Annotated in this window: 52 protein-coding genes and 2 tRNA genes (1 of these 54 only partly in view); 33 read left to right on the forward strand and 21 right to left on the reverse strand. The window is 58.0% G+C overall.

What is annotated here, in order from left to right; genetic code table 11:
• Window positions 1–95: 95 nt before the first annotated feature.
• The 3 genes from ACR0KL_RS00565 to ACR0KL_RS00575 all read left to right on the forward strand — a co-directional run bounded on the left by ACR0KL_RS00565 (window position 96) and on the right by ACR0KL_RS00575 (window position 3,138).
• On the forward strand, window positions 96–962 hold the full coding sequence (locus ACR0KL_RS00565; RefSeq protein WP_170676017.1) for a YihY/virulence factor BrkB family protein: 867 nt from the start codon (window positions 96–98) through the stop codon (window positions 960–962).
• Window positions 959–2,848, forward strand: a complete 1,890-nt coding sequence (locus ACR0KL_RS00570) for a cytochrome c3 family protein (RefSeq protein ID WP_170676018.1) — start codon at window positions 959–961, stop codon at window positions 2,846–2,848. The genes ACR0KL_RS00565 and ACR0KL_RS00570 overlap by 4 nt, the downstream gene beginning before the upstream one ends.
• Window positions 2,849–2,949: 101 nt before the next feature.
• Window positions 2,950–3,138 carry a hypothetical protein gene (locus ACR0KL_RS00575; protein ID WP_170676019.1) on the forward strand — a complete coding sequence of 63 codons (189 nt, stop codon included), beginning with the start codon at window positions 2,950–2,952 and terminating at the stop codon, window positions 3,136–3,138.
• Here the strand turns inward: ACR0KL_RS00575 and ACR0KL_RS00580 are convergent.
• Both ACR0KL_RS00580 and ACR0KL_RS00585 read right to left on the reverse strand, forming a co-directional pair.
• Complete coding sequence (locus tag ACR0KL_RS00580) at window positions 3,135–3,857, reverse strand: RlmE family RNA methyltransferase (protein ID WP_170676020.1); 723 nt, start codon at window positions 3,855–3,857, stop codon at window positions 3,135–3,137. The genes ACR0KL_RS00575 and ACR0KL_RS00580 overlap by 4 nt on opposite strands.
• Window positions 3,857–4,969, reverse strand: coding sequence for a Ppx/GppA phosphatase family protein (locus ACR0KL_RS00585; protein ID WP_170373666.1), 1,113 nt, complete (start codon window positions 4,967–4,969; stop codon window positions 3,857–3,859). Before ACR0KL_RS00585 ends, ACR0KL_RS00580 begins: the two co-directional genes overlap by 1 nt.
• A gap of 180 nt (window positions 4,970–5,149) precedes the next feature.
• Here ACR0KL_RS00585 and ACR0KL_RS00590 point away from each other — a divergent pair, with 180 nt between their 5' ends.
• The 6 genes from ACR0KL_RS00590 to ACR0KL_RS00615 all read left to right on the forward strand — a co-directional run bounded on the left by ACR0KL_RS00590 (window position 5,150) and on the right by ACR0KL_RS00615 (window position 10,695).
• On the forward strand, window positions 5,150–7,036 hold the full coding sequence (locus tag ACR0KL_RS00590; protein ID WP_480776537.1) for a PhoX family protein: 1,887 nt from the start codon (window positions 5,150–5,152) through the stop codon (window positions 7,034–7,036).
• A 246-nt stretch (window positions 7,037–7,282) separates the two neighbouring features.
• Window positions 7,283–7,579, forward strand: a complete 297-nt coding sequence (locus ACR0KL_RS00595) for a virulence factor (RefSeq protein WP_170373668.1) — start codon at window positions 7,283–7,285, stop codon at window positions 7,577–7,579.
• A 26-nt stretch (window positions 7,580–7,605) separates the two neighbouring features.
• A complete protein-coding gene (locus ACR0KL_RS00600; RefSeq protein WP_170676022.1) occupies window positions 7,606–8,532 on the forward strand; it encodes a methylenetetrahydrofolate reductase in 927 nt (308 codons plus the stop codon).
• A 9-nt stretch (window positions 8,533–8,541) separates the two neighbouring features.
• Window positions 8,542–9,603, forward strand: a complete 1,062-nt coding sequence (locus tag ACR0KL_RS00605) for a methyltetrahydrofolate cobalamin methyltransferase (RefSeq protein ID WP_170373670.1) — start codon at window positions 8,542–8,544, stop codon at window positions 9,601–9,603.
• Between the two features lie 126 nt (window positions 9,604–9,729).
• Window positions 9,730–10,557, forward strand: coding sequence for a polyphosphate kinase (locus ACR0KL_RS00610; protein WP_170641544.1), 828 nt, complete (start codon window positions 9,730–9,732; stop codon window positions 10,555–10,557).
• Window positions 10,558–10,621: 64 nt separating this feature from the next.
• Window positions 10,622–10,695, forward strand: a tRNA-Gly gene (locus tag ACR0KL_RS00615).
• A gap of 10 nt (window positions 10,696–10,705) precedes the next feature.
• Here ACR0KL_RS00615 and ACR0KL_RS00620 read toward each other — a convergent pair.
• Window positions 10,706–11,626, reverse strand: a complete 921-nt coding sequence (locus ACR0KL_RS00620) for a class I SAM-dependent methyltransferase (protein WP_480554372.1) — start codon at window positions 11,624–11,626, stop codon at window positions 10,706–10,708.
• Window positions 11,586–13,631, reverse strand: a complete 2,046-nt coding sequence (locus tag ACR0KL_RS00625) for an ASKHA domain-containing protein (RefSeq protein WP_170676024.1) — start codon at window positions 13,629–13,631, stop codon at window positions 11,586–11,588. Before ACR0KL_RS00625 ends, ACR0KL_RS00620 begins: the two co-directional genes overlap by 41 nt.
• A 219-nt stretch (window positions 13,632–13,850) precedes the next feature.
• On the opposite strand from ACR0KL_RS00625, the gene guaB reads away from it, so the two are divergent.
• The 3 genes from guaB (at window position 13,851) to ACR0KL_RS00640 (ending at window position 18,930) form a co-directional block, all read left to right on the forward strand.
• Entirely contained in the window at window positions 13,851–15,299 is a 1,449-nt protein-coding gene (gene guaB, locus ACR0KL_RS00630) for an IMP dehydrogenase (RefSeq protein ID WP_170659772.1), read from the forward strand.
• Window positions 15,300–15,374: 75 nt separating this feature from the next.
• A complete protein-coding gene (locus ACR0KL_RS00635) occupies window positions 15,375–16,532 on the forward strand; it encodes an RsmB/NOP family class I SAM-dependent RNA methyltransferase (RefSeq protein ID WP_170676025.1) in 1,158 nt (385 codons plus the stop codon).
• 106 nt (window positions 16,533–16,638) lie between these two features.
• Window positions 16,639–18,930, forward strand: coding sequence for a PAS domain-containing hybrid sensor histidine kinase/response regulator (locus ACR0KL_RS00640; RefSeq protein ID WP_170676026.1), 2,292 nt, complete (start codon window positions 16,639–16,641; stop codon window positions 18,928–18,930).
• Window positions 18,931–18,933: 3 nt separating this feature from the next.
• Here ACR0KL_RS00640 and ACR0KL_RS00645 read toward each other — a convergent pair whose 3' ends face one another.
• Complete coding sequence (locus tag ACR0KL_RS00645; RefSeq protein ID WP_170676027.1) at window positions 18,934–19,527, reverse strand: sulfotransferase family protein; 594 nt, start codon at window positions 19,525–19,527, stop codon at window positions 18,934–18,936.
• A 192-nt stretch (window positions 19,528–19,719) separates the two neighbouring features.
• Here ACR0KL_RS00645 and recA point away from each other — a divergent pair, with 192 nt between their 5' ends.
• The 4 genes from recA to ACR0KL_RS00665 all read left to right on the forward strand — a co-directional run bounded on the left by recA (window position 19,720) and on the right by ACR0KL_RS00665 (window position 24,890).
• On the forward strand, window positions 19,720–20,787 hold the full coding sequence (gene recA / locus ACR0KL_RS00650; protein ID WP_480776538.1) for a recombinase RecA: 1,068 nt from the start codon (window positions 19,720–19,722) through the stop codon (window positions 20,785–20,787).
• 179 nt (window positions 20,788–20,966) lie between these two features.
• The gene (gene alaS / locus ACR0KL_RS00655; protein ID WP_170676028.1) at window positions 20,967–23,639 is read left to right on the forward strand and encodes an alanine--tRNA ligase; all 2,673 of its coding nucleotides are present in this window, start codon (window positions 20,967–20,969) and stop codon (window positions 23,637–23,639) included.
• Entirely contained in the window at window positions 23,640–23,927 is a 288-nt protein-coding gene (locus ACR0KL_RS00660; RefSeq protein WP_170638730.1) for a DUF1330 domain-containing protein, read from the forward strand.
• Between the two features lie 339 nt (window positions 23,928–24,266).
• Window positions 24,267–24,890 carry a transglutaminase-like cysteine peptidase gene (locus tag ACR0KL_RS00665; RefSeq protein WP_170676029.1) on the forward strand — a complete coding sequence of 208 codons (624 nt, stop codon included), beginning with the start codon at window positions 24,267–24,269 and terminating at the stop codon, window positions 24,888–24,890.
• 121 nt (window positions 24,891–25,011) lie between these two features.
• Here the strand turns inward: ACR0KL_RS00665 and ACR0KL_RS00670 are convergent, their stop codons facing one another.
• From ACR0KL_RS00670 to ACR0KL_RS00695, 6 genes are all read right to left on the reverse strand, one after another.
• On the reverse strand, window positions 25,012–25,551 hold the full coding sequence (locus ACR0KL_RS00670) for a hypothetical protein (protein WP_480538529.1): 540 nt from the start codon (window positions 25,549–25,551) through the stop codon (window positions 25,012–25,014).
• A gap of 289 nt (window positions 25,552–25,840) precedes the next feature.
• Window positions 25,841–27,658 (reverse strand): translational GTPase TypA, encoded by a 1,818-nt coding sequence (gene typA, locus ACR0KL_RS00675; RefSeq protein ID WP_480776539.1) that lies wholly within the window; start codon window positions 27,656–27,658, stop codon window positions 25,841–25,843.
• Window positions 27,659–27,734: 76 nt separating this feature from the next.
• Window positions 27,735–28,070, reverse strand: coding sequence for an SMR family transporter (locus ACR0KL_RS00680; RefSeq protein WP_480776540.1), 336 nt, complete (start codon window positions 28,068–28,070; stop codon window positions 27,735–27,737).
• Window positions 28,071–28,443: 373 nt separating this feature from the next.
• On the reverse strand, window positions 28,444–29,601 hold the full coding sequence (locus ACR0KL_RS00685; protein WP_170676031.1) for an HD domain-containing protein: 1,158 nt from the start codon (window positions 29,599–29,601) through the stop codon (window positions 28,444–28,446).
• Window positions 29,598–29,843 carry a hypothetical protein gene (locus ACR0KL_RS00690; RefSeq protein ID WP_170373684.1) on the reverse strand — a complete coding sequence of 82 codons (246 nt, stop codon included), beginning with the start codon at window positions 29,841–29,843 and terminating at the stop codon, window positions 29,598–29,600. The genes ACR0KL_RS00685 and ACR0KL_RS00690 overlap by 4 nt, the downstream gene beginning before the upstream one ends.
• Entirely contained in the window at window positions 29,843–30,496 is a 654-nt protein-coding gene (locus ACR0KL_RS00695; protein WP_170373685.1) for an alpha/beta hydrolase, read from the reverse strand. The genes ACR0KL_RS00690 and ACR0KL_RS00695 overlap by 1 nt, the downstream gene beginning before the upstream one ends.
• A 175-nt stretch (window positions 30,497–30,671) precedes the next feature.
• On the opposite strand from ACR0KL_RS00695, the gene iscR reads away from it, so the two are divergent.
• The 9 genes from iscR to ACR0KL_RS00740 all read left to right on the forward strand — a co-directional run bounded on the left by iscR (window position 30,672) and on the right by ACR0KL_RS00740 (window position 38,291).
• Window positions 30,672–31,130 (forward strand): Fe-S cluster assembly transcriptional regulator IscR, encoded by a 459-nt coding sequence (gene iscR / locus ACR0KL_RS00700; RefSeq protein ID WP_170373686.1) that lies wholly within the window; start codon window positions 30,672–30,674, stop codon window positions 31,128–31,130.
• Between the two features lie 51 nt (window positions 31,131–31,181).
• Window positions 31,182–32,225, forward strand: coding sequence for a cysteine desulfurase family protein (locus tag ACR0KL_RS00705; RefSeq protein WP_170676032.1), 1,044 nt, complete (start codon window positions 31,182–31,184; stop codon window positions 32,223–32,225).
• 18 nt (window positions 32,226–32,243) lie between these two features.
• Window positions 32,244–33,764: a Fe-S cluster assembly protein SufB gene (sufB, locus tag ACR0KL_RS00710; protein ID WP_170373688.1), complete on the forward strand. Its 1,521-nt coding sequence runs from the start codon at window positions 32,244–32,246 to the stop codon at window positions 33,762–33,764.
• A gap of 72 nt (window positions 33,765–33,836) precedes the next feature.
• The gene (gene sufC, locus ACR0KL_RS00715; protein WP_170373689.1) at window positions 33,837–34,592 is read left to right on the forward strand and encodes a Fe-S cluster assembly ATPase SufC; all 756 of its coding nucleotides are present in this window, start codon (window positions 33,837–33,839) and stop codon (window positions 34,590–34,592) included.
• Window positions 34,592–35,872, forward strand: a complete 1,281-nt coding sequence (gene sufD / locus ACR0KL_RS00720) for a Fe-S cluster assembly protein SufD (protein ID WP_480776541.1) — start codon at window positions 34,592–34,594, stop codon at window positions 35,870–35,872. The genes sufC and sufD overlap by 1 nt, the downstream gene beginning before the upstream one ends.
• A gap of 1 nt (window position 35,873) precedes the next feature.
• Complete coding sequence (locus ACR0KL_RS00725) at window positions 35,874–36,359, forward strand: YIP1 family protein (RefSeq protein ID WP_170676034.1); 486 nt, start codon at window positions 35,874–35,876, stop codon at window positions 36,357–36,359.
• A complete protein-coding gene (locus ACR0KL_RS00730) occupies window positions 36,356–36,916 on the forward strand; it encodes a YIP1 family protein (protein WP_170676035.1) in 561 nt (186 codons plus the stop codon). The genes ACR0KL_RS00725 and ACR0KL_RS00730 overlap by 4 nt, the downstream gene beginning before the upstream one ends.
• Window positions 36,917–36,927: 11 nt before the next feature.
• Window positions 36,928–38,148, forward strand: a complete 1,221-nt coding sequence (locus tag ACR0KL_RS00735) for a cysteine desulfurase (protein WP_170676036.1) — start codon at window positions 36,928–36,930, stop codon at window positions 38,146–38,148.
• Between the two features lie 66 nt (window positions 38,149–38,214).
• Window positions 38,215–38,291, forward strand: a tRNA-Arg gene (locus ACR0KL_RS00740).
• 237 nt (window positions 38,292–38,528) lie between these two features.
• On the opposite strand, the gene mepK is transcribed toward ACR0KL_RS00740, so the two are convergent.
• Entirely contained in the window at window positions 38,529–39,098 is a 570-nt protein-coding gene (gene mepK, locus ACR0KL_RS00745) for a peptidoglycan L,D-endopeptidase MepK (RefSeq protein WP_170676037.1), read from the reverse strand.
• Window positions 39,099–39,454: 356 nt separating this feature from the next.
• On the opposite strand from mepK, the gene ACR0KL_RS00750 reads away from it, so the two are divergent.
• Genes ACR0KL_RS00750 through ACR0KL_RS00765 form a run of 4 tightly spaced genes read left to right on the forward strand, consistent with a single transcriptional unit; the run spans window position 39,455 to window position 43,696 of the window.
• Window positions 39,455–41,059: a L,D-transpeptidase scaffold domain-containing protein gene (locus ACR0KL_RS00750; RefSeq protein WP_170676038.1), complete on the forward strand. Its 1,605-nt coding sequence runs from the start codon at window positions 39,455–39,457 to the stop codon at window positions 41,057–41,059.
• 37 nt (window positions 41,060–41,096) lie between these two features.
• A complete protein-coding gene (gene lpxD, locus ACR0KL_RS00755) occupies window positions 41,097–42,188 on the forward strand; it encodes a UDP-3-O-(3-hydroxymyristoyl)glucosamine N-acyltransferase (RefSeq protein WP_480776542.1) in 1,092 nt (363 codons plus the stop codon).
• Window positions 42,189–42,220: 32 nt separating this feature from the next.
• Window positions 42,221–42,478 (forward strand): acyl carrier protein, encoded by a 258-nt coding sequence (locus ACR0KL_RS00760; RefSeq protein WP_170373697.1) that lies wholly within the window; start codon window positions 42,221–42,223, stop codon window positions 42,476–42,478.
• Between the two features lie 9 nt (window positions 42,479–42,487).
• Window positions 42,488–43,696 (forward strand): beta-ketoacyl-[acyl-carrier-protein] synthase family protein, encoded by a 1,209-nt coding sequence (locus ACR0KL_RS00765; protein ID WP_170479505.1) that lies wholly within the window; start codon window positions 42,488–42,490, stop codon window positions 43,694–43,696.
• Window positions 43,697–43,753: 57 nt separating this feature from the next.
• Here ACR0KL_RS00765 and ACR0KL_RS00770 read toward each other — a convergent pair whose 3' ends face one another.
• Window positions 43,754–44,359, reverse strand: a complete 606-nt coding sequence (locus ACR0KL_RS00770; RefSeq protein WP_170676040.1) for an invasion associated locus B family protein — start codon at window positions 44,357–44,359, stop codon at window positions 43,754–43,756.
• A 447-nt stretch (window positions 44,360–44,806) separates the two neighbouring features.
• Here ACR0KL_RS00770 and ACR0KL_RS00775 point away from each other — a divergent pair, with 447 nt between their 5' ends.
• Window positions 44,807–46,354, forward strand: a complete 1,548-nt coding sequence (locus ACR0KL_RS00775) for a helicase HerA-like domain-containing protein (protein ID WP_170676041.1) — start codon at window positions 44,807–44,809, stop codon at window positions 46,352–46,354.
• A gap of 32 nt (window positions 46,355–46,386) precedes the next feature.
• Here the strand turns inward: ACR0KL_RS00775 and ACR0KL_RS00780 are convergent, their stop codons facing one another.
• From ACR0KL_RS00780 to ACR0KL_RS00810, 7 genes are all read right to left on the reverse strand, one after another.
• Window positions 46,387–46,644, reverse strand: a complete 258-nt coding sequence (locus tag ACR0KL_RS00780; protein WP_425082780.1) for a hypothetical protein — start codon at window positions 46,642–46,644, stop codon at window positions 46,387–46,389.
• Window positions 46,645–46,828: 184 nt separating this feature from the next.
• Window positions 46,829–48,142 (reverse strand): branched-chain amino acid ABC transporter permease, encoded by a 1,314-nt coding sequence (locus ACR0KL_RS00785; RefSeq protein ID WP_480776543.1) that lies wholly within the window; start codon window positions 48,140–48,142, stop codon window positions 46,829–46,831.
• Window positions 48,139–49,149: a branched-chain amino acid ABC transporter permease gene (locus tag ACR0KL_RS00790; protein ID WP_170638716.1), complete on the reverse strand. Its 1,011-nt coding sequence runs from the start codon at window positions 49,147–49,149 to the stop codon at window positions 48,139–48,141. Before ACR0KL_RS00790 ends, ACR0KL_RS00785 begins: the two co-directional genes overlap by 4 nt.
• Window positions 49,149–49,571, reverse strand: a complete 423-nt coding sequence (locus tag ACR0KL_RS00795) for a hypothetical protein (protein ID WP_170638715.1) — start codon at window positions 49,569–49,571, stop codon at window positions 49,149–49,151. The genes ACR0KL_RS00790 and ACR0KL_RS00795 overlap by 1 nt, the downstream gene beginning before the upstream one ends.
• Window positions 49,572–49,584: 13 nt before the next feature.
• Window positions 49,585–50,415 (reverse strand): ABC transporter ATP-binding protein, encoded by an 831-nt coding sequence (locus tag ACR0KL_RS00800; protein ID WP_170676043.1) that lies wholly within the window; start codon window positions 50,413–50,415, stop codon window positions 49,585–49,587.
• The gene (locus ACR0KL_RS00805) at window positions 50,412–51,200 is read right to left on the reverse strand and encodes an ABC transporter ATP-binding protein (RefSeq protein WP_480776544.1); all 789 of its coding nucleotides are present in this window, start codon (window positions 51,198–51,200) and stop codon (window positions 50,412–50,414) included. Before ACR0KL_RS00805 ends, ACR0KL_RS00800 begins: the two co-directional genes overlap by 4 nt.
• A gap of 127 nt (window positions 51,201–51,327) precedes the next feature.
• Entirely contained in the window at window positions 51,328–52,509 is a 1,182-nt protein-coding gene (locus ACR0KL_RS00810; RefSeq protein ID WP_170458188.1) for an ABC transporter substrate-binding protein, read from the reverse strand.
• Between the two features lie 151 nt (window positions 52,510–52,660).
• On the opposite strand from ACR0KL_RS00810, the gene ACR0KL_RS00815 reads away from it, so the two are divergent.
• Together ACR0KL_RS00815 and ACR0KL_RS00820 are read left to right on the forward strand one after the other, a co-directional pair.
• On the forward strand, window positions 52,661–53,761 hold the full coding sequence (locus ACR0KL_RS00815) for a PQQ-dependent sugar dehydrogenase (RefSeq protein WP_170676044.1): 1,101 nt from the start codon (window positions 52,661–52,663) through the stop codon (window positions 53,759–53,761).
• An 80-nt stretch (window positions 53,762–53,841) separates the two neighbouring features.
• The gene (locus tag ACR0KL_RS00820; RefSeq protein WP_480776545.1) at window positions 53,842–54,369 is read left to right on the forward strand and encodes a GNAT family N-acetyltransferase; all 528 of its coding nucleotides are present in this window, start codon (window positions 53,842–53,844) and stop codon (window positions 54,367–54,369) included.
• Window positions 54,370–54,375: 6 nt separating this feature from the next.
• Here the strand turns inward: ACR0KL_RS00820 and ACR0KL_RS00825 are convergent, their stop codons facing one another.
• On the reverse strand, window positions 54,376–55,380 hold the full coding sequence (locus tag ACR0KL_RS00825; protein WP_170548735.1) for a GlxA family transcriptional regulator: 1,005 nt from the start codon (window positions 55,378–55,380) through the stop codon (window positions 54,376–54,378).
• Window positions 55,381–55,548: 168 nt separating this feature from the next.
• Between ACR0KL_RS00825 and ACR0KL_RS00830 the strand changes: the two genes are divergently transcribed.
• Window positions 55,549–56,717, forward strand: partial view of a class II 3-deoxy-7-phosphoheptulonate synthase gene (locus ACR0KL_RS00830; RefSeq protein WP_170373710.1) — the 5' portion only. Its footprint extends 202 nt past the window's final position; the window shows 1,169 of its 1,371 coding nt (coding positions 1–1,169); its start codon is at window positions 55,549–55,551; its stop codon lies off the right edge, out of view.

A 56,717-nucleotide genomic window follows, 5' to 3' on the forward strand; every position in this document is an offset into this window, starting at 1 on the left:
GGGCGAAGAGTTTATGCAATGCGCTCAATTATTTATATGATTGATTTTCCGCTTGGGTGGCTTCTACCCGTAGGGTGCGCAGGGTAGAGTTCCGTATGTCCAGTGCTGCGAATCCCATATCAAGCCGTTTGATAAAGGCGTTTTTCCTGGCCTTTCGGCGCTTTGGCGAGAAGAACGGCTTTGTCATGAGCAGCCATGTCGCCATGTCGATGATGATGGCGCTTTTTCCCTTTGTTCTGTTTACCGTGGCGCTGGCGGGCGCCTTGTCTCAGGGCTATGTGAACGACGAATTGATCGAGCTGATTTTCGGCGCGTGGCCACAGGATGTGGCTGAACCGATCGTCTCCGAGTTGCGCGCGGTGTTGCAAAGCTCTAGCTCGGGCGTGATTACCATCGGCGGTCTGTTGGCGGTCTATTTCGCTTCCAACGGAGTGGCTGCGGTTCGGTCGGCGATGAATCAGGCCTATCATGATCAGGACAGTTGGCCATTCTGGAAAACGCGGCTGCTGTGCATTGGCTTGGTCATTCTGGGCGGCGCTGCGATCCTGATCATCGCCGCGGTCGAGGTTGTCTTGCCCGTTTATACTCAGCTTGTGTCCGAGCATACGGATGTAGATGTCTCGAACTGGTTGTCGGTGGACCGTTTGCGCTGGACCTTCACCATTGCGGTTCCGGCGGGCACGATCCTGCTCGCGCATCTGATCCTGCCGACCGGTCGCCATCGGGTGACACAAATTCTGCCTGGTGTTGTGCTGACCCTTGTTCTGTTGGGGGCCGGAGGGTGGGGATTTTCCATCTATATCAGCCAATTCGCCAGCTATAGCGCCACCTATGCCGGGTTGGCGGGGGCCATGGCGGCGTTGATTTTCCTGTATCTGTGCGCGGCAATCCTGATCCTCGGTGCAGAGTATAACGGCGCTCTGATGGATATACAGCGCGACGAAGAAAGTGCTCCGGCATGAGGTGGGTGGTGCTTTTTGTTGCATTGGCCGGGGCCGCCAAGGCGCAGTCTTATGTCGGTTCGGATCAATGCACTGCCTGTCACGTGGATGAGGCTGAGGCCTGGGCGAACTCCCACCACGCGCTCGCCTGGACCGAGGTCGGGGCAGGGAAGATCGTTGCCGATTTTGATGGCACTAGCTTTGAGCATAACGGAATGTCGGTCCTGTTTGACCAAAGCGGCGGGGTCCCAACCGCCCAGGTCACTGAAAAAGACGGTGTGATAACCGAATATGACGTCCACTCGGTCGTCGGTATTGAACCTTTGCAGCAATACCTGTTTGAAACCGATCCCGGACGGCTGCAGAGTTTTGATGTGGTCTGGGACACGAAAAACAAGCGCTGGTATCACCTCTATCCGGATCAGGATTTGCCCCCTGATGACGGGCTGCACTGGACCGGGCCTTACAAGAATTGGAATGCCCGGTGCGCCGAATGCCACGCAACGGGATTTGAAAAGAACTACGACGCGCAAACCCGCAGCTACCAGTCTCGCCAAGCTGAGATCGGCGTCGGGTGTGAGGCCTGCCACGGCCCCGGCTCGGCACATATCGATTGGGTCAATGGGCGTGTATTGCCTGAAGGGGTAGGTGAGGCCGGGTTTGCCGTGTCGTGGGGCAAAGGCCAGACCGAGGCAGAAATTCAGCAATGCGCTGGGTGCCATTCCCGGCGCGAGGCGCATGAGCAGGGCAACCCTCTGCCCGGAACGCCCTATTACGACGCCTACAATCTCGCGCTTCTGCGACCGGGGGCCTATCACCCAGATGGTCAGATTCTGGATGAGGTCTATGTTTACGGATCCTTCCTGCAATCCAAGATGTACGCACAGGGCGTGGGCTGCATGAACTGCCACGAACCCCATAGCGCAACGCTGAGGGCTGAGGGCAACGGGGTCTGTACGCAATGCCATTCTCCGGCAGGCAATCCGGATTTCCCAACTCTGGCCCGCAAGGACTATGACACCCCTGATCATCACCACCACCCCGAAAACAGCGCAGGCGCACAGTGCAAGACCTGCCACATGATCGAGCGTGTCTATATGGGCGTTGACGGTCGGCGAGATCACAGTTTCCGTGTGCCGCGCCCTGATTTGGGACTTGGGCAGGACTCCTGTACTGACTGCCACACCGACAAAAACCAGCCATGGGCCGCAACGCAAATCGAGGGCTGGTTTCCGGACTCAACCCATCGCGGCCCGCATTTCGGTTCGGTGTTCGCTCCGGCAATGGCGGGGCAGGCGGACAGTCCTGAAGGGCTACTGGCGATTGCCAACGATCCGTCTCAGGCCGGGATCGTGCGCGCAACAGCGGCGTATCTGCTGCAGCCCTTCGGCTCGCGTCAGGTGGCCGACGCCACGGCTAAGTTGCTGACGGATACCGATCCGCTGGTTAGGGCCAACGCTGTGACGTTGCAACGTCAGGCCTCTCCCCGCGATCAGGTGCAGCGGTTGGAACCATTGCTTTCCGACCCGCTGCGCAACGTTCGGATTTCGGCTGCGAAAGAGGTCCTGACAATCCCGCCCGAGGCGATGACCGAGGAACAGCGGATCTTGGCAGGGCAGGCCACTGCCGAGTGGCAAGGGGCAATCGCAAACCGTCTGGATTTCCCTGAAACCCATATGGTGCTGGGCGGAATGGCACTGACCTTCCGCAACGCTCCAGCAGCCGAGCGTGCCTTTCGCGAGGTTGTGACCCTCGACCCTCAGCGTTCGGAAGCCTGGCCGATGCTGGTGCAGCTGGCGCAGATCAATCGCGGGCCGCAGGCCGCGCGTGAGGTCGTGCAGGAGGGCTTGCAGCGCATTCCCAATGATCCGAACCTGCAAGAGCTGTCCCGGCAACTCGGGCCATAAGAACGGCCTTTGCGCGCCCGTTTCGCGCCATCATCCCGGCAGATTTGACCGCTAGACCTGTTTCCGAGGGTGTCAGGCCATTAGGTCGTAAAAGGTGTCACATGTCGGAACATGTTTTGAAACAGCCTGCCTCGAGGGGCAGGCAGGTCTCATTGGATCAACGGATCGCGGAACTTCGGGACCGCAAGCCGATTGACCTCAATCATGGCGAAGGGCTGATGCTGCAAGGCATCGCCGCCGCGTCGCTGCGCGAACAGCGGCTGGCCGGTCAGATCGTACTTGAAGATTAGGCGCCGCCTCGGAACCCGGTTGCAACCACGAACTTCTCGGAACTGTCCGAACGCGATGCAGGTGGTTTGACGTTGGCGACTTTCTCGAACTTCTGCTTGAGCAGCTTTTGCAGATCGCCCTCGGCGCCGCCGGCCAGAACCTTGGCCACAAAGGTGCCGCCTTCTTCCAATACATCAAAGGCAAAGTAAGCGGCGGTTTCGCACAATGCCATGATCCGCAAGTGGTCGGTCTGCTTGTGACCCGAAGACGCGGCAGCCATGTCCGACATCACAACGTCAGCCTTGCCGCCCAGCCACTCTTTGACCTTGAGGTCCGCGTCATCTTCCATGAAATCCAGCACATGAGCCGTCGCGCCTGCAACAGGTTCGACCTCCTGCAGGTCAACACCCAGAACGGTGCCAATACGCTTGCCGCTTTTCTCGCCCAAGGCATTCACCCGCTTGACCGCGACCTGCAGCCAGCCACCGGGCGCACAGCCCAGATCAACGACGCGCGCGCCGGGGACCAGAAAGCGGAATTTGTCGTCCAGTTCTAGGATCTTGAACGCAGCGCGCCCACGATAGCCTTCGGCATTCGCGCGCTTGACATAGGGGTCGTTCAACTGCCGCTCGAGCCACCGGGTCGAGCTGAGCTTGCGCCCACGCGCCGTCTTCACCTTAACCTTCAGGTCGCGCTGTCCGCGGCCTGAGGTGTTTTTTCCACTCGGTGTTTTCGCCATCAGAACGGTCCGTCTTCCAATACGCCGTCCGCACTCATCTGCGCATAAAGCAGTCCTTCACGCAGTCCCCGGTCCGCCACAGACAGGCGGTCGGTGGGCCAGCAACGCAAAAGGGCCTGCAAAATGGCCGAGCCGGACATAATCAGGGCCTGCCGGTCATCCCCAATCCGAGGGTCCCGGCGTCGCCCGTGAGGGCCGAGTTCTAAATACCCGCGTATGACTTTGTCAATCTGATCGCTGGTCATGCGCAAACCGTCCACCTTGGTCCGGTCATAGCGCTTCAGGCCCAAATGCGACGCCGCAACGGTTGTCACCGTGCCGCTGGTGCCGACGATCTGAAATCCCGCTCGGGTCTGTTCGTCCTTGTAGGGGGCGAAATCAGCAAGGTTTTCCTCGAAAAACCAGCTCATCAACGCAAACCGAGCCGAGTCATCCTCAACGTCATGAAACTGGTCGCGCAAGGTTGCGACGCCCAGCGGGACGCTGATCCAGTCCACGACCTTGGCGGCCGGAAAGGGGCTGTCGGCGGTGTGAAACCCGTTATGCAGACGCATGATTGCAGCTGGCCGATCGCGGCGCGGCACAGACGAGATGTCGATCCACACCAGCTCGGTCGAGCCGCCGCCGATATCCACGACCAGCAACTGCTCGGTCTTGGTCGACACCAGCGGCGCGCAGGAGATGACGGCCAGACGGGCCTCTTCCTCGGGCTGGATGATCTCAAGGTTCAGGCCGGTTTCACGCCGCACCTGCCGGATGAAATCGCGTGAGTTCTTAGCGCGCCGACAGGCCTCGGTTGCGACTAGACGCATCCGTTTGACCTTGTTTCGTTTCAGCTTTTGCTGGCAGATTCGCAACGCCTGAACGGTGCGCGACATAGACGCCCGGGACAGCCGTCCCGTGCGTTCCAAACCCGCGCCCAACTGCACGGATTTGGAGAAGCTGTCGACCACATGGAACCCACTCCCCTTGGGTTGGGCTATCAACATGCGGCAGCTATTTGTCCCCAGATCCAACGCCGCATAGAGTGCATCTGGATCGGGTCTTGCCGGCGCGGGGCTTTCGACCGCCTTCGGGAACGCGCCCGCACCTTTGGGACGCTTGGGCGCCATTCGTAACGCCCTCCGATTTTCGAGTTAAGTTGACCCTAGGCGGGGTCTCGCCGACGCGCAAGTGATTTCAATTTTGAATTTAACGTGAGTGTCACACAGCGGTCATACTGAAATGCAATTCCCGTGCCGATCCCCATTTCGGGATTCTCTACAAGCTTACAGCCAGATACGGAGACTGCCATGAAAGATGAGCGCACCCTGTCCTTCGATGAATTTGATGAAGTCGTAAATCCGCGCCCCGAGGAATGTGAATTCGACCGCGTGGTCGAGCGCGCCTTGTCGCGACGTGGCTTTCTGGGGGGCGTTTTGGCCATGGGCAGCTTTACTGCAGTAGGCGGCTCGCTTCTGCCCACAGGTGCGCGCGCGTCGGCGGATCGGTTCTCGTTCGAGGCGATTCCGGTCTCAACTGCCGATGAGGTGGTCGTGCCCGCAGGCTACAAGGCCGAAGTCATGGTACGCTGGGGGGATCCGCTGTGGTCCGACGCGCCTGAATTCGATCCTGCGACCCGTGGCACCGCCGCCAGCCAGGAACGCGCCTTTGGCGACAACACCGATGGTCAGGACGTTTTCTTCCATGACGGTCACGTTCTGCTGGTCGTGAACAACGAATACACCAACCGTGACATTCTGTGGGGTAACAACCCGGACGCCAAGGCGGCCTCGGACGATGATGTCGCCAAGGGCATGATGGCGCATGGTGTAACAGTGGTCGAGATTGCCAATACCGATGGCAAATGGGGCATCGTCAAAGACAGCCCGTATAACCGCCGCATCACACCGCAGACCGACATGACCATCACCGGACCGGCTGCGGGCCATGACCTGATGAAAACCGCCGCTGATCCGACCGGCACGACCTCCAAGGGGACGTGGAACAACTGCGGCAACGGAATGACGCCGTGGGGCACCTATCTGGCCTGTGAAGAGAACTTCAACGGCTACTTCTCGGCTGAAGACGAAGCGCACGAAGTCAGCGCTGAACTGAAGCGCTATGGCGTCTCGTCCAAGGATTGGGGCTATGGCTGGGCCAAGATCGACGAACGGTTCGACGTGGCAAAAGACCCCAATGAACCGAACCGCGCCGGTTACGTGGTTGAGATCGACCCGACCGATCCGACCTCGACCCCGCGCAAGCTGACCGCTCTGGGCCGCTTCAAGCACGAAAATGCTGAATCTGTGGTCAACAACGACGGTCGCGTTGTCGTCTACATGGGCGATGATGAGCGCGGCGAGTTCCTGTACCGCTTCGTTTCGGACGGTGTCTATGCGGCGGGTGTTGATACCAATGCGCTACTGGAAAACGGTACGCTGTCGGTTGCCAAGTTCAACGATGACGGCACCGGTGAATGGCTGGACCTGACGCCCGAGACAACCGGTTTGGCCTCACAGGCTGAAGTCAGCATCCACACCCGTCAGGGCGCGTCAGCCGTGGGCGCGACGACCATGGACCGCCCCGAATGGGTGGCTGCTAACCCGAACGTGGCCGAGGTTTATTGCTGTCTGACCAACAACAAGAACCGGGGCGTCAAGCCGAATGCCGGTGGGGATGACACCTCGGTCAACGGTCCGAACCCGCGCGAGGCCAACAACTATGGCCAAATCGTACGCTGGCGCCCCGAAGGTGGCGATCATACTGCGTCCGGTTTTGCCTGGGATCTGTATGTGCTGGCGGGCAACCCGAATGTCCATCAAGACACCTATGGCGGGTCGGACAACGTCAATGCCGAGAACATGTTCAACTCACCCGATGGTCTGAAATTCGACAGCAACGGCCTGCTGTGGATACAGACCGACGGCAATTATGGCAACGAAGGTGATTTCGAAGGTCAGGGCAACAACCAGATGCTGGCAGGTGACCCGGTCACCGGCGAAATCCGTCGCTTCCTGGTCGGCCCGAATGAGTGCGAGATCACCGGCCTCAGCTGGTCGCCGGATCGCCGCACCATGTTCGTGGGCGTCCAGCACCCTGGTGAGGACGGCAACAGCCACTGGCCCGAAGGCGGAGATGCCGTGCCACGTTCGGCCATCATCGCGGTCACGCGCGACGATGGTGGTTTGGTCGGCTAACGCCAAAAACGCCCTTAAAAACAAGCCCCGGACGGTATTCCCGCCCGGGGTTTTTGCTTGTGTTGAGCCATCCTCATACAAGCGTTGAAAGTTTTGATATCTGGTTTTCTGTGAAACCCGGCTAAAACCACTGTACACCGTCATAGGCAAAAAGGTCGCTTGGAAGGCGCTGGGTGTCGAAAACCGACCTCCTTAGCCCAATATAGACGTTTAGAACCGCCCCATTGGTTAGGAGGAATCACAGCTATGCCTGACGTCACCATCGTGTACTGGCGCGACATTCCCGCTCAGGTCATCGTCGGCAAAGGCCGTCGTGGCGCAAAGCGGCAGTTGGAAGAACGGTTTGAACAGGCCATCGACCGCGCCGCCATGAAGGTGAATGCCAAGGACAGTGATGCCTACCTGGCCGAATGGCGTAAAGCCGAGCCTTTCGCGGTTGAGGGCGACCCGTCCGAGATTGCCGAAGCGCAGGCTGTGCGTCTGGAAACGGAATATGATCAGGACCGCATCAAGGCACTGATCGCGAATGACGGTTGGGCATGAGCCCGAAATCTATATGGGAGGCCGCAATGGCTTTGCTGAACTTCAAGAAACGTGATGCCGCCGAAAACGGCCCTGTAAACCCGACCGTCGAAGCCTTTCTGCAGGGCTACTCGATCGAGGTGATGCCGCGCACCGCCGAAAAGGTCGAAGATTTCCGCGCGCTGCTGCCCGAAGGCACCCGTGTCTATATCGCCCATATCGAGGGCACTCCGATCGAAGACATGGTGAAAACCGCCAAGCGCATCGCCGCCGAAGGTTTCCCGGTCATGCCGCACTTCCCAGCGCGCATCATCAAGGATGCCGCAACGTTGGAGAACTGGATCTCGATGTACCAGGGCGAGGCGGGCGTTGATCAGGCGCTACTGCTGGCCGGTGGTGTGGCGAAGCCGCATGGTGATTTCGACAGCTCGATGCAATTGTTGGAGTCCGGCCTGTTCGACAAAGCCGGTTTCAAGCGCCTGCACGTTGCCGGTCACCCCGAAGGCAACAAGGACATCGACCCGGACGGCTCGACCAAGAACGTTGACGACGCGCTGCGCTGGAAGCAGAAATTCAGCGAAACCACCGACGCCGAGATGGCGCTGGCCACGCAGTTCGCATTCGACGCAAAGCCGATCATCGAATGGGCGAACGGCCTGAAAGAGGCGGGGATCGACATCCCGGTTCATATCGGTATCGCAGGCCCTGCCAAGTTGCAGACCCTGATCAAGTTCGCCATCGCTTGTGGCGTTGGCCCGTCGCTGAAAGTTCTGCAAAAGCGCGCCATGGATGTCTCCAAACTGCTGCTGCCCTATGAGCCGAATGATGTGATCACCGAGTTGGCCGAATACAAAGCGGCGAACCCGGATTTCAACATCACCAACGTACACTTCTTCCCCCTTGGCGGCATCAAGACCAACGCCAACTGGGCCATCAACAACGGCGGCGCTTCGGCGAAGCCGGTTAACGCTTAAGGAACGGACATGACCCGTACAGTCGTAGAATCAAAAACAAAAACCGCCGTTCTGGGCTTTGACGAACCGTTCTGCGTGATTGGAGAGCGGATCAACCCCACAGGCCGCAAGAAACTGGCTGCTGAGCTTGAGGCGGGCGACTTTTCGACCGTTGAAAAAGACGCGCTCGCTCAGGTTGCTGCAGGCGCGACCGTTCTGGATATCAACGCAGGCGTCGTCTACAACTCGAACCCCAACCCGAACGAGACCGAGCCGCCGCTGATGCGCCAGATCGTTGAGCTGGTTCAGGGTCTGGTTGACGTCCCTCTCTGCATTGACTCGTCGGTTCCCGGCGCGCTGGAGGCCGGTCTTGAGGCGGCTGAAGGCCGTCCGCTGCTGAACTCGGTCACCGGCGAAGAAGAGCGTCTGGAGCTGGTTCTGCCGCTGGTCAAGAAATACAACGTTCCGGTTGTTGCGATCTCGAACGACGATACCGGCATCTCGGAAGACCCCGATGTGCGGTTCGACGTGGCCAAGAAGATCGTTGAGCGCGCTGCAGATTTCGGCATCCCGGCGCATGACATCGTGGTTGACCCGCTGGTTATGCCGATCGGTGCGATGGCAACTGCTGGCCAGCAGGTCTTCGCTCTGGTCCGTCGTCTGCGTGAGGAACTGGGTGTGAACACCACCTGTGGGGCGTCCAACATCTCGTTTGGTCTGCCGAACCGTCACGGCATCAACAACGCCTTCCTGCCGATGGCGATGGGTGCTGGCATGACGTCCGCGATCATGAACCCGGTTGCTCTGCCGACGACGCAGAAGAAAATCGCCGAGAAGAAAGAAGCCGTTGCCGCAGCTGGTATCATCCTGCCCGAAGGCATGGACGATGAGGCCTTTGTTCAGATGTTCGGTCTGGGCTCGACCCAGCCGCGTGCCGGCAAGGAAATGGAGGCCATCCGTGCCGCCAACCTGCTGACCAACAACGACCCGCACGGCGGCGCATGGATCAAGTTCAACAAATCGCCTGAAGAAGCGGCTGCGGCGGGTGGAGCAGGCGGTCGTCGCGGCGGTGGCCGTCGTCGTCGCGCTTGATTTTTTGAGCTATCAGATCAAAGGCCGGGCCCTGCGCCCGGCCTTTTTCGTTTGACCCTGATCAATGCAACAAACGTGATATCGTAGAGACTGGGGTGGTCTTTTCCGCAACGATCAGGTGCTTTCATGTCCAAACATCACCCACCAAAACTGGCCGACGCAGACCTGAGTGAGAAGTTGGGCAAGAAGGACTATTTCGACAAGCTGATCGATCTACAGGCGAAACTGGCGCGTATTCAGCAAGCTTTTCTATTCCATGGAACCAAGGGCGTAATCGTCTTTGAAGGTTGGGATGCCGCTGGCAAAGGTGGCACGATCCGCCGTATCAGCCAGGCGCTTGATCCGCGCAGTTTCAAAGTCTGGCCGATAGGCGCGCCGCGCAACTACTATCTCAACCGCCACTATCTGCTGCGGTTCTGGGAGCGCCTGCCGCCCGAAGGTGCAATCTCGGCCTTTGACCGCAGTTGGTACGGGCGTGTTCTGGTGGAACGGATCGAGAAGTTCACTCCGGAGAAACGGTGGCGGGCGGGATATCGAGAGATCAACGATTTCGAGCGCATGCTTGTTGATGACGGCACCCGGATCGTAAAGCTGTTCTTTCATATCTCACAAGACGAACAAATGGCGCGTTTCACAGAACGCCTGCGCAACCCATTGAAGCGCTGGAAGCTGACTTACGAGGATTTCCGCAATCGCGAACGTTGGGACGAGGCCGGGATCGCCGTCGATGAGATGCTGGCGCGTACATCAACGGAGATTGCACCGTGGCACGTTATTCCGGCTAACAACAAAAAATCTGCGAGAATCAAAGCAATGCAAACCATCGTTGATGCGTTCTCAAAGGACATAGATCTAAACCCACAGCATTTGGACAAACGGACTTTGGACGCAGCATGCGAGGCTTTGGATGTTGACCAATCACTGATCGACTCTTTGCGGGCGCGGACAGAGTAATCCAATTTCCCAATCGAAAGGCGCTTGCAGTTCCTCAGGTGCCGATGGTATCTCAAACCTCGCGGCGGGTATGATGTAATGGTAGCCTGTCAGCTTCCCAAGCTGAACGCGCGGGTTCGATTCCCGCTACCCGCTCCAACTTCAATGTCTATTGTGAACGGCGCGCTTGCAGCAGGTTGATGGCGGCCGGGACACGCGTTCCTTCCGAAGTGAGGTACTCCTCGAACTGTAGCACAACAGTATCGACGATCGCGCGCACATCCTCTTCAGTGCCGTTGAAATGCGCGATCACACGCGCAGCAGGTCCCACACGGGTGCAGAGCAGGGCTGCGTCTTCGACAGATAGTGGCCCGTTTAGCACCAGCGAAACCGTCGTGACCTGAACATCCACCAACCCCGCTTCGGTCATCAGACCAGCGACTCTATCCTTGTCATGGAAGGCGAGCGGCCCGGGGGCATTGCGGTCAACTTTAGGCGGCTGACCCAGACGCGCTGTGGCAGCGATATGCGGGGTTTTGAACCAAGGGTTGTCAGACAAACCGCCCCAAGCGGCAAAGGTCATCTGCGCACCGGGCTTCAGGGCGCGAGCCATGTTGGCGAAGGCGACGGTCGGGTCGGCAAAGAACATGACGCCGAACCTTGAGATCATCGCGTCAATATCGCCCCGCGAAAGCTCTGTGGTCTGAGCGTCGGCGTATTGAAACGAAAGGTTGCCAAGACCAGCATTGCTGGCCCGCTGGCGCGCGCGCTCTAGAAACTGTTCCGATATGTCGATGCCGCGTACCGCACCCTCAGCCCCAACAAGCTGCGCAGCGGCCAGCGCAGATGCGCCAGTGCCACAGCCGATATCAAGAATCCTCATGCCCCGTGACAGACCAGATCGTTTCAGGACCAGTTCCAGAACGGGCTGAAACAAGGTGTCCAGCTGATCTTCAAAGGTCAGCCAGCGGGCACCCATTTCAGACTTGCCCCAGAACTCTTCCTGATCACCGTTGATGTTCAGCATCGCAGCCCCCTTTTGAGGGGAACTATGACCTCCGGCGGCGACGGCGGCCAGTCTTTTCCTCATCGCCGCCACCGGTGTTGAAGGACGGTGCGGGCAGGGTGACGACCTGAGCGAGTTCCGGGAAGGGGTCGGTTTTGTGCGGGATCGCGTTGGCGGCAACGAAGTGATCCTGAAATTTCGGTTCGATAGCGGTCTCGATCTTGGTGATCTCGCGGACGACACGCTCGATCTCGGCACGCGAGCCGATGTTGCACAGTGCAATCCGGGCGCCGGTACCAGCCGCGTTGCCCGCGCTAGAGACCTTATCGAGCGGCGCATCCGGGATCATGCCCAGAACCATCGCGTGTTTGGTCGAGATATGAGCCCCGAAGGCCCCGGCCAGAACCACGCGATCCACGCGGTCGACCTCCATCTCGTCCATCAATAGGCGCGCACCCGCATAAAGTGCCGATTTCGCCAGCTGGATGGCCCGGATATCGCCTTGGGTGACCGTGATCCGAGGGCCACCTTCCGCGCTGGAATCATGGATCAGATAGGCGTGTGTGCGCCCTTCAGGAACGCAGCGGGGCGTGCCGGTTTGCTCGGCCGATCCGATCAGGCCGCTTTCGTCCAGCAGGCCAGCGATGCGCATCTCGGCCACCGCCTCGATGATGCCAGAGCCGCAGATGCCGGTGATGCCAGTGGTGGCGATGTCCTGATCAAAGCCGTCCTCATCGGACCATTTCTCGGATCCGATCACGCGGAAGCGGGGTTCCTTGGTGACGGGGTCAATCTCGATCCGCTCAATCGCGCCGGGGGCAGCGCGTTGGCCGGAACTGATCTGCGCGCCTTCGAAGGCAGGGCCTGTGGGCGACGAGCAGGCCAGAACGCGGCTGGTGTTGCCCAGCAGGATTTCGGCATTGGTGCCCACGTCCACGATCAGCACCAGATCTTCGGATTTGCCGGGCTCTTCCGACAGGGCAACGGCGGCACAGTCGGCACCCACGTGACCGGCGATACAGGGCAGGATGTAGATCTGCGCGCGCGGGTTCATCGTGGTCAGGTCCATCTCACGCGCGGGCAGGGACATGCTCTCCGATGTCGCCAGCGCAAACGGAGCTTGCCCCAGTTCGACCGGGTCCAGACCCAGCAGCAGATGGTGCATGACCGGGTTACAAACGAACACCGTCTCAACGATCAGGCTGGCGTCAATGCCCGCTTCTTCAGCGATCGAGGTGGTCAGGTCATTGATCGCCTCACGCACGGCCTTGGTCATCTCCTGATCTCCGCCGGGGTTCATCATGGCGTAGGAAACGCGGCTCATGAGGTCTTCGCCGAAGCGGATCTGGGGGTTCATCAGGCCCGAGGATGCCTTGACCTCACCCGTCTCCAGATCGGTCAGATGCGCCGCAACCGTGGTCGAGCCGAGGTCGATGGCCAGACCATAGAGGCCCCCTTCGTGCAGGCCGGGCCAGATTTCGACGATGCGGGCCACCGGGTCCTTGTGGCCCTTGTGAACGGCGACGGTGACCTCCCATTTGCCTTTGCGCAGCACCGGTTGCAGCTTGGACATCAGGGACAGATCGGCGGTAACGGATTCGATCTTCCACTGCTCGCGCAGGGCGCGTTCCAAACGCTCCAGATCGCCGGTGGGCGAGTGCATGTCGGGTTCCTCGACCACGACGAAATACAGCCGCGTGGCCGGGTCCATGGTGATGGCGCGCGCCGCTGCGGCCTTTCGGACAACCTGACGGTGGACCTGGCTTTCGGGCGGCACGTCGATCACCACATCACCCTGAACCGAGGCCTGACAGCCCAAACGACGACCGGGTTTCAGGCCACGTTTGTCGTCATAGCGCTGCTCGACCGCGTTCCATTCGCTCAGCGCGTCTTCCGAGACGGTAACGCCGTGCTTGGGGAACTCGCCGTAGCTGGGTGTAATCTGACATTTCGAGCAGATGCCGCGCCCTCCGCAAACCGAATCCAGATCGACACCCAGCTGTCGGGCGGCGGTCAGAATCGGGGTGCCAACGGGAAAGTGCCCGCGTTTGCCCGAGGGGGTAAAGACGACAAGGGGGTCGGTGGTCATGGTCGGCCTGCCTAAATTGTGTTCGCGCGTATGCCGGGGAAGATATGAGTTTATTCACAAAGGGAAAGCCCTGACAGCGGCACGTTTTGTACAACGAGCGTCGTTTTGTGACGTGCTATTCCCAACCAAGGGCAAACAACTTGGGTTCTAGGGCTTTTCCTTCGGGTCAATCCATGCAATAGGGTCACCGCCAAACGGGCTTTTGCATGGGGTTTGATGATGCAGATTCGTGAGGCACTTACCTTTGACGACGTACTTCTTGTTCCGGGCGCATCTTCAGTGCTGCCGGCAACGGCGGATACGACGACGCGCGTGACGCGTCAGATTTCCATGAACATCCCGCTGCTCAGCTCGGCCATGGATACGGTGACCGAGGCGCGTATGGCCATCGCCATGGCGCAGGCCGGTGGGATCGGCGTGATCCATAAGAACCTCTCGGTCGAGGAACAGGCCCGCGAGGTCCGCCGTGTGAAACGGTTCGAATCCGGCATCGTCTACAACCCGGTGACGTTGCGTGCCGATCAGACGCTAGCAGACGCGCAGGCGCTGGTGCAGCGCTACAACTTCACCGGCTTTCCGGTTGTGGATGAGAAGGGCCGCGTTGTCGGCATCGTGACCAACCGGGACATGCGCTTTGCCACGTCGGATGACACGCCGATCAAGGCAATGATGACCTCGGACAATCTTGCGATGCTGCAAGAGCCCGCCGATCTGGAAGAGGCCAAATCCCTTATGCGCGCCCGCCGGATTGAAAAACTGCTGGTTGTTGATGGTGAGGGCAAGCTGACCGGTCTGCTGACCCTGAAAGACACTGAACAAGCCGTTCTGAACCCAACGGCCTGCAAGGACCACCTGGGCCGTCTGCGCGTCGCCGCCGCGACCTCGGTCGGGGATGCAGGGTTTGAGCGCTCGGAACTGTTGGTCGATTCGGGTGTCGATATTATCGTCGTCGATACCGCTCACGGCCATTCCGAAGGTGTTCTTGAGGCGGTCAAACGCGCCAAAACGCTGTCGAACGAAGTTCAGATCATTGCGGGCAATGTCGCCACCGCGGATGCTACTAAAGCGCTGATTGATGCGGGTGCGGATGCGATCAAGGTGGGCATTGGGCCAGGTTCGATCTGTACCACTCGGATGGTGGCCGGTGTCGGTGTGCCTCAGCTGACGGCAATCATGGACTGCGCCTCAGCCGCCGGAGATGTGCCGGTGATTGCCGATGGTGGTATCAAGTTCTCGGGCGATTTCGCCAAGGCCATCGCGGCGGGTGCGTCCTGCGCCATGGTCGGTTCGATGATCGCGGGTACGGATGAGAGCCCGGGCGAGGTGATCCTTTATCAGGGCCGTTCGTTCAAATCCTATCGTGGCATGGGCAGCTTGGGAGCCATGGCCCGCGGCTCGGCGGATCGCTATTTCCAGAAGGATGCCGCCAATGACAAGCTGGTGCCGGAAGGTATCGAAGGGCAGGTGCCCTACAAAGGCTCTGCCGGAGCGGTTGTTCACCAACTGGTCGGCGGTCTGCGCGCGGCCATGGGCTATACCGGCTGTGCCACGGTCGAAGAGATGCGCAAGAACTGCAATTTCGTCAAAATCACCGGGGCGGGTCTGAAAGAAAGCCACGTTCATGACGTGCAGATCACGCGTGAAAGCCCGAACTACCGGGTTATGTGATCTGGTGATCTGTTGCAGGCGGCGCCCCGACGCGGGCGCCGTTTTGCGTTCTTGGAAAACCCGACGGAGGGAAAGATGACCCCGGCAGCCCGTGTTCAGACCTCAATCGAGATCCTTGACCAAATTCTGGACGGCGCGCCCGTTGAAAAAGCCCTGACTGGGTGGGCGCGGCGCAGCCGGTTCGCAGGTTCCAAGGATCGCGCAGCGGTGCGGGATCACGTTTTTACGGCCTTGCGCTGCAAACGGTCCTTTGCGGCGCTTGGGGGGGCTGAGACGGGTCGCGGCCTGATGATCGGATCGCTGCGTGCTGCGGGGAAGGCGCCTGACACTCTCTTCACTGGCGAACGCCACGCGCCTGAGCCGATTGAAGCGTCTGAGCAGGGTCGCGGTTTCGTGTCACTGGCCGAACAGTTTGATATTCCGGACTGGCTCTGGCCCCGGTTTTCGGCGTCTTTGGGCGATGCAGCCACGGAGGCCGCGGCGGCGCTGCAAAACCGCGCTCCAGTGCATCTTCGGGTCAATTTGCGCAAGACAGACGTAGACGGCGCGACCCGTGCTTTGGAGGCTGACGGGGTTCAAACTGAACTTCATCCCGCCTGCGAGACGGCTCTTGCTGTGATTGAGGGCGCACGCAAGGTTGCGCAAAGCCGGGCTTATCTGGAGGGTCTGGTCGAGCTACAGGATGCGGCCAGTCAGGCGGTTGTGGCAGCTTTGCCCCTCAAGCCTGGTTTGCGTGTACTTGACTATTGCGCCGGTGGTGGTGGGAAATCGCTGGCCCTTGCGGCTCATCAAGGAGTCGAGGTGTTTGCGCATGACATCAACCCGAAGCGCATGCAGGACCTGCCGAACCGCGCTGACCGCGCGGGCGTAAGAGTAACCTGCTTTGAGACCGCGGAACTAGCCGGTTTCGCGCCCTTTGACATCGTACTGGTCGATGCACCTTGCTCGGGCAGTGGTTCTTGGAGGCGCGCTCCGGCCGGAAAATGGGCCCTGACCGAAGAGCGTTTGATCGAATTGACCAAGCTGCAACGTGCGATTCTGGGTGAGGTCGCGCCACTGGTTCATCCCGAGGGCCTTCTCGCGTATGCAACCTGTTCGATGCTTCAGGACGAAAACGCGCGGGTCGTCGAAAGCTTTGTGTCGGAGAACCCCGAATGGACGGCGACGCTGCAACGGAATTGGCGTGTCACGGATGGCGTTGACGGGTTTTTCACTACGCATCTCACAAAGTAGCCACTCAAAACAACCTAAGGTAGTTTTCGTAGCCCCTTAACTCTGTTAAGCGGGCATTAACTATTTTGGATCGTTATTGCTCTCAAAAAAGCTACCCGGGTCGTTCATGTCCGATTCCACATTTTCGTTCTCCGATCCCCGCTCGAGGAGAACGCCTTCTGTTGCACGTGTTTTGGCGCTGGTTGGACTGGCTGCTCTATTGTACGTGGCGCCATATACTGACCGGGTGCCCGCGGACTGGGCGCAGGGCATGATCGTCGTAGGAGTCTCGGTCTTGTTTGCGACATTCTGGATTCTGGTCAGGGGTGTCTTTGCCGACAAAGCCGCACAGCAAACCCTTGATGTGCTGGCTGCTTTTGTAGATCACGACGATTGCGCAAGCATTGTTGCCGATGAAGAGGGCACTGTTCTGGTCGCCAATTCAATTGCGCGCGAACAGTTGAATGCCAGCCCGGAGGCATCGCTGCCCGAGGTTCTGCGCTCGGTCTTCGCCAACCCTTCGAGTCTTCTGCTGCGGTTGCAGACACTGGCCCAAGCAAAAGGCTCAGCGGGTGAAGACATCATCACTGTTGGCGAAAGCGTCCCGGTTTCAGTAGTTCGATTGGAAGATCACTTGTTCTGCTGGCGGTTCAAGCTTGGCCACCAAGGGCAGTGGGACAAAATCGCCCTTCCCGTACTGACCATCGGTCGGTGTGGGCGCCTTTTTCACCTCAATACCGCCGCAAGGGCCTTTTTCGGCACGGTACCGGGTTCGATTGACAATATCTTTCCGAACGGATTGCCACAGGATAGTCAAATCTGCTCGGTCCCTGCTTATGAGGGGAAAACGCGCGTCGCGGTCACTGGCGTATCGGCGTCGGGGGCTGAACGGCACCTCGTTTTGATGCCGGTTTCTCAACCTGTTCATCCGGAGCATGGATCCTCACTTGCCGAACTGCCCGTGCCGATCATTTGCATGACGCCCGAGGGGACCATACTGCAGGCAAACCAGATGGCGTTGGCTCTCTTGGGTAATCTCTGCCTAAACGAGACCAATATCGACCAGATCCTGCAGGGGCTGAACCATCCAATTCTCGAGTGGCTGGCACAAACGGCCTCCGGCGAGGATGTCGCCCGATCCGAATTCCAGCGACTGACCCGCGATGACAAAGAGCTATTTGTTCAAGTCACTTTGGACCGTGTTCAGATCGACGGGAAAACCCATCTTATAGCGGTCCTGAACGATGCGACCGAGTTGAAAACACTCGAGGCGCAGTTTGTGCAGGGCCAGAAAATGCAAGCTGTCGGCCAGTTGGCTGGAGGCGTTGCACATGATTTCAACAACCTTTTAACCGCGATATCCGGTCATTGCGATCTGCTGCTGCTGCGCCATGATCAAAACGATCCAAACTATGGTGACCTGATTCAGATCAATCAGAATGCCAACCGAGCGGCGGCTCTGGTCAGCCAACTTCTGGCCTTTTCTCGCAAACAGACCTTACGGCCCGAAGTGCTGGACGTGCGCGACACCATCTCGGACCTCATCCATCTGCTGAACCGGTTGGTCGGTGAGAAAGTTCAATTGACGCTCAGCCATGATCCTGTCCTTAAGCCTGTGCGCGCGGACAAGCGGCAGTTGGAGCAGGTGTTGATGAACCTCGTCGTCAATGCGCGCGATGCAATGCCGGAAGGTGGAGAGATTCGCATCGAAACCGAAGTGCTTAGCCTTACCGAGCCCTTGCGCCGCGACCGGGCCACCGTACCACCCGGCGATTACATGACCGTAAAGGTGATCGACAGCGGCGTCGGTATTCCCGCCGACAAACTGCAAAAGGTGTTCGAGCCGTTCTACACGACTAAGCGAACGGGCGAGGGCACAGGTCTTGGCCTTTCCACCGTTTACGGGATCGTCAAACAGACGGGTGGATTCATCTTTGTCGACAGCGCTGTCGGTCGCGGCACAGAGTTTTCCCTGCTCCTTCCGGTTGGCGTCGAAGCGAAACCCGCCGAAGAGCAGGCCGAAAATGTGCCGGATTCCAAAACGGCGCGCCAGGGTGAGGGCGTTGTTCTTTTGGTCGAAGACGAAGCACCGGTTCGGGCCTTTGCGACTCGCGCGTTGCGCCTGAAAGGCTATACGGTGCTCGAGGCTGAATCTGCCGAGGACGCCCTGGCCTTGCTGGAAGATGTCGACCTGAACGTAGACGTGTTCGTAACGGATGTGGTCATGCCCGGAATGGACGGCCCGACCTGGGTTGCCAAAGCCATGGAGACACGGCCAGATGTCCGGGTCGTGTTTGTCTCGGGCTATACCGAGGGCGCGTTTGGCGACTCGGGCCCCCAGGTTCCGAACTCGACCTTTCTGCCCAAACCATTCTCTTTGACGCAACTGACTGAGGCCGTTTTTCAGCAGATGAACTGACGCCTATTGCGCCGCGTCATAGACCGCAAAATCGGCCCTAGAATGCTTGCGGTATGCCGTTTCGGTTTCAGAAGTCAGAATTGTCTCTGCGGGGGGCGAGACGTTCTCGCGCCGTAATGAGAAGTCGTAGTTCAATCGGCTTTGCAGGAATTCCACGATTCTGTCCTGATGGTCGTATTTGAAAACATAGCTGGCCCCAACGCCGTTGTTTCGGGGGCGGAAGAACTGACTCTGACTGCCGACATTAGCAAATTCGGGCTGAGGGGTCTGCATATAGGCCTGCACGAACGCGTCAAAGCTGATATCTCGTGTCGAATGAGGATGCCCGAAGCGATCTTCACGCCGACGAAACCTGTACCAACTACCCAGCCAGTCGATGGGTTCACGGACTACGGCCATGATCTCCATCTCCGTGTGGTACATTTTGCGGAACATGTTCTGGATAAAGCGGTCATATCGGCGCACCGGTGCGTGTTTTAGCTCGGGCGGGTGGGTGATCACAAGATCGGCTCGGGCGCGCAACGCGGAGTGATATGCGGTGCTGCCGGTTTTGGGAACAGATAAAAACGCAAGGCGTTCTTTATAGAAAACAAGCATTTAGTGGTCCCATGTCGATCTTTGATAAGATGGCAGATTGGCGTAAACGGATCTTTAACACAATTGTCCAAGAATAAGTTCTGTAAGTTTTAGTTGAAATGTTCTCTTTTTGGTCCCATAAGGAACAAGAGGCGAACAAAGCAGCGATTGCCGCCCGGCAAAGGGTGTGACAAAAGGGAAGGCGACAGGACAATGGCGGATCTTCTGACGATGAGCGACAAGAAAAACGCGGACAAGCAAAAGGCGCTCGATAGCGCGCTGGCCCAGATCGAACGGCAATTCGGTAAAGGCTCGATCATGAAGCTGGGCGAGGATGCCAAGCAGGATATCGAGGCGAGCTCGACCGGGTCTCTGGGTCTGGATATCGCTCTGGGAATCGGCGGTCTGCCGATGGGCCGGATTGTTGAGATTTACGGACCTGAAAGCTCGGGTAAGACCACACTGACTCTGCATTGTATTGCCGAACAGCAAAAACGCCGCGGTGTCTGTGCATTTGTCGACGCAGAACATGCGCTGGACCCGCAATATGCCCGTAAGCTGGGCGTTGATCTGGATGAGCTGCTGATCTCGCAGCCCGATACCGGCGAACAGGCGCTTGAGATCACCGACACGCTGGTCCGGTCTGGCGCGGTGAACATGGTCGTGGTCGACTCGGTGGCGGCGCTGACGCCGAAATCCGAATTGGAAGGCGACATGGGCGACAGCAACGTCGGCGTTCAGGCCCGTCTGATGAGTCAGGCGATGCGCAAACTGACCGGCTCGATCAGCCGTTCGAATTGCATGGTAATCTTCATCAACCAGATTCGGATGAAGATCGGCGTGATGTTTGGCAGCCCGGAAACTACAACGGGTGGTAACGCGCTGAAATTCTACAGCTCGGTTCGTCTGGACATTCGCCGTATCGGCGCGATCAAGGATCGAGATGAGGTGGTCGGTAACCAGACCCGTGTCAAAGTCGTTAAGAACAAGGTGGCCCCTCCGTTCAAACAGGTGGAATTTGACATCATGTACGGCGAAGGCATCTCGAAAATGGGTGAGCTGCTGGATCTTGGCGTCAAGGCCGGTGTGGTCGAGAAGTCGGGTTCGTGGTTCAGCTACGGGGACGAACGGATCGGGCAGGGTCGCGAAAACGCCAAGCAGTATCTGCGCGATCACTCTCGGATCGCTTTGGATATCGAGGACAAGATCCGCGCGGCCCATGGTCTGGACTTCGACATGCCGCCCGGAGCGGCCGAGGATGACGATATCCTCGAGGCCTAAGGAACGCGCGAGAGGGAACACCAGAAATCTCCCGGCGCTCCGACAGTGCTGAGAATAACTTAAACAGGGCGGTCCGTCGGGGCCGCCTTGTTTCGTTTGGAAGGTCAATGCTGTGGACACTCTGCAGGCACGGCGATAAACCTGCGCAGACCATTATGATTGCGCGCTGAGAGAGCCCCATGCCAACGTTGAACGACATCCGATCGACCTTTCTGAACTACTTTGCCAAGCAGGGGCACGAAGTGGTGGCGTCCAGCCCTCTGGTGCCGCGCAATGATCCGACTTTGATGTTCGTGAACTCGGGCATGGTGCAGTTCAAGAACCTGTTCACCGGTGTCGAAACCCGCGACTATCAGCGTGCAACCACCGCGCAGAAGTGTGTGCGAGCTGGCGGCAAGCATAATGACCTCGACAATGTGGGCTATACGGCGCGCCACCACACCTTCTTTGAGATGCTGGGGAACTTTTCCTTCGGTGACTATTTCAAGCACGACGCGATTCCCTTCGCGTGGGAGTTGATCACCAAGGAATTCGGCATCGACAAAAACCGCCTGCTGACTACGGTCTATCACACTGACGACGAAGCCTTTGAAATCTGGAAGAAAGTCGGCGTTCCTGAAGATCGCATCATCCGTATCGCGACCAGCGACAATTTCTGGCAGATGGGGCCGACCGGACCCTGCGGGCCATGCACCGAGATTTTTTATGACCACGGCGATCACATCTGGGGCGGCCCTCCGGGATCGGCCGAGGAAGATGGCGACCGGTTCATCGAAATTTGGAACATCGTTTTCATGCAGAACGAGCAGTTCGAGGACGGCTCGATGGTGGAACTCGACATGCAGTCGATCGACACCGGCATGGGGCTGGAGCGGATCGGCGCGCTGCTGCAAGGTAGCCATGACAACTACGACACCGACCTGTTCAAGACGCTGATCGAGGCCTCCGCGGAGGCGACAGGCGTTGATCCTTACGGGGATCAGAACGTCCACCACCGCGTGATTGCGGACCACTTGCGTTCAACCTCGTTCCTGATCGCTGATGGCGTGATGCCCAGCAATGACGGTCGCGGCTATGTACTGCGCCGGATCATGCGGCGCGCCATGCGTCACGCACACCTTTTGGGCGCAAAGGATCCGGTGATGCACCGACTAGTGCCCTCGCTCGTACAACTGATGGGCGCGCAGTACTCGGAACTGGGGCAGGCGCAGGCGTTGATCGAAGAGACCCTGCTGCTGGAAGAAACGCGGTTCAAGCAAACGCTGGATCGCGGCCTGAAATTGCTCGATGACGAGGTCGCGGGCCTACCGGAAGGTGCGTCCCTGTCCGGTGATGCGGCGTTCAAGCTTTATGACACCTATGGGTTCCCACTCGATCTGACCCAGGATGCCCTGCGGGAAAAAGGCCGGACCGTCGATACTGACGGGTTCGATGCGGCCATGGCAGAGCAGAAGGCCAAGGCCCGCGCAGCATGGGCCGGGTCGGGCGAAGCTGCCGATCAAGCGGTTTGGTTTGACGTGGCCGACAGCGCTGGCGCGACCGATTTCCTGGGCTATGACACCGAAAAGGCTGAGGCTCAGGTCGCGGCGCTGATCGTCGATGGCGCTCTGGTCGACAAGATCGAACAGGGTGGCAGTGGCTGGGTCGTCGTGAACCAAACCCCGTTCTATGGCGAGGCCGGCGGTCAGGTCGGCGACAGTGGTGAGCTACGCCGCCTCGATGCGCGCGAAGAAATTGCGCGCGTTGAAGACACCAAGAAATTCGCTGACGGCAAGGTCTATGCACACAAGGTGACTGTGGACCATGGCACGCTGTCCAAGGGCGACGCGGTCGAGCTGGAGGTGGATCATGCGCGACGTTCGGCCATTCGCGCTAACCACTCGGCCACGCACCTTTTACACGAAGCCCTTCGTGAGACTCTGGGCGACCACGTTGCGCAGCGGGGTTCGTTGAATGCTTCGGATCGTTTGCGGTTCGATTTCAGCCATTCCAAGGCTCTGACGCTGGAGGAAATCCAAAAAATCGAGCGTGAGGTGAACGATTTCATCCGCCAGAACTCGAGCGTAGAAACCCGGATCATGACGCCGGACGACGCACGTGAACTGGGTGCTCAGGCTTTGTTTGGTGAGAAATACGGCGACGAAGTTCGCGTTGTTTCGATGGGTAAGGCGCCGACCGGCAAGGGCCAGGATGGCGAGACCTGGTCGATTGAACTTTGCGGTGGCACGCATGTCCGTCAGACCGGCGATATCGGCACGTTTGTTGTGCTGGGAGACAGTGCAAGCAGTGCGGGTGTTCGGCGGATTGAGGCTCTGACGGGCGATGAAGCCTTCCGCTATCTGTCCGCGCAAGATCACCGCTTGGCACAGATCGCGTTAGAGCTGAAAGCGCAGCCGGATGACGTGGTTGCCCGCGTAAAATCGCTGCTGGATGAGCGGAAAGCCTTGCAAAACGAAGTCTCTCAACTGCGCCGGGATCTCGCTATGGCAGGCGGAGCCGGGCAGGGCGGCGGCGCGGAAGAGACTGAGGTCAATGGCGTCAAGTTTCTGGCCCAGGCGCTCAGCGGTGTGTCCGGCAAGGATCTTCCGGCCTTGATTGACGAGCACAAAAGCCGACTGGGATCTGGCGCGGTTCTGTTGATCGCGGATACAGGCGGCAAAGCGGCTGTCGCGGCTGGGGTCACCGCGGACCTGACCGATAGGGTTTCTGCCGTTGATCTTGTCAAAGCCGCAGTGGTTGAGCTGGGCGGCAAGGGCGGCGGAGGTCGCCCAGATATGGCTCAAGGTGGCGGCAAGGACGCGACCAACGCAGATGCGGCAATCAAAGCCGCCGAACAGGTATTGGAGGGATAAATGGCTGCTCTTTGGATCGCACATGTCACGGTGACTGACACTGAGGCCTATGGAAAATACGCCGAGCTGGCGGGGCCCGCTATCGCTCAACATGGCGGAGAATTCATCGCGCGTGCCGCGCGTTATGTTCAGCTCGAGGGGAAGGAACGTCCGCGCAATGTGGTTGCACGTTTCCCTTCGGTTGAGGCCGCGGTCGAGTGCTATAACTCCGCCGCCTACCAAGAAGCGCTCGATCACGCCCGCGGGGCAAGTGAGCGCGAATTGGTCGTTGTTGAAATCACCGATTGAGAATCAGCTGTTTCAGCCGGGTCGAATTGACGGTTTCGGCGAAAACCAGCACATGAAATTCTGCGCGGCTTCCAGTTCTTTCTTGGAGGCCGTATTGCTTTCAAAAGCAGCATAAAAACAATTAGTTGCGGCGTTTCCGCATTCTGACCCAGTCATAAATGTGGCGGATTGCCCTCAATTCTTGCCCGAAATTGCCGCGGAATGTTACGAATTTCCGCCTTTTTTACCCCTGATCCTCAACATTGATTGCGTCACCAGAGCCACTTGCGGTTAAAGTCGGAAAACTTCGACACCCTGATTGGCCGGACTCACGCGGGCAACATGGATTGAGGAACGGGTATGAAATATTCGGCAGTAGGTTTTTCGGCGGGTCTTCGGTCGGTCGCCAGATTTTCAGGGCGCTCCGTTGGGATTTGCGCTTTGGTCCTGACGTCGTCTTTCACCGCCTCTGTGGCGCAGGCGTCAGAGGGCGCGTTCATCACTGCGATTTCAGCCTCTCCACCACCGTCCGGAGCGCAGCAGCTTTGCCGTCAGTACAGTTGGGCCTGTTCAGGCCAAAGAGCGGCCTCGTTGACGAGCAAGCAGGAAATGCAGATCGTCAAGAGAGTGAACTTGCAAGTCAACGCGTCCACCCGTGCAATTACAGACCAATCGCAATACAGACAGCGTGAGTTTTGGGCCTTGCCGACGACACGCGGCGGTGATTGCGAAGACTTTGCGTTGTTGAAAAAGCGGAACCTGATCAAAGCAGGAATTGATCCGAGCAAGCTTTTGATTGCGACTGTTCTGGATACGCGTCGGAACGCGCATGCTGTGTTGGTCTATCGATCAGCTCAGGGAGATCTGGTTCTGGACAACCTGACAAACAGCATCAAACCGTGGAAAGCGACCCGGTATCTGTTTCTGAGGATGCAAGACCCAAAGCGGCCGCGCCGTTGGGTTGGGGTTTACGGGAATAGTTGACCAAATCTACAGTCTGATGAGGTAAGGGCGCCTGCTTGGGCGCCCTTTTGGATTCTCGCAGTGCACAACAAACCTGCAGTTGGAATTGTGTTCTAAGCAGGATCAAAAACCTCAGAATTTGTTATGTGACGTCGCCACCTTTGCCGTCGTCGCCACCTTTGCCGTCGTCGCCACCTTTGCCGTCGTCGCCACCTTTGCCGTCGTCGCCACCTTTGCCGTCGTCGCCGCCTTTGCCGTCGTCGCCACCTTTGCCGTCGTCGCCACCTTTGCCGTCGTCGCCGCCTTTGTCATCGGGACCGCCATCGTCACCCGGAGGATTTCCAGACGGACCACCCGTAGTACCGGGATTTCCATCAGGTTTGCCATCCCCGGATCTTTGATCAGCGAACCCTGTGGATGCGGTCGGCAAGTCCGAAAGCAGCGCGGCCAGTTGCGGGCATTCCGCGCCGGTACGGGCCAGGAAGTTGCCGAAATCGGCGCGACGCTGAATGTAGCGGATCATACCCGATGTGACGGCGTCACATTCGCAGAGGATCTCGGGCGAGCTTGCTGCCTGACGTGCCGTTGAGACGGTACATGCGGCTTGTGCGGCTGTAACGCCTACCATTTGAACGGCAACAGCTGCGGCGATTACTTTTAGTTTGCTGGAATGGATGCCCATGATGGAACTCCTCGGTACTCGTTAATCTCTGCGTCGAACTTATGCATCAAAACCAAATGGGCTTGTATGAACGACGTCACACTTTGAACAAGATTACACCTTTTTAAGGTCGAACTTGCAAGTTGGCGCCCACTTGGCGAGATTGCCAAAGGACCGAAAAAAACGCAAAAATCATTAAAAACCAATAAGAAAGGCCAGCCGAGGGCTGACCTTTCCTAGAATACCATTTTTCAGGATTGAGGAAATAATGTCACAAAAATGGCATTGTTTCCCAATCGAGAACGGCGTTTTATCCGGCTTTCGCCATCCGTTTCCGCTCATGCGGGTCAAGGAATCGCTTGCGAAGACGGATTGCGTTGGGCGTCACCTCGACCAGTTCGTCGTCATCAATATAGGCGATGGCTTCTTCCAGCGAGAACTGAATGTGGGGCGTCAGGCGCACCGCGTCGTCCGAGCCGCTGGCCCGCACGTTGGTCAGCTTCTTGCCCTTTAGCGGGTTCACTTCCAGATCGTTGTCGCGGGAATGTTCACCAATTACCATGCCCTGATAGACATCGGTCTGAGGGCCAACGAACATGCGGCCACGCTCTTCGAGGTTCCACAGAGCGTAAGCGACTGCCTGGCCATTCTCCATCGAGATCAGAACGCCTGCGCGGCGGCCCGGGATTTGACCTTTATGTGCGGCCCAGCCATGGAACACGCGATTCAGAACGCCGGTCCCGCGGGTGTCGGTCAGGAACTCTCCGTGATAGCCAATCAGGCCACGGGACGGCACATGTGCGATGATCCGGGTCTTGCCGGCGCCGGCGGGGCGCATCTCGACCAGTTCGCCCTTACGCGCACCGGTGATCTTTTCGATAACAGCCCCCGAGTATTCGTCATCCACATCGATCGTGACTTCTTCGACGGGCTCCAGCCGTTGACCTTCTTCCTCGCGGAACAGAACCTGCGGACGAGAGATGCTGAGCTCGAACCCTTCGCGGCGCATATTCTCGATCAGAACGCCCATCTGCAATTCGCCTCGACCGGCCACTTCGAACGCCTCGCCGCCGGGCGTGTCAGTGATGCGGATCGCGACGTTCGACTCTGCCTCTTTCATCAGGCGGTCGCGGATGACGCGGGACTGCACCTTTTTGCCGTCACGACCAGCCAGAGGCGAGTCGTTGATGCCAAAGGTCACGGTAATGGTCGGCGGGTCGATGGGCTGAGCGGGCAGGGCCTCTTCAACCTGCGGCGCCACTAGCGAGTCTGCGACGGTGGCTTTGCTCATACCTGCGATGGTCACGATGTCACCGGCCTCGGCCACATCGATCGGCTGTTGGGCCAGACCGCGGAAGGCCAGAATTTTCGACGCCCGGAAATTCTCGATCAGCGAGCCATCGCGGCTGAGTGCCTTGAGACTGTCGCCCGCTTTCAGAGTACCGCTTTCCACACGACCCGTAAGAATACGGCCGATGAACGGGTCGCTGCCCAAGGTGGTTGCCAGCATGCGGAACGGCTCGTCCTTCTTTTCGGCCTGTTTCGGCGCAGGCACGTGATCGACGACCAGATCAAAAAGCGCTGTCAGGTCCTTGCGCGGCCCATCCAGCTCCATATCCGCCCAGCCTGAACGGCCCGAGGCATACATGGCCGGGAAGTCCAGTTGATCATCATCTGCGCCGAGGTTGGCAAAGAGGTCGAAACACTCATCCAAAGCACGGTCGGGTTCAGCATCGGGTTTGTCGACCTTGTTCAGGACCACGATGGGGCGCAGGCCCAATGCCAGCGCTTTGGAAGTCACGAATTTGGTCTGAGGCATCGGGCCTTCAGCCGCATCAACCAATAGGACAACACCGTCCACCATGCTTAGGATGCGCTCAACCTCGCCGCCAAAATCGGCGTGGCCGGGGGTGTCGACGATATTGATGCGCGTGCCTTTCCATTCGACCGAGGTCGCCTTGGCCAGAATGGTAATGCCGCGCTCGCGTTCCAGATCGTTGCTGTCCATGGCGCGTTCCGCCACGGCCTGATTTTCCCGGAACGCGCCGGATTGTTTGAGCAGCTCATCCACCAGGGTCGTTTTACCGTGGTCCACGTGAGCGATGATTGCGATATTGCGCAGGTCCATGAGAGGTCAGCCTTTGAACGGGAAGTTGCCCGGCGCATAGCGCGGCTTGAGGCAATATACCAGCCCAAACCGGCGTTCAGTGGCCTGCGGTCTTTGAAAACAGATGAATGACTAGGATTCCGGCCAAAATCAGTGTCAGCCCGAGAACCGCGCACAGGTCGAGCTTTTGCCCGAACACCACAAAGCCGATGATTGCGATGAAAAAAATCCCAAGCCCGGACCAGATCGCATAGACGATGCCCACTGGCATGTATTTCAACGTCAATCCCAACAGGTAAAACGCCAGCCCGTAAGCAACTACGACCAGAACCGAAGGCCAGAAGCGCGAGAATTGCTGACTGGCCTGTAAGGCCGTTGTGCCTACGGTTTCGGCAAAGACGGCCATCAGCAGGATCAGGTAGGCTTTGGGCATGATCTCAACCTTTTGCATGCAAATCACGCGCGAATTCTCAACATGAAACAGGCCGCCCCGGCAAGCACATTCGGTTGCTTGGGTGCGTGACACCACAAGATAAAGGTCGGGTATACCTGACTACGATCTGATCACAATTTATGCAAATAACAGAACAGTATTTGTTGATTTGTTTTCGAGTTTTTCAATGACTGTGTTTATTAAATACGTCGTTTTTGCTTCGACTCTTATTGCGGCGCTAGGGTGGCTTGCAGACGGGGGGTCCGTCAGTTCTGATGCAGCCCAAATGTTAGTTGGTTTCTTTGTTTTGTAGTTTTGGCGTTAATCAAGATCCAAGCAGGGAAAAGGGCCTTATTGGCCCTTTTTCTTTTGCCTAGCCCCTCGCTGAAACCGTAAAGTAATCTGCCAAATACGGTTGCAACCAATCCCAAAGACCGGGCGCACCGCGTTCGATGGCGGGCCGTACCCGCGCTTCGATCTGAGGGTAGGTCACGGCATAGTCCACCCACGAGCCGCCGCCCGTTTCAAGATTGGCAATTGGAGTCTGAAACCGGTCAACAGCCTTGGCAAACCGCGCATCTGCAGAGTTGGCACTCTCAAACTCATGCCAGAGATCGGAGAATGCCTGCGTCTGATCTTGGGGCAATAATCCGAACAGGCGTCGGGCTGCGGCCTCTTCCTTTTCGGCTTGGGCGGCGTGATTGACCTGACCGTGGATTGGGTGATCTCCGGCATCTATCTCGACGATATCGTGAAGCAGCAGCATTTGCAGGACACGGTCCAACTGTGCCTCTGCGTCGGAGTGTTCCGCCAGAACCCATGCGTACAGCATGATGTGCCACGAGTGCTCGGCCGAGTTTTCGAACCGATCAGTCGCCATGAGGCGCGATGCGCGCATGACGGATTTCAACTGATCTGCCTCAACCAGAAACGTCAGCCGTTGGGTGAAGCTGTTATCCTCGGTCGGTGCTTCCGACAATAACGCAACCGCGTGTTCATAGGCTTGAGGCAGCGCCTCACTCAGATAAGCCGCGCGCCCGGTCGCGAGGTTCTCACGGGCGATCTCAATATGGTCGGGCCGTTTAGGAGAAGCATACAGCACCTGAAACAGAGGCTGACACCGGTCGAGCATTTTGGCGAACTTGGCGTCGGGCGTCTGATCCGCTTCGAATTCCGTCCAGAGGTCCAGAAAAATCCGGGCCTGGTCTGGCGGCAATAGTCCGAACAAGTCCAGAGCCGCGGCGTGTTCAGCCTTGGCGACGCTCTGCCAGTCGGTCTCGAGATGGATTGGGTTGTCGCCCACAATGATCTCGACCAGATCATGCAGCAACAACATGCGGATGGCTCGATCAATCGACACGTCCGGCCCTGCCAGAGGTCCCATGACCAGCGCCCAAAGCGCAAGATGCCAGCTGTGTTCTGCAGAATTTTCCGGGCGAGACTGATCCAGCAGGGTGTTTGCCCGATCCACCGTCTTCAACCTGTCCGCTTGTTTCAGAAACGCGATTTGCGCGGACAGTCGATCATTCATTGTTTTTCAATCGCTTTCAGCTTGGAGCGGTGATCTGTCAGACGTTTGATCACGAATTGGCGGGCCTGGCGTTCAGACAGGCGCACGCGGATCTCGGTCAGAAAGGCCTCTTCCAGAGATTGGGAGGAGGCTGCAAGCAGGTTGCCGACCTCCATGTAAAACCGGTCATCGCCGGTTTCGTCCATGACCTTCAATGTATCCTCGGCCAGTTTCGCAGCGAGGGTATTGATGGTGTCTGTCATCAGCGCGTGTTCTCAGTCAGGCGTCGTTTTACATAGTCGCTGACATCGGTGATGAGCGTATCCATGTGCTGATCCTGGAAGAAATGATCCGCGCCTTCGACCTCATTATGAGTGATCGTGATGCCCTTCTGCTCATGCAACTTGTTGACAAGCGCAGTTGTATCCGCCGGAGGCGCCACGCGGTCGGACGAGCCATTGATGATCAGACCCGAAGACGGGCAGGGGGCGAGGAACGAAAAGTCGTACATATTCGCCGGGGGTGACACGCTGATGAAACCGGTGATTTCCGGGCGGCGCATCAACAACTGCATTCCGATCCAGGCACCGAAAGAGAAGCCAGCAACCCAGCAATGCTTGGAGTTGTTGTTCATCGACTGCAGATAATCTAGTGCCGAGGCGGCATCGCTCAACTCGCCCACACCCTGGTCATACTCGCCCTGGCTGCGGCCTACACCGCGGAAGTTGAAGCGCAACACGGTGAAGCCCATGTTGTAGAACGCGTAGTGCAGATTATAGACCACCTTGTTGTTCATGGTCCCGCCGAACTGAGGATGCGGGTGAAGCACGATGGCGATCGGTGCGTCTTTTTCCTTTTGCGGGTGGTAGCGGCCTTCCAGGCGGCCTTCGGGTCCGGGAAAAATCACCTCGGGCATGTGTGCTTTGGTCCTGTCTTTATCTTGGGCGCCGGGAAATACTTGACTGTATTCGTTGGGCACCTTAGAACGGTTCTAAATGTGATATCCTGCGCAACGCGCTGTCAGTCGGAGATACGCACTGGCGGCGGCGGCGTCAATGATTTCGCGTCCAACTTGCCGAAGGGAAATGACAATGAAGCTGTCGACAAAGGGCCGGTATGCCATGGTGGCGCTGGCGGACATTGCGCTGCAGCCCTCGGACAAGATCGTGACACTGGGTGAAATCTCGGAACGGCAGGATATCTCGCTGCCGTATCTGGAGCAGTTGTTCGTGAAACTGCGCCGGGCCGAGCTTGTGACATCTACGCGTGGACCGGGTGGGGGATATCGTCTTGCACGGCAGCCGTCGGAGATCCGCGTTGTCGAGATTCTGTCCGCCGTAGATGAGACGGTGGATGCAATGGCCAAGGGGGCCGGGGCCTCGGGCGCGTCCTCCGGCAGCCGGGCGCAATCCCTGACGAACCGTCTTTGGGAAAGCCTCAGCGCACATGTCTATGTGTTCCTGCATCAGACCCGTCTGTCTGACGTGATCAAGAACGACCTCGCGCCCTGTCCGGCGGTTCCTAACCTGTTTGCTGTTGTGGACGAGTGATCCGTAGCCTCTGAGTACAAGTTTCAGAAATATCTGGGAAAATATGACTCCATGAATCGTGTTTATCTCGATCACAACGCCACCACGCCTTTGCGGCCCGAAGCGCGGGACGCAATGATCGCGGCAATGGATGTCTGCGGGAACCCATCGTCGGTCCATGCCGAGGGGCGCGCGGCGAAGGCTTTTATCGAACGCGCACGGGCGCAGGTGGCATCGGCTTTTGGGGCTGATGGTGCGGATATCGTATTTACCTCAGGTTCGACCGAAGGTGCCGCTTTGGCTTTGGCGGGTCGAAATCTGCACGGTGCATCAATTGAGCATGACGCGGTAAGAGCGTGGATTGCCGAGGATATCTTGGTTTCTTCGGACGGGATGGCCACTGTGAACGAGCCAGCGAATGCGACGCTGCAAGTTGCGAACTCGGAAACGGGTATCGTGCAGACGCTACCGAAGGGGCTGGCGGTGACCGATGCGACCCAGGCATTTGGCAAACTGCCGATTGCTTTCAATTGGATGGACGTTCAGATGGCGCTAGTGTCTGCGCATAAACTGGGTGGGCCGAAAGGGATCGGAGCTGTTGTGATGAAACGCGGCACGGACCTGCCTGCTCAGATCAAGGGCGGCGGGCAAGAGATGGGCCGGCGCTCTGGAACCGAAAACGTCATTGGAATCGTGGGGTTCGGAGCCGCTGCTGAAGCAGCAGCCCAAGATCTTGCCAATGGTGTTTGGGAGCAGGTCGAAGAATTTAGAAATATTCTAGAAAACGCCCTTGAGGCTGGTGAAAGATCACCTATTTTTGTCGGGAAAGACCAGACTCGCCTGCCAAACACGTCATGTTTCGCGTCGCCCGGCTGGAAGGGTGAAACGCAGGTCATGCAGATGGACCTGTCTGGTTTTGCGGTCAGTGCGGGCTCGGCCTGTTCAAGCGGAAAGGTCCGCGCCAGTGCTGTTCTGACTGCGATGGGATTTGATGAGGGGACGGCAGCCAGCGCAATCCGCGTGTCGCTGGGACCTCGGACTACCAAGGAAGATGTGCTGCGTTTCGCCGAAACGTGGCTTGAGAAAGAGAAAAAGCATCACGCGCGGGCCGCGTGATCTGACGGAGGGTAAACAATGGCCGCTTTGGACCAGACCCAGGTAAAAGAGGGTGTCGATCAGGAAACCGTGGATGCGGTACGCGAGGTCAGCACTTATAAATACGGCTGGGAAACCGAGATCGAGATGGAGTATGCGCCGAAGGGCGTTAACCCGGATATCGTTCGACTGATCTCGGAAAAGAACGAAGAGCCCGAATGGATGACCGAATGGCGTCTGTCGGCCTTCGAGCGCTGGACCAAGATGGAAGAGCCGAAATGGGCCATGGTCAACTACCCTGAGATCGACTTTCAGGACCAGTATTACTATGCCCGTCCGAAATCCATGGAAGAGAAGCCCAAATCCTTGGATGAGGTCGACCCCAAGCTTCTGGCCACTTACGAAAAGCTGGGTATCCCTCTGAAAGAACAGATGATTCTGGCAGGTGTCGAAGGCGCCGAGGATATGCCCGCAGAGGGTCGTAAAGTGGCCGTCGACGCCGTGTTTGACTCAGTTTCCGTTGGTACAACTTTCCAAGCCGAGTTGAAGAAGGCCGGCGTTATCTTCTGCTCGATCTCGGAAGCGATCAAAGAGCATCCTGAACTGGTGAAGAAATATCTGGGCACCGTGGTTCCGGTGTCGGACAACTTCTATGCCACGCTGAATTCGGCTGTGTTCTCGGATGGCTCGTTCGTCTATATCCCGCCGGGCGTCCGCTGCCCGATGGAACTAAGCACCTATTTCCGTATCAATGCGGAGAACACCGGCCAGTTCGAGCGTACCTTGATCATCGCCGATAAAGGCAGCTACGTCAGCTACTTGGAAGGCTGCACCGCACCTCAGCGCGACACCGCGCAACTGCACGCGGCTGTGGTCGAGATCATCGTCGAAGAAGACGCCGAGGTGAAATACTCGACCGTTCAGAACTGGTTCCCCGGGGACGAGAACGGCAAGGGCGGTATCTATAACTTCGTGACCAAGCGTGCCGATTGCCGTGGGGATCGCTCCAAGGTGATGTGGACGCAGGTGGAAACCGGCTCGGCCGTGACGTGGAAATACCCGTCCTGCATCCTGCGTGGTGAGGAAAGCCAGGGTGAGTTCTACTCGATCGCGATTGCCAACAACTATCAGCAGGCCGACACCGGCACCAAGATGGTTCACCTGGGCAAGAACACCAAATCGCGCATCGTCTCCAAGGGCATCAGCGCGGGCAAGGCGCAGAACACCTATCGTGGTCTAGTCTCGATGCACCCGAAGGCCAAAGACAGCCGCAACTACACCCAATGTGACAGCTTGCTGATCGGTGACAAATGCGGGGCGCATACAGTGCCGTATATCGAGGTCAAAAACAACTCGAGCCGCGTCGAGCATGAGGCGACGACCTCGAAAGTGGACGACGATCAGCTGTTCTACTGCCGTCAACGTGGCATGGACGAGGAAGAGGCCGTGGCGCTCGTCGTCAATGGATTCTGCAAGGACGTTCTGCAGGCGCTGCCGATGGAATTTGCGATGGAGGCCCAGCAGTTGGTGGCCATCAGTCTCGAAGGGTCTGTGGGTTAAACCCAAGCTTCTCTGAAATCAGAATTTACGCGGGGGCCGCGCGCCCTCTTGCGATACGCAAAAGGACAAAACATGCTGGAAATCAAGAACCTGCACGTACAGCTTGAAGAAGAAGACAAGCAAATTCTCAAAGGTGTGGACCTGACGGTTGAGGCTGGCAAGGTGCATGCGATCATGGGGCCGAACGGCTCCGGCAAGTCGACGCTCAGCTATGTGCTGTCGGGGCGCGATGGCTATGAGGTCACCGAAGGCTCGGCCACTCTGGACGGCGAAGACCTGTTGGAGATGGAGCCGGAAGAGCGCGCCGCGGCTGGTGTGTTCCTCGCGTTCCAATACCCGGTTGAGATCCCGGGCGTCGGCAACATGACCTTCCTGCGAACCGCTGTGAACGCGCAACGCAAAGCGCGCGGGGAGGAAGAGCTTTCGGCTGCGGATTTCCTGAAACTCGTGCGCGAAAAGGCCAAATCGCTGAAGATCGACGCGGATATGCTGAAGCGTCCGGTCAATGTCGGATTCTCCGGCGGTGAGAAAAAGCGCAATGAAATCCTTCAGATGGCGATGCTGGAGCCCAAAATGTGCATTCTGGACGAGACCGACTCGGGCCTCGACGTGGATGCGATGAAGCTGGTCTCCGAAGGCGTGAACGCGCTGCGGGATGAGGGGCGTGGCTTCCTGGTCATCACCCACTACCAGCGCCTGCTGGACCACATCAAACCGGATGTCGTTCACATCATGGCCGATGGCCGCATCGTGAAATCGGGCGGTCCTGAGCTGGCGCTGGAAGTTGAAAACAACGGTTACTCCGACATTCTTGCCGAGGTGAACTGATGGCCTTACCGCAAGCAAAACAGACCGCAACCGAAGAGCGTCTGGCCTCACTGACGATGCCTGATCCCGGCTGTACCAAGGCCGCGCGCCAAGGGGCTTTGGCCCGGGTACGTGAAATGGGTCTTCCAAGCCGTCGCGATGAATACTGGAAATACACGCGTCCGGATACGCTGGTCTCGGCCGATGCGCCCAAGGCTGCCATTTTCGACTCGGGCGAGCCGATGGTGTTCAACGATGTCGATCGGCTGCAGATCGTGTTCGTCGATGGTGTGTTCGATGCCGAAGCCTCGGATGATCTGAGCCTCGAAGGTGTCAAGATCGACCGGCTGGAGGATATCTGCTGCAAGGATATCCACTGGGCCAAAGATCTTTACGGCAAGCTCGAAGAGCGGGGCCAAAGCCCGGTTCAGCGCCCTCTGGCTGCTTTGAACACCGCATTCGCGACCGACGGTGTTGCCATCCATGTAACCGGCAAGCCGTCTAAGCCAATCAATCTGGTGTATCGTCACGAGTCGGAAGACTCGGACGCGATCCTGCACCACGTTATCCGTGTTGAAAGCGATGCCGAGGCCACGATCCTCGAAAATGGTCCCGCCGCGTCGCGCTTCAACAAATGCATGGAGATCGACATCGCCGATAACGGGACCTTGCACCATGTCCGGGCGCAGGGCCGCGATCACGAACGCCGGGCCGCGACCCATATGTTCACGCGACTCGGTCAGGAATCGACTTACAAGTCGTTCACTCTGACAGCCAATGGCGTGCTGACTCGTAACGAGCAGGTGGTTGAACTGACCGGTGATGACGCCGTAGCCCATGTGGCCGGTGCTTGCGTCGGGGACGGTGATTTTCACCATGACGACACCGTTTTTGTCACCCATGACGCGGTGAATTGCGAAAGCCGTCAGGTGTTCAAGAAGGTCCTGCGCAACGGCGCGACGGGCGTGTTCCAAGGCAAGATCCTTGTGAAGGAAGGCGCGCAGAAAACCGATGGCTACCAGATCAGCCAGTCGCTTTTGTTGGACGATGACAGCCAGTTTCTCGCCAAGCCCGAGCTTGAAATCTACGCCGATGATGTCGCCTGTTCGCACGGGTCGACCTCGGGCGCGATTGATGAGACCGCTTTGTTCTACCTGCGCTCGCGCGGGGTTCCGACGAAGGACGCCACCAATATGCTAACGCTTGCTTTCCTTGCCGAGGCGGTGGATGAAATCGAGGACGAGACACTGGCCGAAGAGATCGTGACCCGTCTGGAAGGCTGGCTTTCGCGTCACAGCTAATATGCCGGTCTCATCAGATATCGTTGCCACATACCGGGGGCCGGGGCGCGTTGTGCGCCGGCTTCTGGATATGGGGCCGCGCGAAGACCGAGCGCTGATTTTCGTCATGGCCTTTTGCGTGGTGTCTTTCATCGCGCAGATGCCCAGCTTAGCCCGCCGCGCGCATCTTGAGCAGGTCGAGTTGAACATACTTCTGGGCGGAGCGCTTTTGGGCTCGGTCTTCATCCTGCCGTTGTTCTTTTACACGCTGGCTTTGGTGTCGCATTGGGCCGCGCGTCTGGTGGGCGGGCAGGGAAGTGCCTATGGTGCCCGATTGGCATTGTTCTGGGCGCTCCTGTCTTCGGCGCCTTTGGTTTTGCTTAACGGACTGGTCGCCGGGTTCATTGGCCCCGGTCCGACTCAAACTTTGGTCGGATTGATTTGGGTTGCCGTTTTTGTCTGGTTCTGGTTATCCGGATTGCGACAAGCACAAAGGTCGGCTGAATGACTATACCCCCCCTGGGCCCGCTGGCGAGCCTGACGCTCAGAAAACCTGCCGAAGCGGCGCGACAGATTTTAGCCCTCAACCCGGGGCGAGAGGTTTTGTGGCTGGCGTTTTTTCTGGCCGTTGTCCTCAATTGCATAGCGCAGATGGGCATAGATCTGTCGATCGCTGCATCGGGTGGCCCAACTGTATCCCAATCGATCCCGGTTGTGCTGATCCGATCCGCAGGAACGATGCTGTTCAGCATTCTGGCCTTTCTCTATGTCGGGCGTTTTCTGGGCGGAACGGGGCGTTTTGAAGATCTGATGATCTTGACGATCTGGCTGCAGTTTCTGCAAATCGCAGCACTGGTCGCGACCCTCGCGCTGAGCTTGATCACGGTCGCTTTTTTGGCCCCTCTGATCCTGGCAACGGCCATCTACAGCCTCTACATAACGCTTCATTTTCTGAATGAGGCACACAAGTTTGGATCTCTGGGCAAGTCCTTTGGCGTCATATTGTTGACGGCGTTGCTGGCGGTACCTTTTGTCCTATTTCTCAACCCGTTGGGTCCTGTCTAGAAAGATCTCTCATGTATGATGTGCAGAAAATCCGGTCTGATTTCCCGATCCTGTCGCGGCAGGTGAACGGCAAACCCCTGACATATCTGGACAATGGCGCGTCGGCGCAGAAACCTCAGGTCGTGATTGATGCCGTTACGCGCGCCTATGCCGAGGAATACTCCAACGTGCATCGCGGGCTTCACTACCTCTCGAACCTCGCGACCGAGAAATATGAGTCCGTGCGCGGCACCGTTGCGCGCTTTCTAGGTGTTGCGGATGAGGATGAGATTGTTCTGAACTCCGGCACGACCGAGGGGATCAATCTGGTCGCCTATGGCTGGGCCATGCCTCGGCTTGAAGCGGGGGATGAGATCGTCCTCAGCGTGATGGAGCACCACGCCAACATCGTGCCCTGGCATTTCCTGCGCGAGCGTCAGGGCGTGGTACTGAAATGGGTCGATGTAGATGCAGACGGCGGGCTTGATCCGCAGGCTGTGATTGACGCGATCGGCCCCAAGACAAAACTGGTCGCGGTCACGCAATGTTCGAACGTGTTGGGCACCGTGGTCGACGTGAAGACCATCACCGAAGGCGCGCATGCCAAGGGCGTGCCGGTCTTGGTTGATGGCAGCCAAGGTGCCGTTCATATGCCGGTCAACGTGCAGGATATCGGCTGTGATTTCTATGCCATTACCGGGCACAAACTCTATGGCCCATCCGGTTCCGGTGCGATCTATATCAAATCCGAACGAATGGCCGAAATGCGCCCCTTCATCGGCGGCGGCGACATGATCAAAGAGGTCAGCAAGGATCAGGTCATCTACAATGATCCACCGATGAAGTTTGAGGCTGGCACGCCGGGCATCGTACAAACTATCGGTCTCGGGGTGGCCCTGGACTATATGATGGATCTGGGGATGGCGAACATCGCCAACCATGAAGCGGGTCTTCGCGATTATGCCATGCAGCGTTTGAATGGTCTGAACTGGCTACAGGTTCAGGGCACACGGCCTGACAAGGCCGCGATCTTCAGCTTCACGCTGGATGGGGCAGGGCATGCGCATGATGTCTCGACGATTCTCGACAAGAAAGGCGTCGCTGTTCGCGCCGGTCACCATTGCGCCGGCCCTTTGATGGATCACCTTGGTGTTACGGCCACCTGCCGCGCCAGCTTTGGCCTCTATAACACCACGGATGAGGTCGACACCCTGATCGACGCGCTTGAACTGGCGCATGATCTCTTCGCCTAAATCTCGGCCGAGCCGGTCCGTTTTCCAGTTGCACCCGGCTCGGAACAAGGTTAGCTAACGGCCAAGGCACCTGTAGCTCAGCTGGATAGAGCGCTGCCCTCCGAAGGCAGAGGCCAGAGGTTCGAATCCTCTCAGGTGCGCCACTTCTCACAGACTTGATGATTTGTTCAGTCCCACCGTCGTGGTCGTTGTATCCGCTAGATGTTTGAATTGGAGAATATCTTTGGCCTGAACAAGCTAGAGAAACGTTGGGTGATTGGCTCTGCAACAAACAAAAGCCGCCAATTGCAGCAGCCTGTTCCAGCAGAATTCGAGTTTTGCAACAACACTCAGGCAGACCTAATGGCCTGCCATATACATCTCAGTAAACGAGAGCCCGCTTAGCCGCGCCAACTACGAACGACGCCGCAATCCATGTGGACGAAGTTCGAGCGGTAGTATTGTCCAACACCGCCTGCACGACAGGACATGGCCGCTTTGGCCATCTGCGAAACCGAGCGGGATGCGAGGCGCAGGTCAGCCGCCTGTCCCTGCATGTGAAGCGAGTTCCGCGCCACCCGGCGCGATTTGGACCGCAGCATGGCGTTGGTTTGTGGCGAGCGATACCCCGAAAGGAGCATATAGGGCTCATCAGCATCCAAAAGGTTGTGAGACGCCGCCATGATGTCGATTGTACGCAGATCCATCGCTTTCGACTGATCAGTCCGCCAGTCACGCATGAAATGATTCACTTCTTTCACGGCGTCTTTGATGTATTTGCCGTCAACCCAGTAAACCATGTCAATCCGCTCACCCGTGCGACCGGAATACATGCGAATCCGGCGGATATCACCACCGCCACGAAGGAAACCTGCTGCGTTGGAAAAAGTCGGTGCTGCCGCCACGGCCGTTGCCGCGAATGCGCCCAGAAGGGCACGACGGGTAATACCCGAAGTACTGCTCTTGGTCATTTTTGTTTCGTCCCGTACTGTTCCTGCCTGCGCACGATGTTACGCGCGCTGTCTTAATATTTTCCCATCCCAGATGGCGAATGTATGGCACAGTTGGAATCGTCGGCCAAGAAGTCTTTGGAATGCACCCTTGTTAGGGGGAATTTTCGGCAGTTTTTTGCGCAGGTGATGCAAATGAGTCATTTTATTGAGCAACTGAGTGTTTTCGGCATCGGGTAGATGCAAACGCGCATCAGGGCGCAAAAGAAGAAAATAGGTAAGGTATTTGTGAATAGACAAGCCCAATGGCTGAAAACCATATATAAATAAAGCTCCGGCAGACATCGCATAAGTTATTGAAGAACCAAGGCCATCCCATGCTCTCAGTGTTTCGGACCAGTACCAGTTTTGTTTTCACCGCCTTTTTTCTGGCGACGGCATCCATCGCGAACGCGTCATCAGGCGAGGGTTCAAACACGGCATTTCGGATGGCGGTTGTCGAAAATACCTCTGCCTCTGATCAGATTTCGGAATTTTACCGCAGCAATGGCTTTACCCCTCTGTGGGTCGGCGATACGCGGGAACACGCAAAACGCCGCGCAGCGTTGATCAAAGCCCTGTCCGAGACCGAGCGCCATGGATTGCCCGCCGCGTATGACGTGCAGGCCTTGGTCGATCAGATGGCTGAGGCACGTTCGGTTCGCGATTTGGGCACGGTCGAGGCTCAGTTGACGCGTATCTTCCTGAGCTATGCAGATGACATCTATTCCGGCGCCTTGCGGCCCGCCAGTATTGACGATGGTCTTGTGCGCAAGGTTAAACGCCTCGATGCAAACCAACATCTTGAGGCGCTGAACACCCAGGGTGCGGCGTATTTTGAAACTCTGATCCCGCAGACTGCCCAATATCGCGCTTTGATGAAGCAAAAGATCGCGTTGGAGAGCCTGATTCGTCAGGGCGGGTGGGGGCCGACTGTTCCGGTCTCTAAACTGGAATACGGCGATACCGGTCCGAATGTGATCAAACTGCGCAACCGGCTAGTTGCGATGGGTTACCTAAAACCCACTGCCAGCCCGGAGTTTGATGACGCCCTGCTTGCGGCCGTTCAGGCGTTCCAAACGGCACACGGACTGGAATCGGACGGTGTGGCCGGACAAGGCACCATCACCGAGCTGAACCGACCGGCTTCGGACCGTTTAAAGGCCGTCTATGTCGCCTTGGAGCGGGAGCGCTGGCTGCCGCGGGAACGGGGCGAGCGGCATGTATTGGTCAATCAGGCCGACTTCTCGGCAAAGATCGTGGATGACGGGCTGGTCACGTTCGAGACCCGCGCCGTGATCGGCAAAAACGTACATGATCGCCGCAGCCCGGAATTCTCGGATGAGATGGAGCATATGGTGATCAATCCCAGCTGGTATGTGCCACGCTCGATCATCACCAAGGAATACCTGCCGAAACTGCAATCGAACCCGAACGCGGTGGGCCATATCCAGATCACGGACCGCAGTGGTCGTCAGGTCAATCGAGGAGCTGTCGACTTCACCCAGTTTACCGCACGCAACTTCCCGTTCGCGATGCGTCAGCCCCCTAGCAAAAGCAATGCGCTAGGGCTGGTGAAGTTCATGTTCCCTAACAAGTACAACATCTATCTACATGATACGCCTCAGAAATCTCTGTTTGCGCGTGAGGTTCGGGCGTTCTCGCACGGGTGCATCCGCCTGGCGCAACCTTTCGAGTTCGCCTATGCGCTGCTGTCCAAACAGGAAGAGGACCCCAAGGCGTTCTTCCACCGTGTATTGAATACCGGCAAAGAAACGACGGTGAAGTTGGACAAGAAAGTGCCCGTCCACCTGATCTATCGCACCGCCTATATCGGCCCGAAGGGTGAGGTTCAGTATCGCCGTGACGTCTATAACCGCGATGCCAAAATTTGGGACGCGCTGCAAAAGGCAGGGGTGGCCCTGCCGGACGTTCAGGGGTAAGCACTCAGGGTAAATCCTGCCCAAGAGGACGCCCGCTATGCAGTTCACCATCCAACAGATCGCCGAAAGCCTTGGGGCCGAGTGTCAGGGTGAAACAGACCTGACAATTCTGCGGGCCGCTGAACCGGGTGATGCCGGACCAACCGATCTGGCGATGGCAATGTCCCCCAAATATGCCGAAACGCTTTCGGGCGGTGAGGCCCGCGCGGCAATGCTGTGGGAAGGCGCGGATTGGCAAGCAATGGGCCTGCGCGCTGCGATCTTTATTACGCGCCCCCGCATGGCGATGGCTGGTATCACGACAATGCTGGACCGGGGGCAGGGTGTTGAACCGGGTGTTCACCCCTCGGCTGTGATCGACCCGGCGGCCGAGATTGGTGAGGGCGTTTCGATCGGCCCGCTGGCCGTTATCGGCGCGCGGGCGAAGATTGGCTCGGGATCGGTGATCGGTCCGCACTGTACAATCGGAATGGACGTGGTGTTGGGTGAGCAAGCCCATCTCCGCGAAATGGTCAGCATCGGTGCGCGTGCGCAAATCGGAGACCGCTTCATCGCCCAACCCGGCGCGCGTATTGGTTCCGACGGGTTCAGCTTTGTTACTCCTGAGATTTCAGGTGTTGAAAACGCGCGCAAGACGTTGGGCGACCAGGGCGATGCGAAAGCGCAAAGCTGGCTGCGCATCCATTCTCTTGGCGCAGTGGAAATCGGGGACGATGTCGAGGTCGGCTCTAACTGCACGATCGACAATGGTACGATCCGAAACACGCGAATTGGCGATGGTTCGAAGCTCGATAACCTTGTGCATGTGGGTCACAACACGCGCATCGGGCGCGATTGTCTGCTGTGCGGTCAAAGTGGATTGTCTGGCTCAGTCGATGTGGGAAACAACGTGGTTCTTGGCGGTCAAACCGGCGTGGCTGACAATATCTTCATTGGCGATGGCGTGATCGCGGGGGGCGCAACCAAGATCCTGTCTAACGTGCCAGCTGGCCGTGTGATCATGGGCTATCCGAGCGTCAAGATGGAAACCCATACTGAGATCTACAAGGCACAACGCCGCTTGCCGCGCATGGCTCGCGACGTCGAGGCATTGAAAAAGGCTGTTTTCAAACAGTCTCCGAGCGATTAAATCATCCTCAGATTGATAGCCAGGGGATCAACATGAGCATCAGCGACCGCGTCATCGCAATCATTGCAGAGCAGGCCGTTCTGGAGCCATCGGATGTCACACCCGACAGCACACTTGCGGATTTGGGCATCGACAGCCTGGGTTTGGTCGAAAGCATCTTTGCCATCGAGGAAGAGTTCGACATCTCGGTTCCCTTTAACGCCAATGAGCCCGAGGCCAACGATTTCGACATCTCGAACGTGGCCGCGATCATTGCCGGCATCGAACAGCTTGTGTCGGAAAAGGTTTGACCCGAAACAATGAAACGGGTTGTCATTACCGGGGCGGGCACCATCAACTCGCTGGGTCATTCGGTCCCCGACACGCTCGAGGCCATGCGCGAAGGGCGTTGCGGTATCTCGGATCTGGAATTCCGCGATGTTGACCGTCTGGCGATCAAGATCGGCGGTCAAGTGCGGGGGTTCGAAGCCGAAGGGCGCTTTAACCGACAGCAGATGTCTCTCTATGATCGGTTCACGCAGTTCACTCTGACAGCCGCGAAGGAAGCGATCGACCAGTCGGGCATTCAGTTCCACGGCGAGCTCGCGGCGCGTTCCGGCGTAGTTCTGGGCACGGCGGGCGGAGGTGTCTCGACCTGGGATGACAATTACCGCTCGGTCTATGAAGACGGTAAGAACCGGGTACATCCCTTTGTGGTGCCCAAGCTGATGAATAACGCGGCGGCCAGCCATGTCTCAATGGAGCACAACCTCAAAGGTCCCAGCTTTACCGTTTCGACGGCCTGTGCATCCTCGAACCATGCCATGGCACAGGCGTTTCAGATGGTGCGCAGCGGAGCCGCGCCTGCGATGATCACGGGTGGATCGGAATCCATGCTGTGTTTCGGCGGTGTAAAGGCCTGGGAAGGTCTGCGCGTGATGTCGAAGGATGCCTGCCGCCCCTTTAGCGCCAACCGCAACGGGATGGTGCAGGGCGAGGGTGCCGGTGTCTTTGTGTTCGAGGAATACGAACATGCCCGCGCCCGCGGCGCAGATATCCTGTGTGAGGTTGTGGGATTCGCCATGTCCTCGGATGCGTCCGATATCGTGATGCCCAGCAAGCAGGGTGCCGCACGAGCGATGGCCGGCGCGTTGGCGGATGCCAAGCTGAACGCCAGCGATGTGTGCTATATCAACGCGCATGGCACAGGCACTGCGGCGAATGACAAAACAGAATGCGCCGCCGTGGCGGATGTGTTTGGACCGCATGCGGATGATCTGATGATCTCATCGACGAAATCCATGCACGGCCACTTGATCGGAGGCACCGGAGCGGTGGAGCTTTTGGCCTGCATCATGGCGCTGCGGGACGGCGTTATCGCGCCCACCATCGGTTATGAAGAACCTGACCCGGAATGTGCGCTGGACGTGGTGCCAAACGTCGCGCGTGAAGCTAAGGTCGACGTGGCGCTCAGCAATGCGTTTGCGTTTGGCGGGTTGAATGCGGTCTTGGCGCTCAAGAGCGTCTGAGCCGCAAAGAAAATCGCCGCCACAAAGCTGCGGCGGCGATCTCTATTCGCAGCTGACTTAGTTGACGTTAACGGCCAGCCCGTCAAAGCCCGAAGTGAAGCCCGACAGGGACATATCCATTGTTATAACCTGATCGGGGAAGCGCGCGGGAACCAGCGAGAAGGTCGCTTTGCTGCCCGCTTTCATCGCGTCAATGTCACCCTGGCTGAGGCCCAGCTGCGCGACACAGCCAACAGGCAGACAATGGTGGTAGTTGTAAAGCTTGCGCGGTGCGCCGTCGATCGACAGGGCCAGTTGCGCTTGTAGCAGGGTCTCCAACGGTACGATCACATTGGCCCATGCAACAGCCGCTCCGCCTTCGGGCAGCTTGCCGATGGACACTTCTGCAATCGGATCACCCTGAGGGCCGTTCAGAACCTGAACGATCGCACAAGGGTCTTCGCCTTCCGGTGCCTTGATGCAGGAGACATCCCAATCGCCGGATTCTTCTTTGACAAATTGCTCACCCACACGCGGGCCGGATTGGCCCAAATCGAGGCCCGCGCCCGCATCGGCCCCAGTGCCTTCAGTGGTCGTGCCTTCGGAAGTCGTTTCCTGCGCGCTAACCGCTCCGCTCATCAGAACGGCTGCCAGAGTATTAAACGAGAGGAGTTTCTTGAACATGAATGCCTCGGTTTGCTGTTTGTTTTGCCTCATCTAGCATCCTTCGCTGCGGCTGTCAGTCGCTAACCGAATAACCGATATCATTGTGACTGCTTTCTTGGGCCAAACCCCGCTCAAGGACCAATACAGGCAAAAGAAAAGAGGGCTGGTGGAGCAGCCCTCTTCCCAAAATTTTTCTCCCCGTCGGACTGGCCGACTTAGTTATGTGCAGACGTTACGAAAGGGGGGAGCAGGGGTCAACCGCTAACAGAAAAATTTAATGCACTAATCAGCACAGTTTTATTCGCCCACTTCCATGAAAAAAGCCGTGCCCGAAGGCACGGCCAGTCGACAGGGAGGAAGTGTCCCCTTCGCAACCAGGGGCTACAAAGGGAACGAATAGACTATGGCAGCCAAAGGTTAAGTTTGTATGCTGGTTGCGGATCAGAGAAAAAAGGCTGCAATTACATGGGTAAAGAGATTTTTCTGGGCGGTGCGGGTGACGAATACGGAACGCCTCAGGGTTTGACGCTGAAATATGCAAACCGCCACGGGCTGATCGCAGGGGCCACGGGGACGGGCAAGACGGTCACTCTCCAGATCCTGGCCGAAGGTTTTTCGCAAGCGGGCGTGCCTGTTTTCCTGTCGGACGTCAAAGGAGACCTGTCCGGCTTGGCTCTGGCAGGCAGCGCAACCCATAAGTTGCATCAGGCGTTTACCGAGCGCGCGGAACGGATCGGCTTTTCTGATTTCTCCTACGCCGCATGTCCGGTCACGTTCTGGGATCTGTTCGGCGAACAGGGGCATCCGGTTCGAACCACGGTAACAGAAATGGGCCCTCTGCTGTTGTCGCGCCTTATGGAACTGAGCGAAGCGCAGGAGGGGATTCTTAATATCGCGTTCCGGGTCGCCGATGAAGAAGGGATGCCGCTGCTGGATCTCAAAGACCTGCAGGCGCTTCTTGTGTGGATCGGTGAGAATAGGGCGCAGCTGTCGCTGCGCTACGGCAATGTCTCAACGGCCTCTATCGGAGCCATTCAACGCCGTCTTTTGGTATTGGAAAACCAAGGTGGCACCAAATTGTTCGGAGAACCCGCGCTGGATCTGGCCGATCTCATGCGAACGGATGAAAACGGTCAGGGGATGGTGAACATACTGGCCTCGGACAAGCTGATGGGCGCGCCTCGACTTTATGCCACGTTCCTGTTGTGGCTGCTGAGTGAGCTGTTCGAGGAACTGCCAGAGGTCGGCGATCCGGAAAAGCCCAAGCTGGTCTTCTTTTTCGACGAAGCGCACCTTCTGTTTGATGATGCGCCCAAGGTACTGGTCGACAAGGTCGAGCAGGTCGCGCGCCTCATCCGCTCCAAGGGTGTTGGGGTGTATTTCATCACGCAGAACCCCGCTGACATTCCCGAGGATATTCTGGGGCAGTTGGGCAACCGGGTACAGCATGCGCTGCGCGCCTTCACCGCGCGGGACCGCAAGAGCCTTCGTATGGCGGCGGAAACCTACCGCGAGAATCCTGCCTTCGATACCGAGGCCGCGATCCGAGAGGTTGGGGTTGGTGAGGCCGTAACCTCAATGCTGCAGAAAAAAGGCGTGCCGGGAATTGTCGAGCGGACTTTGATTCGCCCACCGGGATCGCAGCTTGGCCCAATTTCGGGATCTGAGCGTCAGGGTATTCTGCAAGCCTCACCGATGGCGGCGAAATATGACACGCTGGTCGATCGCAAATCGGCCTTTGAAATCCTGCAAGCCCGTGCGGAGGCTGCCGCCAAAGAGGCCGAGGCCGCAGAGGCGGAAGAGATCATCGAACAACAAACCCCGATGGAGCGCGAATATAGCTCGGCGCGCCGGTATTCAGGTAGCCGGGTTGGGCGCTCAACGTCTCGGGTAGTGCGTAAGAAAGACACTTTTGCAACGGCTATGAGTGAGGCCGTCATTAAAGAGCTGAAGGGAACAACCGGCCGTCGCATCGTGCGGGGAATTCTAGGCGGGTTGTTCCGAAATCGCTGATCGGAGGCGCCCAGCACAGGGCGCCAACCGGCTTACTTCAAGCGGCGCTGGCCTTCCTGACGGCAATATGCATCGGCCTGCTTCACCGACATCTTAGTGGCTGGGAAATCAATCGCGCGGTCCCAGGTCACGCGATCATGACGGTAAAGCTGACAGGTCACGACGCCCTGCGGAGTGTTGACCTGAACAGGAGTGGTCTCAAGGTCTTCGGGCGACGGAATACAGGCCGTCAGCGCGGCCAGAACCGGCAGCATGACAACGGCTTTGGTGATCAGTGTTTTCTTGGTCAAGTCTGATACTCTCATCAATTGAGTGCGAATGATCGTAGAGATCGGTCGGGTTTCTTCTGAGCATGGGCCGGACCCCAAAAGTCCGAACAACGAGCGGTAGTCTCGTGTACTCAGAAACCTCTTTAAAAATCAAGAAGCCGCGCCGGTTGAGGGGCGCGGCTTCTGTATTGTGATTGTGTTGGGTTTATTGCTCGGGGATCAGCCCTCGGGGGCTGAATCTGAGAACAATCAGCAAAACCAGACCCATCGTAAACAAGCGCATATGCGCAGCACTTTCGATCAGATGCGCCTTCAGCGCGCTGCCGTCGGGCATGCCCGAGGTAATCAGGTTCATCAGCCAAAGGCCCATCGGCTCGACCTGGACCCACAGGAACCAGATCAGGAACGCACCCAGCACGGCGCCGAAATTGTTGCCAGAGCCACCGACAATCACCATCACCCAGACAAGGAAGGTGAACCGCAGGGGGTTGTAGGTACCCGGCGTCAGCTGACCGTCCAGCGTAGTCATCATCGCGCCCGCGATACCGCAAATGGCAGAGCCAAGCACAAATATTTGTAGGTGGCGGCGGGTGACATCTTTACCCATCGCCTCAGCTGCGACCTCATTGTCGCGAATGGCGCGCATCATCCGGCCCCATGGGCTTTTCAGCGCCATCTGCGCCATCCAGAGCAGCACTAATAGAACGATCAGGAACAGCAGCGAATAACCCAGCTTGACCGAAAGGGTCGAGGCGATCACCGGATCAAGCCCCAGCCAATCCGCCCGCGCAAGGAACGAGGGGTTTTGCTGCAGCTCAACCTCATAGCCCACCACGGGCGAGGGGCGCGGGATGCCATAGACATTCTTGACGCCACGGGCCAGCCAGTCCTCGTTCTTCATGACGGCAATAATGATCTCGGCAATACCAAGTGTCGCAATCGCCAGATAATCCGAGCGCAAACCCAGAGCCGTCTTGCCGATCAGCCATGCGGCACCTGCGGCCAGTAGCCCTCCTGCAGGCCAGGCGAGCAAAACCGGCAGGTTCAGACCACCGATATTGCCGGCAACGGCTGGATCAATTGCCTCAATCGCGGCAACGTTCGGATCAAAGATCGCACGGTACACAAAGAATCCGACGATGAGGATTCCGACGATAGCCAGCGTCCGCGCGCGCCCTTTCGGCATCTTCTGCGCCACCATGACGGTCGCAACAACGGTCGCGGCCCCCAGAAGAAGCGCCAGGATGACGCCATAGCCGCCCTCGGACCATGCTCCGGGCGTTGGCGGGGTTGAGATCAAGACGACCGCCAGCCCACCCAAAGCCACAAAGCCCATGACGCCGACGTTAAACAGGCCCGCAAAGCCCCATTGCAGGTTCACACCGATCGACATGATGGCCGAGATCAACCCCATGTTCAGGATCAGGATTGCCGCGTTCCAGCTTTGCGTGAAGCCGGTCAAAAGGATCAGCGCGCCAACAGTGACGAAAAGCAGGGTGTTCTTGGTAACCTCGCTCATACCGATTTTCCTTTGAACAGGCCCGTGGGCTTAAACAGAAGCACAATCAGCAGGATGGCAAAGCTGACGGCGAATTTGTAATCGGTAGAGAGGAACTGAACCAATCCTGACGGTTCCAGATTTTCCGGAGCCAGATAGGTCAACACCTTCTTCCAGGCGTAGGTGATGGTCACTTCGGAAAACGCAATAATGAACCCACCCGCGATCGCACCCAGGGGGTTGCCCAAGCCTCCGACAATGGCCGAGGCAAAAATCGGCAGCAGAAGCTGAAAATAGACGAAGGGTTTGAAGCTCTTGTCGAGGCCATAAAGCACGCCCGCCGTGGTCGCCAGTGCGGCCACGATGATCCAGGTGATCATCACTACACGCTCGGGGTTGATGCCGGACAGAAGCGCCAGATCCTCATTATCCGAATAGGCGCGCATCGATTTGCCGGTCCGGGTTTTGTTCAAAAACCAGAACAGAGCGGCCACGGCGATCACCGCCACAACGACCGTGATGGCCTGAGAGGTCTTGATCGCGAGCCCTTCGTTCAGCCCGGTCCATTCTTTGAAATCCCGCGCCTTGATCAAGAACCGCGCGCCGTCGGAGAACCTCTGATCATCCGGCCCGATGATGAAGCGGACGATGCCGTTCATGATGAACATCACGCCCATGGACACGATCACCAGAATGACCGGTTTGGCCTTTTGTTCGCGGTAGAAGCGATAAACCAGCCGGTCGGTGATCAGCACCAAAACGATACAGCCCAAAATGGCAAAGGGCAGGGCGAGCAGAGCCGTCGGCAACGGCCCGAAACTGACCCCTGCTGCTTGCAAACCCCACGTGACCAGAACCGCAATCATAGCGCCAAAGGCCATGGTGTCGCCATGAGCAAAGTTCGAGAACCGTAGGATGCCATAGATCAGCGTCACCCCCAAAGCACCCAGCGCCAACTGGCTGCCATAGGCGATTGCGGGAACAAGGACGAAGTTGGAAAGCGCCACAAGGGCGTTGAGGAAGTCCATTAAAACTCCTGCTCGCATTTACCAGAGAACGCGCGTCGTCCGTTGTTAGCTTTCGTATAGTCGGCATAACGCAGCGGTTGGGTTAATAAGGTCACGGTTAGATCGGTGGTCGAAGTCTTGGTCACATACATATACTCATGTTTTTCGTCTTCGATCCGGGACGCCGTCAGCAAGTCGCTTCGTGAAACGGCCGTCCACTCTTGCCCATCAGACAAGCCAATTTTGGAGGTGATATCACCGGCCTTGGCGATCTGATCGACTGAAAAGTCACCATAGTTACTTTCTATAAGCTCGGGCGGGGTGCCTAACAGCTCAAGCATGAGTTCCCCACCTTCACAGTTTTGCACGCCTGCGCAGGCCTCTTGTAGAATGCATGGCGCCGCCCAAGCCGTACTGCACATTGAGGCAAATGCGATCGTCATTGCGGACCTCACCTCACCCCCCCAAGAAACTCTTACGCACTTCGGGATCGGCCAGAAGTTCCTTGCCCGTACCGGTATAGGCGTTCCGCCCCTGAACCAGCACATATCCCTTGTCCGCGATCTCCAAGGCCTGACGGGCATTCTGTTCGACCATCAGGATCGGCAACCCGGTGCGCGAGACCTCGATGATCCGATCAAACAACTCATCCATCACGATGGGCGAAACACCGGCAGTCGGTTCATCCAGCATCAGCACTTTCGGCTGAGTCATCAAAGCGCGGCCCACGGCGACCTGCTGGCGCTGACCGCCTGACAGTTCTCCGGCCGCCTGATGGCGTTTGTCGCGCAGGATGGGGAACAGCTCATAGACCTGCTCCATCGTGTCCGAGAAATCGTCTCGGCGGATAAAGGCACCCATCTCAAGGTTCTCTTCCACCGTCATCGAGGTGAAGATGTTTGAAGTCTGCGGCACAAAACCCATCCCACGCATTACCCGATCCTGCGGCGTAAGCGCGGTGATATCCTCGCCGTCCAACCGAACCGCGCCCGAGCGCACATCCAGCATGCCGAATACGGCCTTCATCGCAGTGGACTTGCCCGCACCATTGGGCCCGACGATGACCGCAATCTCGCCCCGGTCGACGGCGATGGTGCAGTCGTGCAGAATGTCCGGCCCCTTGCCGTAGCCACCCGTCATCGTGTCGCCGATCAGAAATGGCCCACCATCGACCTTTTGTGTCGCGCCGCTTTTGCGATGGGCCGGGGTCATGATGCCGACGCCATGCGTGTTCGTGATCGACGCGTCCTTGTTGCCTTTGTCGTCGTGATAAGGATTATCGCTCACGCCCCGGCCTCCAGCTTGTCTTTGTTTTTCAGGCCGGTGCCCAGATAGGCCTCGATCACGTGTTCATTGGCTTTGATCTCGTCCAGGGTTCCCTCGGCCAGCACCTTGCCCTCGGCCATACAGATGACCGGATCGCAGATTTTGCCGATGAAATCCATGTCATGCTCGATGACGACGAAAGTATAGCCACGTTCATTGTTCAGACGCAGGATCGTGTCGCCAATGGTCATCAGCAGGGTACGGTTCACACCCGCGCCAACCTCATCCAGAAACACGATCTTGGCGTCGACCATCATGGTGCGACCAAGCTCCAGCAACTTCTTCTGTCCACCCGAGACCTGACCCGCCTTATGGTCGGCCAGATGCTCGATTGTCAGGAACTCCAGTACCTCATCAGCCTTGGCCCGAAGCGCGCGTTCCTCATCAGCAATCCGTTTGCGACCGAACCATGTGTTCCAAAGCGATTCCCCGGATTGCGCGCCGGGCACCATCATCAGGTTCTCGCGGCAGGTCATTGACGAGAACTCATGCGCGATCTGGAAGGTACGCAGCAGGCCCTTGTGAAACAGCTCATGCGGGGGCAGGCCGGTGATATCCTCACCATCCATCACCACCTTGCCGCTGGTTGGAGGCAAGACACCCGCGATCACATTGAACAAAGTGGTTTTTCCGGCCCCGTTCGGTCCGATCAGACCGGTGATCGAGCCCTTTTGGATTTCCAGCGATGCCCCGTCCACCGCATGAAACCCGCCGAAATGCTTATGCACGTCTTCGACGACGATCATTTTTTCCCCTAGCCGCCGTTTTCCGGCGTTGTTGCCACATCCCTGTGCGAATGGTGCGGGCTTTTGTCATTGAAACAGCCCGGACACAAGGCCCGGGCTGCTTGTTTTTATGACTGATAAACTTGGATCAACGGAAGTTGACGGTTTTGTTCTCGCCGTCGGTGACTTCGATCTCACGGTAGGATCCTGCGCTTTCACCGGGGCCGATCAACTCAACACCGGAGGCACCGACATAGTCGATCTCCTGACCGGCAGCGAGCAGTTCCAGACCCTTGGCCAGCTCACCCGGATAGATCTTCTCACCAGGTTCGTTGGCGACGTCCATGATCTTGGAGCCATAGTCCGCTGGGTTGGTCGAACCTGCGGCCTGCATGGCCAGCATGAACAAGGCAGCGGCGTCATAGGATTCAGGCGAGTAGGGCGACGAGCCGTCGAAACCTGCAGCTTCGGCCATGGCAAAGTACTTCTCAGCACCTTCACCACCCGAGCCAGCAATCTGACCGAACGAGCCGTTCAGGTCTGGACCGACATTGGCAGGCAGCGAGTCACCGATCATGCCGCCGGGCAGACCGAACGTGTCAAACGCACCGCTGTCCAGAGCCGACTGGATGATGCCCAGACCACCTTGGTCCAGGTAGCCCGCAACGACCAGAATGTCGCCACCGGCCGAGGCCAACGCACCAACTTCGGCCGAGTAGTCGGCCTTGCCGTCTTCGTGGGCTGCGACGATGGTCACTTCACCACCCGAAGCCTCGAACGAGGACTGGATCGCATCCGCCAGACCCTTGCCGTAGTCGTTGTTGGTGTAGGTCAGAGCGATCGAGCTGATCCCGCGATCGTTCAGGATGTCGGCCATCACCTGACCTTCACGCGCATCCGATGGCGCGGTACGGAAGAACAGGCCATTGTCTTCCATGGTCGACAGACCGGGCGAGGTGGCCGATGGCGAGATCATCACCATGCCGTTCGGAATCGCGACGTTCTGCAGGATCGCGCCAGTCACGCCCGAGCAGTCACCGCCGATGATGCCAGCAACGCCGTCAGCGATCATGCGCTCGCCGTTCGACGTGGACAGGCCGTTGTCGATACAGCCGGTATCTGCGCGGGTTGCAGTCACGGTTGCTCCGTCCAGCAGCTTGCCGGATTCGGTGACTTCGGCCATCGCCATCTCGGCGCCCGAACCCATGGCAGGTGCCAGCGATTCAATCGGGCCGGTGAAGCCGAACAGAACGCCCAGCTTGACGTCTTCGGCCATTGCGGTACCCGCCAGCAGAGCGGAGGCTGCAGTTGCAGTCAGCAGCTTTTTCATATGGTTACTCCCTATTGTGAACGTATTCGTTCTGCGCATGACCCTAGGCAAGCAATCCGGAAAAGAAAAGTCCTAACGCAATCGTGTTTTTACGCTCCATAATCCTATTTGTTCTCATGGTGATAACGCTGTCAGTCCGAAAGGAAGACCCATGACGCTCAAACCCTTTGCGATTCTTGCCTTGATGATCAGCACAGGTCTCGCCTGCGCTGAGGAGCTTGAGACATCCCAAGGTACGGTTCAGATCGAGCCGATGATCGAGGGACTGGATGCGCCCTGGGCCGTCGGCATCCTGCCCGATGGATCGTTTCTGGTGACCGAACGGGATGGCGATGTGCTTTATGTGTCGGACGGGAAATCTCAAAAAGTGAAGGGGGTTCCGAAAGTGGCCGCCAGAGGGCAGGGCGGCTTGCTGGACGTGACCATCGCGAGGGACTTCCCACAGACGCGCGAGGTTTTTCTGACCTTCTCGAAACCTCAGAGCACTGGAGCTGGCACCGCGCTGGCCGTCGCGCGACTGTCGGAGAACGGCAAGCGCCTGACCAACACGCGCATCCTGTTTGAGGCAACGCCCGGAGGCTCGGGCGGGCGTCACTTTGGCTCTCGGGTGGTTGAGGCAGAGGACGGCAGTTTGTTTGTCACCATCGGGGATCGGGGGGATCGGCCGCAGGCTCAGGACCGCTCAAACCCAATCGGATCGATTATCCGCATCAATCGGGATGGCTCGGTTCCTGCAGACAACCCGTTTGTCGGGCAGGCGGATATTCGGCCCGAGATCTGGTCCTACGGGCACCGCAATCCTCAGGGTGCCGATCTGGATGCGCAGGGGCGTCTTTGGACATCCGAGCATGGCGCGCGCGGAGGGGACGAGGTTAACCTCGTGCAACCGGGGCTAAATTACGGTTGGCCAGTCATTTCCTATGGCAAGCACTACTCGGGCAAGACGATAGGCGAAGGCACTGCCAAAGAAGGGATGGAACAGCCGCGCCACTATTGGGACCCCTCCATCGCGCCCTCGGGCTTGATGGTCTATTCCGGTGCGCTCTGGCCGGAATGGAGGGGCGACATCTTCGTGGGATCGCTCAAGTTTGACTATATCGCGCGGCTGGAGGGCAACTCACTGCGCGAGGTCGAGCAGATCAAAGGTCCCGAAACAGAACGCGTCCGGGACATCGTTGAGGCCCCAGACGGGTCGATCTGGTTCATTTCCGTAGGCAATGGCGCAGTTTTCCGGCTTTCCCCGGATCGGTAGATCTGTACTCGCCCTCCTTGACTGTTGCCGCGAAACCGAGCTTGATCCTGTGCCAAGAAACCATCTGAGGGTGCGGTCCATTGTGCGACTTTTCGATTGAAATGTGTGACACGCTGCCAGATCAGGATGAGTTGAACGGCATCCTGTCCCAATATTATGCGTTGATCGTAGAGCGCATGACGGCCATGGGGTTTAACATCGATCCGGCTGCGCCGCAAAGCGCGCTGGCCGAGTTTTGGGCACACTCAGAAGACTATCTGCCGCCAAACGGTTGCCTGGTTCTGGCGCGAGACAGCGCGGGCAAGATCATCGGCTGTGGCATGATGAAACGCCTGAATCAGGACACCGGCGAATTGAAACGCGTGTTCGTGACCGAAGCCGCCCGCGGCACAGGTGCGGGGCGTGCCATGATACAAGCCCGAGAAGACGCAGCCCGCACGTTGGGGTTAAAGCGCCTTGTAGCTGACACGCTTACTCCGAATGTCGAAATGAGGGACCTGTATCCGAAACTGGGATTTGTCGAAATGTCCGAACCCATTGAGACGACGACCTATCTGGATCAGCCCATGCTCAGGCCCCATCTGCACTATTTTGCAAAAACTCTTTAGCCCGCGTCAGACGGACAGCCGCCCCGATTGAGCCCCACGCTCACGGTAAGGCGTGGTGTTGTAATGCGCCCGGTAGCATTTCGAGAAATGGCTCGGAGAGGCAAATCCGCAGGCCAGAGCTACGTTGATCACGCTCATATCCGTCTGCATCAGCAGGTTGCGGGCTTTGTGCAACCGCAACTCCATGTAGTACCGCTTGGGTGAGCGGCTCAGGTAGCGACGGAACAGACGCTCCAGTTGACGGGTCGACATGCCGACATCCTTGGCCAGAATCGAAGGCGAGATCGGCTCTTCAATGTTCTTTTCCATCATCAGAATGACCTGGCTCAGCTTTGGATGCCGGACCCCAATTCGGGTGGGCGTAGACAAGCGCTGTGTGTCCTGATCTGTGCGGATCGAAGAATAGATCATCTGATCGGCCACCGCGCTGGCCAGACCCTCGCCATAGTCATTCGCGATCAGCTTCAGCATAAGATCGATGGATGAGGTGCCCCCCGCGGTGGTCATCCGGTTGCCGTCGACCTGAAACACGGATTTGGTCAGTTCCACATTGTCGAACTCTTCAATGAAGCTGTCCGAGTTCTCCCAGTGGATCGTCGCACGCTTACCCTCCAGCAGCCCCGCCTTGGCAAGCGAATAGGCTGCCGTACACAAACCACCGATCCTCAGCCCCTTGCGGGCCTCGCGCCGCATCCAGTTCAGAATCTTTTTGGTGGTTGCGGTTTTTACCTCGACCCCGCCGCAGATCAGAACGATGTCATCACGCTGCAGCTCAATCAGGTCCTGATCCAGCTTGAAAGTCGTGCCTGCCGAGCAGGTAATTGTATCGCCACCTTCACCGATCAAAGACCACGTATAGACAGGCTTATCAGCCATACGATTGGCAATGCGCAGGCTGTCCAGAGCCGACGCAAAGGACAAAAGCGAAAATCCATCCAATAAGACGAATACAAAATTGATCGGCTTGTCGACGTTACCGTCGACTTTGACAACTTGGCGTTGTTCTTGCATGGGTTTTTGTCCTTGATTCGGTGGCCGATGCGCCTTGGGCGCGCATGATTTGACAGATACCATGATCAAAGCTTGTTTACGACGTCAAGAGCCGCAAATCGGATATGGTCTCTCTTCCCGGCTTTTTGTATAGAGACCACCTGAATACTATCAGCGGAGATCAAGGCTATGACCGAATGGCAAAAATCGAACTGGCGCAACAAGCCCCGGGTTCAGATGCCAGACTATACCGACGCGGCCGCGCTGGCCAAAGTCGAGGCGCAGCTTTCGCAGTATCCCCCGCTGGTCTTTGCCGGTGAGGCGCGGCGTCTCAAGCAACATCTGGGTGCCGCCGGTCGCGGCGAGGCTTTCCTGTTGCAGGGCGGGGATTGTGCTGAAAGCTTTGAACAATTCAGCGCGGATGCGATCCGTGACACGTTCAAAGTGATGCTGCAAATGGCGATGGTTTTGACCTATGGCGCCAAGGTGCCGGTGGTCAAAGTGGGCCGTATGGCTGGGCAGTTTGCCAAACCGCGTAGCGCACCGACCGAGGTTGTGGATGGCGTTGAGCTGCCCAGCTACCGTGGCGACATCATCAACGAGCTGGACTTCACGCCCGAGGCGCGGATTCCGAATCCGTCCAAGATGCTGCAGGCCTACACACAGGCCGCCGCCACGCTGAACCTGCTGCGCGCGTTCTCGACCGGTGGTTTCGCCGACATGAGCCGTGTGCATTCTTGGACGCTGGGCTTCACGGATGAACAGGACGTTCAGAAATACTCCGAGATCGCCGACCGCATTCAGGACACGATCGACTTCATGGGCGCGGCGGGCATCACGGCTGAGACAACGCATGAGTTCTCGACCGTTGAGTTCTACACCAGCCACGAAGGGCTGCTGCTGGAATATGAAGAGGCGCTGACCCGTCTGGATTCGACTTCGGGCAACTGGCTGGCAGGTTCCGGTCACATGATCTGGATCGGCGACCGCACCCGTCAGCCCGACGGCGCGCATGTGGAATTCTGCCGTGGCGTTCAGAACCCGATCGGTCTGAAATGTGGCCCGACCACAACGGCCGAAGACCTCAAGGTTCTGATGTCCAAGCTGAACCCCGAAAACGAAGAGGGTCGTCTGACCCTGATCGCCCGCTTCGGTGCAGGCAAGGCAGGTGAGCATCTGCCGCGTCTGGTCAAAGCGGTCAAGGAAGAGGGCGCCAAGGTCACTTGGGTCTGCGACCCGATGCACGGCAATACGATCAAATCGGCCACCGGGTACAAAACTCGCCCGTTCGATTCGGTCCTGCGCGAAGTGCGCGACTTCTTTGGCGTGCATCAGGCCGAAGGCACCATCCCCGGTGG

This window comes from Ruegeria sp. C8 (assembly GCF_056537565.1).

Bases quoted from the DNA above. Each gene is read 5' to 3' on its own strand.
- ACR0KL_RS00765 (WP_170479505.1), top strand. From the start codon at position 42,488: ATGAAACGGGTTGTCATTACCGGGGCGGGCACCATCAACTCGCTGGGT.
- ACR0KL_RS00690 (WP_170373684.1), bottom strand. From the start codon at position 29,843: ATGACAGACACCATCAATACCCTCGCTGCGAAACTGGCCGAGGATACA.
- ACR0KL_RS00660 (WP_170638730.1), top strand. From the start codon at position 23,640: ATGGCTGCTCTTTGGATCGCACATGTCACGGTGACTGACACTGAGGCC.
- ACR0KL_RS00575 (WP_170676019.1), top strand. From the start codon at position 2,950: ATGTCGGAACATGTTTTGAAACAGCCTGCCTCGAGGGGCAGGCAGGTC.
- ACR0KL_RS00610 (WP_170641544.1), top strand. From the start codon at position 9,730: ATGTCCAAACATCACCCACCAAAACTGGCCGACGCAGACCTGAGTGAG.
- ACR0KL_RS00580 (WP_170676020.1), bottom strand. From the start codon at position 3,857: ATGGCGAAAACACCGAGTGGAAAAAACACCTCAGGCCGCGGACAGCGC.
- ACR0KL_RS00695 (WP_170373685.1), bottom strand. From the start codon at position 30,496: ATGCCCGAGGTGATTTTTCCCGGACCCGAAGGCCGCCTGGAAGGCCGC.
- ACR0KL_RS00730 (WP_170676035.1), top strand. From the start codon at position 36,356: ATGACTATACCCCCCCTGGGCCCGCTGGCGAGCCTGACGCTCAGAAAA.
- ACR0KL_RS00785 (WP_480776543.1), bottom strand. From the start codon at position 48,142: ATGAGCGAGGTTACCAAGAACACCCTGCTTTTCGTCACTGTTGGCGCG.
- ACR0KL_RS00815 (WP_170676044.1), top strand. From the start codon at position 52,661: ATGACGCTCAAACCCTTTGCGATTCTTGCCTTGATGATCAGCACAGGT.
- ACR0KL_RS00600 (WP_170676022.1), top strand. From the start codon at position 7,606: ATGGCTTTGCTGAACTTCAAGAAACGTGATGCCGCCGAAAACGGCCCT.
- recA (WP_480776538.1), top strand. From the start codon at position 19,720: ATGGCGGATCTTCTGACGATGAGCGACAAGAAAAACGCGGACAAGCAA.
- sufB (WP_170373688.1), top strand. From the start codon at position 32,244: ATGGCCGCTTTGGACCAGACCCAGGTAAAAGAGGGTGTCGATCAGGAA.
- ACR0KL_RS00640 (WP_170676026.1), top strand. From the start codon at position 16,639: ATGTCCGATTCCACATTTTCGTTCTCCGATCCCCGCTCGAGGAGAACG.
- ACR0KL_RS00605 (WP_170373670.1), top strand. From the start codon at position 8,542: ATGACCCGTACAGTCGTAGAATCAAAAACAAAAACCGCCGTTCTGGGC.
- sufD (WP_480776541.1), top strand. From the start codon at position 34,592: ATGGCCTTACCGCAAGCAAAACAGACCGCAACCGAAGAGCGTCTGGCC.
- ACR0KL_RS00685 (WP_170676031.1), bottom strand. From the start codon at position 29,601: ATGAATGATCGACTGTCCGCGCAAATCGCGTTTCTGAAACAAGCGGAC.
- typA (WP_480776539.1), bottom strand. From the start codon at position 27,658: ATGGACCTGCGCAATATCGCAATCATCGCTCACGTGGACCACGGTAAA.
- ACR0KL_RS00760 (WP_170373697.1), top strand. From the start codon at position 42,221: ATGAGCATCAGCGACCGCGTCATCGCAATCATTGCAGAGCAGGCCGTT.
- ACR0KL_RS00735 (WP_170676036.1), top strand. From the start codon at position 36,928: ATGTATGATGTGCAGAAAATCCGGTCTGATTTCCCGATCCTGTCGCGG.
- ACR0KL_RS00620 (WP_480554372.1), bottom strand. From the start codon at position 11,626: ATGAGGAAAAGACTGGCCGCCGTCGCCGCCGGAGGTCATAGTTCCCCT.
- ACR0KL_RS00665 (WP_170676029.1), top strand. From the start codon at position 24,267: ATGAAATATTCGGCAGTAGGTTTTTCGGCGGGTCTTCGGTCGGTCGCC.
- ACR0KL_RS00750 (WP_170676038.1), top strand. From the start codon at position 39,455: ATGCTCTCAGTGTTTCGGACCAGTACCAGTTTTGTTTTCACCGCCTTT.
- ACR0KL_RS00565 (WP_170676017.1), top strand. From the start codon at position 96: ATGTCCAGTGCTGCGAATCCCATATCAAGCCGTTTGATAAAGGCGTTT.
- ACR0KL_RS00810 (WP_170458188.1), bottom strand. From the start codon at position 52,509: ATGAAAAAGCTGCTGACTGCAACTGCAGCCTCCGCTCTGCTGGCGGGT.
- ACR0KL_RS00645 (WP_170676027.1), bottom strand. From the start codon at position 19,527: ATGCTTGTTTTCTATAAAGAACGCCTTGCGTTTTTATCTGTTCCCAAA.
- guaB (WP_170659772.1), top strand. From the start codon at position 13,851: ATGCAGATTCGTGAGGCACTTACCTTTGACGACGTACTTCTTGTTCCG.
- ACR0KL_RS00570 (WP_170676018.1), top strand. From the start codon at position 959: ATGAGGTGGGTGGTGCTTTTTGTTGCATTGGCCGGGGCCGCCAAGGCG.
- lpxD (WP_480776542.1), top strand. From the start codon at position 41,097: ATGCAGTTCACCATCCAACAGATCGCCGAAAGCCTTGGGGCCGAGTGT.
- ACR0KL_RS00705 (WP_170676032.1), top strand. From the start codon at position 31,182: ATGAATCGTGTTTATCTCGATCACAACGCCACCACGCCTTTGCGGCCC.
- ACR0KL_RS00825 (WP_170548735.1), bottom strand. From the start codon at position 55,380: ATGCAAGAACAACGCCAAGTTGTCAAAGTCGACGGTAACGTCGACAAG.
- alaS (WP_170676028.1), top strand. From the start codon at position 20,967: ATGCCAACGTTGAACGACATCCGATCGACCTTTCTGAACTACTTTGCC.
- ACR0KL_RS00770 (WP_170676040.1), bottom strand. From the start codon at position 44,359: ATGTTCAAGAAACTCCTCTCGTTTAATACTCTGGCAGCCGTTCTGATG.
- mepK (WP_170676037.1), bottom strand. From the start codon at position 39,098: ATGACCAAGAGCAGTACTTCGGGTATTACCCGTCGTGCCCTTCTGGGC.
- ACR0KL_RS00625 (WP_170676024.1), bottom strand. From the start codon at position 13,631: ATGACCACCGACCCCCTTGTCGTCTTTACCCCCTCGGGCAAACGCGGG.
- ACR0KL_RS00680 (WP_480776540.1), bottom strand. From the start codon at position 28,070: ATGCCCAAAGCCTACCTGATCCTGCTGATGGCCGTCTTTGCCGAAACC.
- ACR0KL_RS00590 (WP_480776537.1), top strand. From the start codon at position 5,150: ATGAAAGATGAGCGCACCCTGTCCTTCGATGAATTTGATGAAGTCGTA.
- ACR0KL_RS00775 (WP_170676041.1), top strand. From the start codon at position 44,807: ATGGGTAAAGAGATTTTTCTGGGCGGTGCGGGTGACGAATACGGAACG.
- ACR0KL_RS00585 (WP_170373666.1), bottom strand. From the start codon at position 4,969: ATGGCGCCCAAGCGTCCCAAAGGTGCGGGCGCGTTCCCGAAGGCGGTC.
- ACR0KL_RS00805 (WP_480776544.1), bottom strand. From the start codon at position 51,200: ATGATCGTCGTCGAAGACGTGCATAAGCATTTCGGCGGGTTTCATGCG.
- ACR0KL_RS00790 (WP_170638716.1), bottom strand. From the start codon at position 49,149: ATGGACTTCCTCAACGCCCTTGTGGCGCTTTCCAACTTCGTCCTTGTT.
- ACR0KL_RS00795 (WP_170638715.1), bottom strand. From the start codon at position 49,571: ATGACGATCGCATTTGCCTCAATGTGCAGTACGGCTTGGGCGGCGCCA.
- iscR (WP_170373686.1), top strand. From the start codon at position 30,672: ATGAAGCTGTCGACAAAGGGCCGGTATGCCATGGTGGCGCTGGCGGAC.
- ACR0KL_RS00670 (WP_480538529.1), bottom strand. From the start codon at position 25,551: ATGGGCATCCATTCCAGCAAACTAAAAGTAATCGCCGCAGCTGTTGCC.
- sufC (WP_170373689.1), top strand. From the start codon at position 33,837: ATGCTGGAAATCAAGAACCTGCACGTACAGCTTGAAGAAGAAGACAAG.
- ACR0KL_RS00725 (WP_170676034.1), top strand. From the start codon at position 35,874: ATGCCGGTCTCATCAGATATCGTTGCCACATACCGGGGGCCGGGGCGC.
- ACR0KL_RS00595 (WP_170373668.1), top strand. From the start codon at position 7,283: ATGCCTGACGTCACCATCGTGTACTGGCGCGACATTCCCGCTCAGGTC.
- ACR0KL_RS00635 (WP_170676025.1), top strand. From the start codon at position 15,375: ATGACCCCGGCAGCCCGTGTTCAGACCTCAATCGAGATCCTTGACCAA.